This window comes from Paenibacillus physcomitrellae (genome assembly GCF_002240225.1).
Lineage (GTDB): Bacteria > Bacillota > Bacilli > Paenibacillales > Paenibacillaceae > Fontibacillus > Fontibacillus physcomitrellae.
The window spans coordinates 288357-346027 of sequence record NZ_CP022584.1 but is presented as its reverse complement, the minus strand read 5'-3'; the positions used below and the strand labels follow the sequence as shown (position 1 = coordinate 346027).

Genomic DNA, 57671 nt, shown 5'->3' with positions numbered 1-57671 from the left:
CGCGCATATCCAAACGCTGCACGAAATAGAGGAATCCGGTGCACCGGTACACCGCAGCCGTCGACACTGAAAGCAATCTCCGATACCGGGAAGCTGCAGACATCGGAGAGAACCTCCAGAATGCGCTGCTGAACCGGATGCTGCGCTTCACGGTAAGTATCAATATCCTCCTTCATATGTACAGCGGTAGAGAGCATTCCCGCATGTTTCCCCGAGCAGTTGCTGTATACAGGAGTCAGCTCCCTGCCCTCCCGGATCAGCTCCACGTAGCTTTCCTTATCTCTCGGCACATGCGTGCCGCACTGCAGCGCCTCTTCCTTCAGCTTAGCCCTCCGCAAAATATCCAGAACGGCCGAGCGGTGAACGGGTTCCCCGCTGTGCGAAGAACAGCTCAAGGCCAAATCGGACAAGGAGAAATCGAAAGCCGCGGCGGTGCCTGTTTCAAGAATAGGAACGGCTTGAAAAGGCTTCATCGAAGAACGAGGGAACGTCGGACGATACGGGTCACCGTAGGCATATAACAATTTTCCCGTTTGATCCACAACTGCTATATGGACTTCATGCGTGCTCTCCAAATAATCCCCGCGATAAACACCTATGGCATTCGTCATTTCTTCATTCTCCTTATTCGGTCTGGTTTATGATGTCAGGAATGAGCCCTTCAAAGCTGCTGGTCTGGTCGCTAAATATTTGTTCTTAGGATTGTCCAAAATGGCGTTTATCATAGCCTAATTAATGCCTAATTAATTGCTGCGTGTCAAAATTTGCAAAAGTCCAAGACCGCTTCCTCCCAGTACGAGGGGAACGATAAAAATAAGCACCAAACCGCCGAACATCAACCGGATAAACCTTGGGCGGTCCGTTCCCACGCGAAGCTCCCAAATCGCGAGAGTAACGAAATACAGGCCAAGCATCATAGGAACCAAAAATATTAAAATAAGAATCGACATTTGCTATTCCTCTTTTTCCGCAGGCAGCCGCCTACCCTTCTACTCCAGCCTGCTCTTCAAGCAGAGCCAATCTTCTTTCAGCATGCCATAAACGACGTGATCCACAAAATGATCATATAGCCACTCGGTCTGACGCACGGTGCCCTCTTGCACAAAACCTAATCTTTCCGGAACAGCACTGCTCCTTGAATTGCATCCTCTCATTTCTCTCTACGGATACATTATATGTATGCCTTTATAACTCTTCTTCCGTTTATACTTGTCGTCCGGATGGCCTGTTAAAGTTACGGTAGAAGAATCAAGCCAATTGGCGCCGAACTTGTTGTCCGATATAAACAGGTTCCCCGGTTCATTTCCCAGCTTCGCCCCGTTCCGCAGAATAGAAACCTGGTAATTGGCACCCTCATCCGGGCCGCAATCCCGTTTAAAATAAACCAGCTCATAAGAACCATTCGGCTGATCCTCCGTGTCCAAAATGGTATTCGAGCACATAGACGTATTGATCACGTGGCTGTCCGTATGAACGATTCCGTATAAGCTTAAGGTTACAGCTGCTAAGGTAACCAAAGTCGCCGCCATCGTCCTTCTTCTTGTCATACGGCACCTACAATTCCAGCCTTAATCTCAGCAGGTCCCGGCACTGGATCCCGTTCTCATAGATGGCTTCTTCATAATGTTTAATAAAAAAATCCCGCTCTACCCCTTCGATTCTGAATCCGCATTTCTGGTAGAGCGCTAGCTGATTCAGACTTGAATTGCCTGTGCCGATCTCAAGGCTTGAACAGCCCTGTTCGCGTGCCTTCTCACAGGCGAATGCCATCATTTCCTTGGCAATGCCTTGTCCCTGAAAGGATTCTTTAACCGCCAAATTCATGATCTCGCAGGTGTCCGGCCCTGTTCGAAGCAAGACAAATTCTCCGGCCAGCTCCTCGCCCAGCCAGGCCAGATAACAATCGCCTTTGCTGAGATAGCGGTCAACCAAGAGTTGAGAGGAATCCGCGGACAGCAGCAGAGAATAAGGAGGCGGCTCATCCTGTCGTTTCAGTCTGATTGTAAGCTCCATTCATGATCCTCCCCTTTGATCCTCCAGTCCAGTGTAAGAGCGGCCCCTTAATCCAGCAGCTCCTTCAGGTACATGTTCCGGTTCTCCAGGAAGCGCCTGGTGACCTGGTAATGTTCGGTTTCTTCATATCGTATCGGCTTGATCCCGGAGCCAAAGGCATAAATGTCGGCCTCCGGGTATCCGAGCAGGATCGGCGAATGAGTCGCGATGATCAGCTGGGCATTTTTCTGAAGCTCATGAATCAGACTTAAGAAAGCCAACTGCCGGTTTGGAGACAAGGCCGCCTCCGGCTCGTCCAGCAAATAAATACCCCGGCGTCCAAAACGGTTCTTGAACAAGGCAAAAAAAGACTCGCCATGGGACTGTTCATGCAGCGATTTCCCGCCGTAGGCTTGATAAACATCTGGACACTCACGCGCGATTTCATCGATATGATTGGCAAATTGATAATAAGATTCTGCCCTCAGGAAAAATCCCGCGGTCACCTTCGGCATCCAAGACAGGCGGATATAATCGCCAAGCCTCGCTTCCGAGGCGGCCAGATCATAGGTGTTGTTCCTGCTGCCGCCTGCCGTATTAAACCCGCATTGATAGGCTATCGCTTCCAGAAGCGTAGATTTGCCGGAGCCATTCTCTCCAACAAAAAAAGTCACCTTATTCCGGAAAACCAATTTGTCCAGGCTGCGGATCGAAGGAATGTTAAACGGGTATTGATCCGGTGCTTCTATTTTGTCCTTCAGCTTGGTCAGCTCTTTCAGATACATGGCGATTTACCTTTCTCCTGCTTGGTTAACCAGGTTTCTTCTCACTGTTCATCCTTCATCTCCGGAAATAACATATCCCCTGTTTGCACCCGTAGATGAATTTATTTCCGGTCTCTTCGTCCCATAAGGTCTCTTCATAATCCGCTGGAGAGGTTAACGCCAGAACCTGATTCAGCTGCCTGGCAGCCGCAAGAATGCCTTCATTACTCTGGTTGCCTCCAAGCGCCGGGCCCGCCGGACCTTCATAAGCGGTAAGAATCCAAACATTCCTTTCCTCATCCCTGGCTTCTATGACATATTCAAAAGCGGCTCCCAAATTCACGGATTGAAAAGCAGGCTTGCCAAACAAGCGAATCAGCTTCCCCCGAAACCCGGCGATGTCCTCCCTCGTGGCAAAAGGGTAATCCAAAAGCTTCGTGGTCCAACTGGCAAGCTCACGATCCTGCAGTGACCTAAACTGGTACATGTTACAACCCCTTTTCCGCGAATGACGTAATTAGCCGAACTGGCTCAAGCCTGCTTAACCATCTCATCAGGATTTAATCTTCTTTGGAGTCGAGGTTGAAATATATTGTTCATCTTTCAACATTTTGGCGATGTACAGGATTTGACCCAAATGCTCGGCCAAGTGGGTTGCCGTTTGAATGAAGGTTTCCAGATGACTGCGCTGCTGGCCCCGGACTTCTTGAGTTAGCTTAAAACGTTCTTCATCCATCGTATTTAGCGTACCGTCCAGTTCGGTAAAAATCTCATTGATTATAGCAACCAGCTCCGATTTTGTCCGGGACAATTCTTCGAACTCAGCATCACGGTCTCTAGTAAACGGAATGTGGTTCATGCCGTCACCGATACGTTCTTTGATATTCCCGCTAATATGAATAATCAGATTGGCAATGCTATTGCTGGATGCATTGGGACGCCAGTTAACCTGCTCATCATCAAGCTGATCAAGCGCAAGCAGCATTCTCTTGTGAATATCCTGAAACCGCGTTAACAGCAAACTTTGAAGATCGAACATAGACTTCACCCTCCAACAAAATTTTAATTTAGGATCTGCATCAGGTAGCTTTCGCTAAGCTCTTTTCTTCCTCTTTTCGTACTCTTTTCGTACTCTTTTCGTACTCTTTTCTATTCTCCCTCTTTTTGCCAGCCCCTGCTTTTTCTGAAAATTTTATCATAGATTCAGCGGGCTTTCATCCTAACTGGCGGACAGGCTGCCCTGCGAGAAATGCAGCTATATCTTCAACGGCGTCACGATAATAAATCTCGTAATTACGGTAAGTCACATAACCCAGGTGCGGGGCAAGCAGTACATTGGGCAGCTTCCGAAGCTCGTCATCAAACGGCAGCGGCTCCGTCTCGTATACATCCAGCCCGGCACCGGCGATAACTCCTTGTTCCAACGCATTTAGCAGAGCTTTCTGATCAACAATTGGGGCTCTTGAGGTATTGATTAAATAGGCGGAACGCCGCATCTGCTTCAGCTCGGAAGCACCGATCAACCCCCGCGTTCTGTCGCTGAGCACCAGATGAATCGAGACAAAATCGCTTTCCTGGAGCAGTTCTTCCAAAGAGCCCGCCAGCCTGGCTCCTGATGCTTCGGCCTGCTCGGCCGTTAGATTTTGACTCCAGGCCACGACCTTCATGCCAAAGGCTTGGGCAATAAGCGCCATCCTGCTGCCGATTTTTCCAAGTCCAATCAGTCCCAGTGTACTGCCAAACAAATCTCTGCCTATCGTCTGCTGCCATGGGCCGTTGGTTTGCACAGCTTGATGTTCCCGTACAAGGTGACGCGCCAACCCTAAAATGAGCGCCCAGGCCAGCTCTGTAGGCGGCTCCGAATAACCGCCCGTTCCGCATACTACGATGCCTTGTGCAGCTGCTGCAGCCATATCAACCGACGCATTACGCATTCCGGTCGTGACCAACAATTTCAGTTTAGGTAGACACGCAAGCAAAGACGCCCGAAAGGAAGTCCGTTCACGCATGATGATAATAATCTCAAAATCCTGCAGCAGCCGGGCAGCTTCGGCTTCGCCCTCTATATACTGCTGAAAGAATGTAACCTCCACCTGGTCCGTCAGCAAAGACCAGTCGGCCATTTGTTCAGCTACCTTCTGGTAGTCATCCAGAACTGCACATTTTATTCGGTTGCTCATCGGCAAGCGGCTCCTTTACTAGTAGGATTTATAAGTAGAATGTGTTGGTTATCTTGTTGTATTCTCCGTAACCGGGGCAGTCCCTTCTCTTCACTCAAATTGAAATTGAACCCAAATCCACAGCGGTCAGGACTTGGAATTTGGCACATATAAAAAAACGGCCTCCTGCAAGGAGACCGGTCTCATAGTCTTTTGTAGGCCTGAAATCAGTTGCCGGAAGCCTGGATTTGCTGGACGATCTGCTTCAAACCTTGCTGGGTAGGCGTCACCGGATGGCCAAGCACTTTCTCGAAATCGCTGCTTTCGATATCCAGTTCTCCATCGCGAATGCCTTTTTGAATCGCAAGCAGGAAAGGAATGACGGGTTCAGGAACGCCGGCCCCCTTCATGATCTCTGCATAAGTCTCGTCATTTACGCTTTGAACAGAGACCTCTTTACCGATTACACGGCTCAGCAAAGCAGCCAGCTCTTCCTGGGTCAGCGGTTTCCCGGAAAGCTCATAGATGGTATTTTCATGGCCTTCGCCAGCCAATACCGCCGCCGCCGCTTCAGCGTAGTCCTGCTGCAGCGCCCAGCCAACCCGGCCATTACCGGCCGAAGTGACCCATGGGGCCCCAGCCAATACACCTTGAATGCTGGAGGTTTCATTCTCCAAATACCAATTGTTCCGCAAGAAGGAATAAGGAATGCCGGTTTTCAGAATAACTTCTTCCGTAACGCGGTGTACCGGAGCCAGGAACAACTGGCTTTCGCTGGCTTTCCCCAGACTGGTGTAAGCGATAAAACCTACTTTGGCCCGGGCAGCGGCTTCTACCGCGTTTGTATGCTGGCGGATCCGCGTATCATTGTCTCCATCAGCTGAAATGATCAACAGCCGGTCAATTCCGGCGAAAGCTTGATCCAAAGTTGCCGGCTGATCGAAATCACCGTGACGAACCTCCACCCCGCGTGCGCGGAGGTTGTCCGCCTTCTCCGGATTGCGGACGCTAACCGCCAGCTGTTCTGCAGGGATAATTTGCAGCAAAGCTTCGACTACTTTCTTACCCAGCTTTCCTGTTGCACCTGTCACTAATAATTTCATTTACAATTCCTCCCTTATAATTGATGTAAGTATTCTTGTTATAACAATATCGATTACAACATATCTATGAAAAAACGTCTTTCGACGTTGTTCCAGAACTTCAGTCGGCTGGAGCAGCACACTCTGGCTTGGCTTGTGCATGTTACACAAATTTGCCCCTTAAATCCTCCAGTGTAGTCTGTGCCAGCCTTTGTTCCATGGCCCTTTGGGCCTCCCGAAATTCACTTTGAAGAACGATTTCAATATTCCGGCCAACGGAGCACTGGATATTGGAATTCTCGTGAACCCGAAACAGCTGGTCTTCTTCCGCTGCATGAACTGCCCGGTAAACCTCCAGCAGCGAAATTTCCTCCGGCTTCTTCAAGAGAGAAGCGCCGCCAACGCCCGCACGGACGTCAATCAGCCCGGCTTTCTTCAGCATGCCCATGATTCTCCGGATCACGACCGGATTTGTGTTCACGCTTGAGGCAATATAATCGCCTGTACATTCATTTGGATTTAAGGCAATCAAAGAAAGCGTGTGAACCGCTATGGAAAACCTTGTGCTTATCTGCTTCATGTGTTAACACCACCGTTGTAACCATTTTAGTTACATGGAGGTGTGATGTCAAGATTTGTGTTTCCTCTGTCCCCTTATTTTCGAGAATAAGGAAGGCAAAAAAAAGAGCTGCTCCAAAATAACCACAAATTCCGGAGCAGCCAATCTATATGTTATAGGGGGTATGTATTTATATCTTAGACGGGCTCGCTTAACCTCCGCTGAAACCGGGCTTAATTTTAGATAAGAAAATTCTGAAAATTTGCTGAGAGGAAGATTAACACTTGCAGACCATCAGCAGATTCCCGTCCGGGTCCTTGAAGTTGAACCAGTGGTTATGCTCGATACCTGTGACCAAATCAACCTTCTTGTCCCGCATGAAATGGTACGCCGCTTCAATATCCGGGGTATTCAAATGAAAAGCTGGAATTTTGTAAATACGGGATATGTATATTTGAGGCTTTTTGCAAATGGTCTAATGCTTTGTACAAAATTTAACGAGAACAAAACCGATCAAAGCCCCGAACATATTCAGAATCAGATCATCCACATCAAAGCTTCCTACCCTTGTAAACAACTGGACGAGTTCAACCGCTAGCAGGATCGATACGACCAGAAGAATAAACGGTTTGAATCTGAAAAATTTTTCTCGAAGCAGCGGAGGAAACACGCCTAACGGAATAAATAAAACAATATTCCCAAACAAGTTCTTGAACCAGGTATCAAAATTGAACCGATCTTTATGAATAATATACCGTTTGATCGTCCTAAACGGGACCAGGTTGTAATCATAAACCCTCCATTGGTAGGATGCTCCCCTCAGGAAAAGCAATTTGATCATAATCAGAGCATAGATCACAAATACGGCCAGAAGAACAAAACGCAAGTACGGATTTTTGAAATAAGACGATCTAGGCATGCACAAACTCACTCCTGATACGCAGCTCCAGCTAACTTTTTAAATTAATGTTGATGTAATGACCCACATCCGGCTCCGTGTAGAAATAAGGCTGCAGCAGCGATTTCCAGTCTTCATATTCCGGTGAAGCTCGAAAGCCAATCAGGTTGTGCTTAATCGACTCCCATTTGATTAGTAAAATATATTGGTTGTCCTGCTCTACACATTTCTGCAGCTCGTGGCTGACATAACCTTTGACTTTAGAGATAATATGTGAAGCTTTCCGGACACTGCTCTCAAAATCATTAATCGTCCCCGGTTTAACGTGTATAACAGCGACTTCAAGCACCTGCATCTTATCATCACCTCTGCTTAAATTTCCGAACATCACTTTTCCCATTATATGCCCGGGTCATTAAGCAGATGCGCTTGTTCTCTCTTTATTCGGTTATACCGCTCGTATTTTGCAGGACAATTCTCCAGCCGTCAGGATCACAAATCGTTACGCCATTTTGCTTCCAATACGGGTTCTCTGGCTCTACCTCCGGATACCCCATCTCCTGTAATCTCTCTACGATAGCATTTCTGGCGTTCAAATTCGGGATATAAAAGACAAGCAAATTATCTTCGGACGGCGGCGGCACTGGCGATGCTTCCTCATACTGGGTAAACTCCAAATGATAATCCACACCAGGGAGTCCAATCATCACGCCATCGTACCCCTCATGACCGGAGAAGGAACCCACGATTTCAAAACCCAAACCTTTCGTATAAAATTCCTTGATTTTGTCTATTTGATGCGTCGGTCTTGCAACCCTAAACTGAACAACCGGCACTTCTTCTGACCACGGCTTATTCATAGAAACCTCCATTTATGTGTTTATTGGCCTGTTACTCATCAGGATCCGGTGTTTTGGACCACCCAGGTCACCACGTCACTCTCCAGCCTAATCGCCCGGCCGTCCCTCTTAATTTGCACCGCATAAGGTTTCACCGTCTGCTTTAAAACCTCCCAGCCGGCATAAAGTCCTTCGAGCTTCTGAAGCAGCGATTCTGTGCTGAACATCAGCTCATACATGGGGTCAAGTTCATCGCCTGTATCCTCCACCGTTTCTCTGACTGACGTACTCATGATGATGGCATTTATGCCATCCGGTTTGGTGCCCTGCTTCATTCTCTTAATAACCTCGGACCAGCTAATCTCGGTATCCAAATGCTCCAGAGCCGACACCGAAAAAATAAGGTCAAAATAACGCTCAGCAATGGGATAAGCTGAAATATCCGACAACACCGGACGAATCCGGTCCTCCACTCCATACTGCCTGCTATAGCTTTCCAGCTTGGCAACAGCCGATTCCAGCAAATCGACGGCTATAACTTCTCCCGTTTTATGCTCCATACTTTGAGCAATCGGAATGCTGTTCCTGCCAACCCCGCAGCCTAAGTCGAGCACGCAGAGTTCATCCTTTTCCGTAAAATGAGCTAACAACTCCATAATTGTTCTGACAGGCTTGTGCAGCCATGAGCCAGGTTGAAAGAGTTCAAACTGTTCATAAGCTTCGTCATGATACTCTTTTTCCTTTTGTCTAATCAGCTGAAGACGGTCCATGGTTCACCTCGAAAATCCATTCTTTGATTTCTTGCGCGGTCATACGATATAGCTTTTAACGCCTTTATTCTGCAATTGAATTACGAATTTCTGTGGCTTCATTTAAGGCGATCATTGCTAAATCATGGTCCTTAATTACATAAGGCATCTCAGCCGGTTCAACCCAAATGCGAGTTACCGATTCATGTTCCCGGCCAAAAGGCAGACGTTCCATGACGTCCATCCGATAAAAAAGCTGGTAACCCACCAAGGGATATCTTCCATTGGGGTCGAATAAAGGATTTTCTTCATGGCTGACCTCGATCATGCCAAGATAACAGATTTCACCTCTGACATACCCTTCTTCATATGCCTCGCGATGAAATGCTTCTTCAGGCGTCTCCCCCCGCTCCACATGTCCTCCCGGAAAATCAAAACCTCGTTCTTTTAGCTGTACCAGCAGAACTTTGCCATCCTCCAAACAAAATCCGTGGACGCTTGTCACCTTGCTTAAATCTTCCGGGTAAACCTTTGAGAACCAGGTCAACTTAACATGATGCCCTCCCCAATTGACGAAAGCGGATGGTTGGGTTTGAGTTTCCATGGATAGCACCTCCTTTGGTTTCATGTGTATTTGTTCATACTTTAAGTACCTTATATTCATTCCTATCAACCAATCGGGATTACAACCTATTCTTTTCTCAAAATCATGCCTTGGAAGTCCAATTCCATTCCCTCTAAAGGAACTGTCTTAAACGACTCAAGCTTAAAGACCTGAGAAACGATCTCTTTCATTGAGGCCTCATCATAAAAAGCAAAAAAGCGTTTAGGCGAATAAGTGTCCTCGTCCCAGATGCCTTCGCTGTTATATCCGCCGTATACGCCCATTTCCCTTCAATTTCCAAGCCGGAAGCTCCGATTGATCCCTCAGAACGGCTTTGTCATCATAACTGTTCTTCAAATTCTGTTTGATCTGCAGACTCATTCGTAACTCCTTCAATACAAAATGGGTAGATTATTTGATGATCCATTCCCCTAACTGGACAAGCCGCCCCGTTAGCGCAGGATAGATCGCGATCCAAACTCCAATCGAAACAAATAATAGACCGAAAATACGAGGGTATCTCCCCTTTAAATGACGCACCGATTGAATAACGCCCAGAATCAACAGGGGGAGAGTTACAAGTGCTGTAATATGCAAGTTCATCTTCCCATCTCCTACCCAGCTGCCAATTCCAATGAAACTAAGGAAGCTGTCCAATAAGGAATAACCATAAACGTGGTTGCTGCCCAGTACCAAAACGGCAAAAATGAAGAAAAGCCATACGCGGCCAACCCTTTCCTTGCTACTCGATGTTAACATGGGACACCTCAAATCGGAATAATTTGGTATTTCTATCATAACACAGGACCTGCTTGAAGGAATATTTTACATTATGCAGCTTTAGCGATGTTCTTTATAATGGACAGGTCTAATGTCAAAGGAAGGTGTTTTTTTGAAAAAGAATACGATTGCCGTTCTCGCAGCCCTGTTACTTCTATCCATCATTTTGAATGTGTCCCTGCTCTATAAAGCTTCCGAGTCGGAACCCAGTAAAGGCGAAGTTAAGGGCGCCTATGAGTTGTTTCTAGCCGATACCCGGGCCACTCAGGCAAAGTCTTGACGCTTACTTAAGTGAACCGGATCCCAAGAAGAAACGCTTAGCTCTCTATGACCTAACAGCTTTTACTTACAAAATGGATTCTGAAGTAAAAATGCTGGATTTGAAGTCCAACCAGTTGTATAAACAGAGCTTGGCCCCGCTCCCAAGTTATACGGCAGATTTTGTGCTCATTTCTTCACGATTGTTGTCCAGTTATCTGGAGAATGGGTCTGAGTCGGCCGATGAGGCTGAGACATACAAATCTTACATGGATGATTTAGTTCAAGCTCTTAATGGTACTTCTATGCAAAGTAAGAAAACCAGCCGGCTTGTTTTTGAAAAGATCGAGGCATACTCCAAAGGTCATCGTCCTATTTATTAGCCAAATGCCTGGCCCTCTTCAATCCCGTGACTCTTCCTAAACCGTTCGGCTTTGTATGACTTTGAATTCCGGTTTGGTGACATACTCCATATAAGCAATGCTGCCAGAAAAGTCCAAATAGGCTTGATATCACGTCCGTACAGCCGGAGCTGTTATCCAGTCAAACACTTCCATTTTGTTGGCCCAACGGCTGTCCGTTGTCTCCTCTGAAGCAGACAATCCACCGCCAACGGGTTGACAAACAAAGTCGAAATTCACTTTAGGAAATTCATTTTAGTAGGTACCGTTTCAACACCGTTGTAACCCTCATAGGCTGCCCGCCATCCATTACATTTTCGCCGACTTCAATCTGTCCTCCTGGAAAAACCCATCCGCCGCGATGAGTCTTAACTAACAGAACTTCGTCCTGATTGTTCACAACCATTCCACCGGCAGTTACAAGATTTACGGGCAGTTGCATATTGGTCTCTCCTTTTCCCTCTGGAGCTCTAATCTTTTTTATTCAGATCCGCTGTATTCGCTAATTCTTCCTCGATTTTTTGATTGACCTCTTCTATCGCCGCAGCACCCAAATGATCGACCTCATTGATCTGCCGCTTTATGTCATACTCCTCTTCCTCTTCCGGTTTCATAACGCCCAAATGTTTTCTTATTTCTTGCAGCTCCTGATGCATTCTGTGAGTCTTCAGGTATTGAAGAATAACTACCGCGAAGGTGACCGAAGCCATAATGATCCCCCCATACGGTACAAACACCACCAACATCAGGAAGCCCAGCACAACCAGAATTATGAACGGCAAAAACATGGTTTCCCCCCCTTTCCTTCAAACTCGCTTCTCACTTTCGTTATGGTTATCCCACCTAATGCTGTTCTGTAGCTTTCTCTCCACTATCTTCCATTTCCTGCTTGGTCCTCAATTCCGATCCATCTTGATATGAAAAAAGGCTGCCGCCTCCGTCAGAGAACAGCAGTCTTTCATTCCTTGTGCGTCTATCATCATTTCGGCATATCGGCCATCAATTTCCGAATCACAGGCCCGTCCGGCGGGTGGATAGCGCCCGGCAGCCGCTTAAGCTCAAAAAATCCAACCTCAAGCACCTCGTCGTCTTCATCCTGTAGCTCGCCGTCGTAATCGGTGCAGAGGTAAGCAGCAAATATTAAAAACACTTCATCTCCGTTAGGATAACGGAAGTGCAAATCTTTTCCCGAATACAGATCCAGCATCTTTAACCGGCCGGCCCGAAGACCGGTCTCCTCCAGCAGCTCGCGGCGGGCGGTATCCTCAAAGCTTTCCCCGATCTCCATCGCGCCTCCCGGCAGCCCCCAAAGACCATTATCCTTACGGCGCTGGAGCAGCAGCCTGTCATTCGGATCAAGCAGGACAACGCATGAACCATTCATAATCAAAGGCCTTGAACCGACGAGAGTCCTGAGTTCCTGAATATACCCCATCCTAGTCAGTGCCCCTTCCTGCTGCAGCGAATATACTCTTACGTTTCTAATATATTCACAAGCAGGGAAACAGGAGCGGGCTTACATGAGAACACGTCTCATAGCGACAAGTCTTTCATAACGATAAGCTTGAACAAGTCTATATGTGATCCGGCTCTGACGGTGCAGATCGAAGCGTTTGGATGTCCGGTACGGGGAGTCCCTGTCTTCGTAATTCCTGGTAAATCCAGTTTCGATGATAACCGTACACAATCTCTGACTGTTCATTCAACTGATTCTGATTCAGCTGAAACTGATTCAATTGATACTGATCGAGCTGATGCTGATCCATCCTCGAATCCTTCCGAGAATCGTCAGGCAGAGTCGCAGCTCCCGGCGGCTCGGCCTGCCGGGTTCCGGTTACTAAACCGGCTTTGCCCGCTGCGATCCCCAACTCGTCCCTCAGACGCTGCATGATCACGAGATGCTCATAAACATGGCGGTACGAAGCCAATACTTCCGCTTTTTGATCCATCGCCTGGGCGTTGACCTTTCGAGGGTGAATCTCGTTCTTCCATTGTTCAAAAGTTTGTTCAAGGCTAATCAGCTCGCCCCTCAGTACGGGAAGATCCGCCGGTTCTCCTTTTTCGGCCATCTTCTTGAATGCGTTGGACAGCTGCTCCGCAAATGCTACGCGATGCTGCTCCAGTCTCTCCTCCAGCCGCGGCGGAAAGATCAGATAATTCACCGCTACCGCCACAGAAATGCCGATCAAAGTGTCGATAATCCGGTGCAGTCCGTATGCCCAGGGGTTCGCCCCATCGCTGCCCAAATTCAGCATAACCGCCAGAAAAACGATGCAGCCGATCGACACTGACTTGTTCCAATGCAGCAAATTGCAGACATAAATAACGATTACCACACCGATTGCGCATAACAGCACATTCCCCGGGTCCACAAAGGCAAGACAAGCGCCGATAAGAGCCCCGACCAACGTACCCATAGTGCGGTGCCTGCCGGCCGCAAAGGAGTTGGTAATGGTATTCTCCATGGAGATAATAGTGGCGATTGCCGCATAAAACGGTGAATCTATTCTAAAAATGACCCCGATCAGCAAACAAATGCAAATCGCGATGCCGGTTTTGATGTTGCGCAGTCCTATTCCCCAGCTCATCTTGTATTCGGCCTTCCTTCCTTTAAACGATGCAGATATATAAAACAAGTCAGAATCCATTATACAAGATGATCATCGAAACCCTAAATTTGCTGCCTGCCAAAATAACAAAACACCTCCAAAGCGGGGCTCGGCCGAGTTCCAGTCCAAAGAATGATACGGACAATCCGTTATGGCAGACCAAGCAAGATTATGAGATGATAGACCTATACATAGAGATCTGAAGAGGAGGAATGCAGGATCATGAATTCCTTATTCATCCGTACCAAATACGTGATTCGGAAGAAAGTTTTCTCTCTATTAGGCACCAAATATCATATTTACGACGAGAACAACCAGCTTGTTTTGTACTCGGAGATGAAGGCCTTCAAATTCAAGGAAGACATCGGGCTCTACAAGGATGAAACGATGTCCGAAGAGCTGCTTCGCATCCGGGCACGCAGCATGGTCGATTTCTCGGCAACTTACGATGTGACGGACTCTGTCACTGGGGAGAAAATCGGCGCCTTGCGCAGACGCGGCTTTAAGTCCATCCTGAAGGACGAATGGATCATTTTGGCTCCGGACGACAGCGAATCGGGCCGGATTAAAGAAGACAATTCCTTTCTTGCCCTGCTTAGACGGTTCATACATATTATCCCGCAAAGTTATCATGTCGAAATCGACGGGCATAAAGCTCCAGCCTACACTCAAAATATCAACCCGCTCGTGACCAAGGTTCACTGCGATTTCTCGCAGGTCAATCAGCAGCGGTTTGATCCCCGCCTGGGGCTTGCAGCCGGTATTCTGCTCTGCTCTATTGAAGGTAAGCAGGATTAAGCATGGGCGGGGTTATACCGCCTCCTTCAGACATAAACAAGAAACACGGTTTCCTCAGAAGCGGAAACCGTGTTTCTTGTTTTATTTATTTCACCCGTTTTTATTTATTCCACCAGTTCAAGAAGTGGGGCCTTTAGAACCGGCGTCATATTAATGCAGGCTGTCACGGATAAACGACATTTCCAGTAGAAGTCCTGCCAGCTGGTCTTGAAGCAAATATAGAAGCTCGAGCAGACGGGCTTTTTCCGTTTCACCCTGTTCACGGTCTCCAAATGATGGTTCAGACTTGGCAAACCAGCCGCTGAAGTCCACCGCATAAGGCAGTTCATGCACCTTCATCGAAGCTTCGGCAATGATCTGACGTTTCGCTGCCGCATAACCGGATGTTTTGAAATGAGGTTTTAAGCTTCCCCAATGAATACGAAGAAATTCCGGATACAGGATCAGAGAGTTATAGTCATCCGGCATTCCAGCAGGACCATGATATTCCGCAATTTCATTCATTAGAAGCTTGGAAGATAAAGCGTTTTCATGATTGTTGGCTTTTGAAGTGCCTTTTACCCCTCCAGGATATAACTTTGCCGTATCACGCCCCAGTGACTCCGGAACGGATTCCGCTGCCCCTCCATCTCTCCTTCCACGGACAGGGCGTCCGCTTAATCCCTCGACCCATACGCTGACCATCAGCAGCTGCTTGGGATTCGCCTTATAACTCGTATTCACAATACTTCTTAAATGCTCGAAAGAACCCGGACTATACAAATTGCGCCAATCGATCAAGAGCGGTGGAACCCCCAGCCGGTGAGCACGGAGCAGCTCCGCTGCTTCTTCTGCTTCCTCCGACATCAGGTTCATCCGGACGGCTGCCCAAGCTTCCTCCGTTAAACCGAAGGTTTCCAGTGCCCGGAAAATCAAAGGTACACGCGGCACGCCAAGCACAGAAACGATATCGCCGCACAACTCCTCAGACAGAGAACCAAAGCCATGGTCCGTTTGTTCGGAAACCGCCCTATTGTCCAGCATAATTCTCCTCCTTAACGATGTTCTCAAGCATGATTTGCCGCTAATTTATGTATATATGGATTAGGAACAAAAAGACCGCTTCTTTCCCTTTTCCCCGCTTAAAAAAAGAAAGACAAGAAATGATTTCTTGTCTTTGGAATGATGCTCTTTGGAATAAAGCATTAGGCCGCACTCTTACCCCCGCTTAAATAAACAGGAACGGGATCAGAAACAAAAGTGCGATTGCGGCCCAATCCAGGGCATACGCGCCTCCGTAGCCATAACCATACGCACCACCGTAAGGGGCACCGTATGGACCTGGACCGAAAGCGGAAATTTTCCCTTTCGACTGGGTTTTCACTTTGCTTTTCTGCTGAGCTTGTTGAAGCTGCTTCTTAGCTCGTTGAGGATTCTTGGACAGCACTTCAGCATTTCTGGCTGCGCCGTTAAATTCGATGCCTTTGTCTGTCACGTTGCTGATAACGCCATGGATCTGAGTTCCATCGTGAAGGACTGCGCACACATGCTGGCCGATATACGGCTTGCAGCCTTCTTTATTAACCGGCTGGATCAGTTGCACGGATTTTCCTCCTTTTCTAGTCAGATTCATAACAGTATATTCCGTTCTCCCGAATACGTTAAACGACGACATCCCAGTTGTCTTCCCATCCTGGTCGTTTGCCATAGCTGAACACAGAAAGGGGCTCTCTTGAATGAATTATGCGGATATTATCGCTTTAACCGGGGAAGGGGCCGCTCATCCGGGAGGATTTGAAGGAACCGTGAAGCTGCTTGAGAGCCTTCAAATACCGGCAGGGGCCAGGCTGCTGGAGGTTGGCTGCGGTACAGGCCGGACTGCCTGCTTCCTCGCCAGTCTTGGATTCCAGGTAACCGCTTTGGATCAAAATCCGCGAATGCTGGCCAAAGCCCGTGCACGCGCCAGGGTCGAAGGGGTCGATGTCCAATTTATCAGCGGGGATGTCTTGCAGCTTCCTTTTCAGGAGAAAAGCTTTGATTATGTATTTGCCGAGTCGGTCACAATCTTCGTAGAACCGGATGCCGCTTTCCAAGAATATGCCAGGGTGCTTGTTCCTGGAGGGAAGTTATTTGACCGGGAGCTGTTTGCTACCAGGCCAAACCAACAGCTGGAAGAGCTCATGCGCGGGTTATACGGGATCCATTCCCTCCCTACGGTGGGAGAATGGGTTGAAAGAATGCGTAAGGCTGGTTTCCGTCAGCCGATGGTTTGGGCAGGCGAAGGCAAATCGCAGCAGCTGTTCGGCGCTCAGTCGGCTGACTGGTATGATCCGCACCAGATCATGGACATCAGCCAATTAACCCAACCCGAAGTTCTGCAGTTCTTTGAGAAGAATCAGGCTTTTATCCACGACTTCGGCCAGGAACTGGGTTATGCTGTCTTGGCTGGCACCCGGTAAAACCCGGTAAAACAGCCGGTAATTCAGCCGATAAAACCAAATAAGAGCAGGCCGCCCGCGTGGCGCCTGCTCTTATCGTGTATTGCCGCTGCCGCGGCGTGTAACTTTAACCCTAACCCTTGTCTAACCAACCCTAAGCTAAAACCCTTGTCCGAATCCTTTGTCTCTAACCTTTTCCTTGTTATCTCTCTATACGGTTATTTGTTTGTTTTCTCTATATTGTTCTCTCTATATCTCTATATATTTATTTATAAAACAAAGCTTACGAACTTATAACGTTATCCAACCCTATTTTGTTGCGAACCAGTTCATTTAAATAGGGAAGGAGCAGCGGCTTCAGCTCCTCGCGGCGGAGTCCGATTTCAAGCACGGCCTGTATATAGCCGAATTTGTCACCGATGTCGTAGCGGTCTCCTTCCAGTTCAAGCGCCAGCATCGTTTGCTGCTTGTTCAGCTCATGCAGGGCATCCGTGAGCTGATATTCCCCGCCTGCGCCCCGCTCTATGCGGGACAAGATGCCGAATATATCCGGATTTAGTACATAACGGCCCACAATGGCCAGATTGGAGGGGGCTTGTTCCGGCTGCGGCTTCTCCACCAGTCCGCGAATATCGTATACACCAGCCAGGCAGTCGCCCGGCTTGATGATGCCGTACTTATTTACCGTTTCCCTCGCCACCTGCTTCACGCCAATCACGGAACTTCCGCTTTGCTCATACACATCGAGCAGCTGCCGCAGCGCAGGCTGGGGCGCTTCGATAATATCATCCCCAAGCAGCACCGCAAACGGCTCGTCACCTATAAACTGCTGCGCGCACAGAATCGCATGGCCAAGGCCAAGCGGTTCCTTCTGACGGATAAAATGGATACCGGGAACTCCGCTGATCGTGGTAATTTCCTCCAGTATGCGCAGCTTGCCTTTCTCCCGCAGGAGCTGCTCAAGCTCCATATTTTTGTCAAAATGATCTTCAATCGACTTCTTATTCCGTCCCGTTACGATGATAAGACTCTCAATGCCTGAATGAAGAGCCTCTTCTACGATATATTGAATTGCCGGCTTATCGACGATAGGCAGCATTTCCTTGGGCTGCGCTTTGGTTGCCGGCAGAAAGCGGGTGCCAAGTCCCGCCGCCGGGATGACCGCTTTTTTGACTTTCATCGTCGATCCCTCCTTTTCTCTTTGCTCATTTAAAGACAGCGATCACAGGGATACCGATACGTGGTTTAATGGTTTAGTGGTTTATCGATTTACCGTGTCCTTCCTTTCCTTGCTCCTCGCCTTCTCAAGTCCAAAGGTTTCCCGCACGATGTATAGCGGTCTTCCCTTGATCTCCTCATAGATGCGTCCGACATATTCACCGAGCACCCCCAGCATGATCAGAATGAAGCCGTCAAAGATCAGCATAAGGCTGATGATCGAGGCCCATCCTTTGGTCGTTGAAGCTGTAAATAATGCGCAGTAAATAACGTATAACAAATAAACAAACCCTACAGCGGATAAAAGAATTCCCGCATAGCCGGCGATCTTCAGCGGTTTAGTCGAGAACGAGGTGATGCCGTCGAGCGAAAGCTTGAGCATCCGCTTAAGCGGATATTTGGTTTCTCCCGCCAGCCGTTCATCACGTTCAAATTCCACCGCAATCTGACGAAAGCCTACCCAGCTAACCAGTCCGCGAACAAACCGGTTATTCTCAGGCAGCTTTTTCAGCTCATTGACCACCTTCCGGTCCATCAGCCGGAAGTCTCCTGTGTCTACCGGAATCGGCGTATCCGAGGCGGCGCGAAGCAGCCGGTAAAAGGCGCCAGCCGACCATTTTTTGAACCACGTCTCCCCTTTTCGTTTAATCCGCTGGGCATATACGACCTCATAACCTTCTTTCCAGCGGGCAATCATCGTATGGATCAATTCCGGAGGATCCTGCAGATCCGCATCGATAATGACGACCGCATCTCCGCAAGCGTAATCCATACCGGCTGTGATGGCGATCTGATGCCCGAAATTTCGCGAGAAATCAAGCAGCTTTACCGTGTTATCCCACAGGCTGTAGTCTTTGATGATTGCTGCGCTTCGATCTTTACTGCCGTCGTTGACGAAAATGAGCTCATAATGCTCTCCAGTTTCGCTCATCACCTTCTTAATTCTCCGGTAGGTCTCCCCGATGACTTCTTCTTCGTTGTACATCGGGATGATGACCGAATAACGGATTTCGGTTTCAAACTCTGATCCCATCGAATTCACTCTCCCTGCTCAGGCGTAAATTCATATAAAGTGCCTTCGCGGCCGAAACCAAAACCGCCGGTCTGGGCAACGCTGTTTTGGGCATCCCCTTGGGCAGCGGCAAGAGAACTATCCGTGATATTCTCAGAAGACTGGGCGGTTTCGCCCTGCCATTCGCTGGACGGTACCTCGGTACCATGGTCCTGAATCCACTGGCTGAGCGTGCTGCTGCCGCCCCGGCCGCCGGACAGGTATATAAATTTCAATTGACCGGAATCGATCAGCTTCTGCAGTCTGTCCACGCTAAGTACGGGATCCGAACCGCTAAACCCACCTAAACTGATGACGGTTTCTCCCTTTTCAATGATATAAGGGGCAAGTGTCGTATAATCGCTAGCCGCAAACAGATATTTCTGACCTGTGTTGTTATCTTTCAAATATTGATACAAACTTTCATTCAGGCCCGAACCCTCCTCCGGAGACCCTGCGGTTGGGGTCAAGCGGCGGCTTGCGCCTGTACGTGCCTCTGTTCCACCATCGGCAGCAAAACCATTCTGACCGTTCCGGCTATCGGCTCTGCCCAAAGCGGCCGGCCCGCCATTTTCACCGTTATCTCCGCTATCACCGCCACCATTTTCACCGTTACCACTATTACCACCATTACGACCTCCGCCAAAGCCCGCGAAGCCGCTGAAACCGCTGAATGTGCCAAACCCGCCGGCTAAACTTGGTCCTGCCGATGGAGTCATACTGCTTTGGCCATAAATAATCGGTGTGAGCGCCCAGTACATTGGGCCGATCAACAAAACCAGAAAACCAAGGACAGCCGCCATTTTGGACAAAGACGGGTTCATGAGGCCGATGATCAGCCACAATGCCGCAAGCACGCCGGTGATCAGAATAGCGATGGACCAGCCCTTGCCGATAACGGAATCATAAGGGTGCACAATATACCAGGAGAATGCCGCCGTCAGCAGCACCGCTGCAGGCAGCAGCCAGGCTTTCCAGCTGTCCCGCTCTGTCCACTGCCGGGCCATCTCCGACCAGCCGGAGCCCGTCAAAGCTGCAATTGGAGGAGCCATCATGATCAGATAATATTGGTGGAAGAAGCCGGCCATACTGAAGAATCCCATCACCGGAATCAGCCAGGCCAGCCAAAACAAAGCCTCTTTCTGTTTCCAGCTCATACGGCGAATTCTGAAGCTTGCAAACAAAGCGATACATCCAAACAGGACAAAAGGCAGCATCCAGCTTGCTTGTCCGGATAACTCGGACTGGAACAGACGCAGTGGTCCTTTGGTTCCGGTATTAAACGCACCGCCTCCGCCAAAGTTCATCGTAGGTCTCTCCCCGGCAAAGCCTGGATTCTCGAAGTTTCCGCCATTTACGCCACCGAAGGAGCGGCGGTCGTCCGAACCCGAACCCCCACCCTCTACACCGGCGTTAGAACTGTCACGGCTTGCACTATTCACATTGCCTCCCCTGGTTCCGGCAAAGCCGCTGAAGGCTGCTCCATCTTCAGTACCTGCTCCTGTCCCCAGGCCTAACCCAAGCCCCCGGTCTGATCGGTTACCGCTGCCGCCGGGGCTGCGATCGCCTGTCAAACGGGATACCCCGTTGTAGCCAAAAGCGAGATTTAATACCGAATTGGTCTCACTGCTGCCGATATAAGGCCGCTGGTCCTCGGGAACGGAATCCACAATAACCGCCCAGGAAAGAGAGATTACAGCACAAACGACCGTAGATAGGATCAGTGTGACCGTTTTTTTCTTCCATCCGCCCGCTCCCGCCAGTATATAGAAGAAATAAAAAGCCGGAAGAACCATGTAAGCTTCAAGCATCTTGATATTGAATCCAATGCCAATCAGGCCAAAGCCAACGATCACGGCCCACATTTTATGCTGCTTAACGCCTTTAAACAGAAACCAAACCGCGAGGAGCAGCGCAAATACCAGCATACTGTCGATGTTATTCGTTCTGCTGACCGATACCGCTACCGGCGTGCAGGCCATAACCAAAGCCCCGATTCTTGCTGCCCCCATTCCAAAGCTTGGTTTGACCAGCAGGTAGACCAACAGAACCGATCCCACCCCTGCCAAAGCCTGGGGCAAGATGACGCTCCAGCCGTGCAGGCCGAATATAAAGGCAAATAGCGTTTGAATCATAAACGTCAAAGGCGGTTTATCTACCGTGACGAATCCGCCGCTGTCGAGCGTGCCGTAGAAGAAGTTGTGCATATTCTTCATCATGCTGGCTACCGCTGTCGTATAATACGTATTAGCATATTTATCCGTCCAAATCAGATACATATTCAAAAAGGCTGCAACCAGCATACTGCCAGCAAGGAAATAGTCTACCCTTCTTGTCAGTTTCCTTCCGTTGTCCATTGTCTCCATCGCTTGACCTCTTTCTTTTGCAGATAATGATCGTGTTTGTTGATTTGAACCTTTTTGGGCAGGTCGTTTGGCTTTTCCCATTGTGCCTGCTGTACCTGAGACGCATATGAAAAAAAGCTGAAAGTTAGCTGAAGGAAAATAAACTTGAAAACTTTCACGCAGTGTAACATTTATTTTAAATAACCCTTATTCAGCATTTTTTCAGTTTCGGTTAAGGCAGAACTCAGCAGCAGGCTTCATAATGGAGATATAAGAGGTATGATTAGAAAGAATCCAATTAAAGGTGAATGATATGGAAAAAGAAATTAAAGTTCTGCTCGTGGATGACGAGCCTCACATTTTGCAGTTTCTGGAGATGGGGCTTGTGAATGAAGGCTTCGAGGTTGCCACGGCCCCTGACGGAATAACGGCTGTAGCAGCCGCTGAAGAGTTCTCCCCCCACATCGTCATTCTCGATGTCATGATGCCGGGGATGGACGGATTTGAAGTATGCCGGATTCTGAAGAAAAACGGCAGCCAAGCTGCCGTGATCATGCTGACCGCCAAAGACGAGGTCGATGATAAAGTGAAAGGCCTCAAGCTCGGTGCTGACGATTACGTCGTCAAACCGTTCAGCTTTGAAGAGCTTCTGGCCCGCATTCAGGCCCGGCTCCGCAACCAGTTCCCGACGCTGTTCGGGGAAGTGGCGATCGGTCCGTTCCGGATCGATGACAAACGTAAGGAAATCGGGTTCCAGGGCAAGGTGCTGGAGCTCTCACCGACCGAACATGAGCTGCTCAGGTATATGGTGCTGAATCACGGCATTGTGCTGAGCAAAACCCTGATTCTCGACAAAGTATGGGGTTACGACTTCGGAGGGGAAGAAAATATCGTCGAGGTCTATATCCGCTCGCTTAGGGACAAGCTCGGCGACAAGGAGCACCGTCTGATCCGGACGCTGCGCGGAGCGGGATACCGGGTTGATTTGTCATGAAGCTTCCGGATTGGATATGGCTAAGACGAATCCTCTTCCCCAGATCGCTCAGAACGCAGCTGCTGGCTAGATCTTTATTTATTTTGGCAACGCTGCTGCTGCTGATCGGCGGGGTGCAGTATTTCGTGATGAAGAACTTTCTGTACAACAGCCGCGCGGAGACGATGGAGAACCAGCTCCGCTCCATGCCCGTTGATCTGCTGGTCAAACGTGAACAGCTGAAGCAGCCGCCAAATCAAAGCAGAAATTACAGACCAATTCTGTTTACACCAACGGATACTTCGCTTGGGTACATTCAAGAGGATGGTTCTTACGTCAGTCTTACACAATCGACCGAAACGGGGTACCCGGTGTTATCCGCTTCGGAATACGAAAGTATTCTTCAACAGTGGAAATCCCGGGAGAAAATTAAATACCGGATCGTCAAGGATTCGGAGGGGAACGATCAATTGGTGGTCTTCCGCCCTGCGGACAGTCCTAATCTTCCAGGCAGAGAAGGTTTCGGCTCCCCTTCCCCGGCAGGATCCGGAAGCGAATACGGTGAACGGATTACCGGACTGGTTCAAATGGGTACGGAAACAGGTCCGCTGGTGGACGTGGCCATGCGTCAGCTGGTTATCTTTCTCGTCCTTTCTCTGCTCGCTATGGCAGGAGGACTGCTCCTCTATATGCCGCTGATCCGCCGGACGTTAGTTCCTTTGAATCAGATTATCCAGGCTGTAGCTGCTACTGATGCAGGCAATCTGAAGCAGCGGGTTCCCGAACAGCTGGGCCAGGAGGAAATCGACAGGCTCTCTTCTTCTTTTAACGGCATGCTGGAGCGGCTGGAGCTTTCCTTTGAGGCAGAGCGGGAAGCCAAAGAACAGATGCGCCGCTTCACAGCGGACGCCTCACATGAACTGCGGACACCGCTGACTTCTATTCACGGCTTTCTGGAGGTGCTTTTGCGCTCTTCCTCCATCCGGCCCGAGCAGCTCAATTCAGCGCTGAACAGCATGCACGGCGAGTCGATCCGGATGAAGAAGCTGATCGAAGATCTGCTTATGCTTGCCAAGCTGGACCGGGCGCCGGAATTAACGCTGACCCGGACAAGTCTGGACGGGCTGGTGCTGGAAATGGAGCCACACCTTCGCATCCTGTCCGGGCAAAGAATGGTTTCTTTCACGCTGGCAGCCGGTATTTCGGGGCAAGTGGACAAAGACAAGCTGAAGCAGGTTGTGCTTAACCTGTTTCAAAACGCCGTTCAGCATACGGATCCCGAATCCGGTTCCATTCATGTAGGCCTGCATTCAACCGGACAAGAAGCCGTCCTGTCCGTCAGCGACAACGGTCCCGGAATTGATAGAGAGCATCTGCCCCACGTTTTTGAACGTTTCTACCGCAGTGACGTTTCGAGAGCGCGTAAGCATGGAGGCGCAGGCCTGGGCCTTGCGATCAGCTTGTCCATGATAGAAGCTCACGGCGGCACAATTAAGGTTCAGACCCGGATCGGTGAAGGGACAACCTTTTATGTGCAGCTGCCGCTTAAAGCGAGCGGGAATCCATCCTAAGGCGGTTAAAGGTCTATATAACCCAAATAAAAAACAAAACGGCAGTTCCTCATCCGAGGAACTGCCGTTTCTTATAGTTAGCTGTAGCTTATTTCTTTTCTACAGCGTGGCCGCCAAATTCGTTACGCAGAGCCGCAACAACTTTACCTTGGAAAGTATCAGCTTCCAGGGAACGGTAACGCATCAGCAAGGACATGGCGATAACCGGAGTAGCTGCTTGAAGATCAAGCGCTTCTTCAATCGTCCATTTGCCTTCGCCGGAAGAGTGCATAACACCTTTAAGCTCGTCCAGGTTGCTGTCTTTGGAGAACGCTTTTTCAGTCAATTCCATCAGCCAGGAGCGGATAACGGAACCGTTGTTCCAAACGCGGGCTACTTTTTCGTAGTCGAATTCGTAGTTGCTCTTCTCAAGAACTTCGAAACCTTCGCCGATGGATGCCATCATACCGTATTCAACGCCGTTGTGAACCATTTTCAGGAAGTGGCCGCTGCCGGATGGACCTGCATACAGGTAGCCATTTTCTACAGCTGTGTCGCGGAAGATAGGTTCAACAACTTCCCAAGCTTCTGGGTCGCCGCCAATCATGTAGCAAGCGCCGTTACGAGCGCCTTCCATACCGCCGGAAGTACCTGCGTCCATAAAGTGGATGCCGGAAGCTTTCAGTTTCTCATAACGAGCTTTGGATTCTTTGTAATGGCTGTTGCCGCCTTCGATGATAATATCACCTGCGCTAAGAAGCGGAGCCGCTTCGTCCAATACGTTATCAACAACTTGGTGCGGAACCATAACCCACAATACACGTGGTGCAGGCATAGCCGCTACCAGCTCAGCGATTGTGGAAGCGCCTGTAGCGCCGTATTCTGTCATTTCAGCAATTGCCGCTTGGTTAAGGTCAAAAGCAACAACCTCATGTTTGTGATCCATCAAGTTTTTACCAAGGTTCAAGCCCATTTTACCTAGTCCGACTAATCCTACTTTCATTTGAAGAAACCTCCTAATATGTTAAATAAATTGGCTAGCTGCTCTTCACTAAAGAAATAAATCTATATTAGCAATTACCCGTATGGGTTAGCTTACCACCATTTGTAACCGTCTTGCGCAAGCAGTTCATGAGCCGCATCCGGGCCGTCGCTGCCGGCTGGGTAGAAATGAAGCGGAACTTCGTTAGCTGCAAAAGCGTCAAGTACAGGTTGTACCCAAGCCCAAGACAATTCCACTTCATCCCAGTGTGCGAAGAAGGTTGAATCGCCAAGAAGCGCATCATGGATCAAATTCTCGTAAGCTTCAGGTGTTTCTTTGGAGCTTCCGCCGAATTCCATCACTACAGGCTCAAGCTGTTTGGTATTGTTTTTATCTTTCATGTTCAATTGCAGAGTAATTTTCTCCTCCGGATTGACCTCAATGGTCAACAAGTTTGGAGGAATAACTTCATCAGGGAATGTTGAAGCCTTAAGCGGCTCTTTAAATTCAATGACGATCCGGGTGGATTTCTCCCCGGTACGTTTACCAGTACGGATGTAGAAAGGAACGCCTTCCCAGAAAGGAGTTTCAAGCTTCAGGCGTGCGGCAACATAAGTGTCGTTATGGGAATCCGGTCCAATACCGTTTTCGTCTCTGTAGCCTGGAACTTCCACGCCTTTAACAGAGCCCGGTCCATATTGGCCGCGGATGATTTGCGAATTGATTTTATCTTTGCTGATCGGACGAAGCGATTTGATGATGTTTTTCTTCTTGGCACGTACTTCGTCAGGCGTACTGCGATGAGGAAGATGCATGGTGACCATCATGAGCAGCTGCATCATGTGGTTTTGGAACATATCGCGAATGGCACCGGAGTGATCGTAGTAGCCAGCTCTGTCTTCTACACCTACAAGCTCATTGGCCGTAATCTGCACGTTGGCAATATAACGGTTGTTCCAAAGCGCTTGAAGCACAGGATTGGCAAAACCGAGAACTTCGAGGTTCTGGACCATGGGTTTACCCAAGTAGTGGTCAATGCGGAACACTTCTTCTTCTTCGAAAGAACGGTTCAGGTTCGCTTGCAGCGAACGAGCGGATTCGAGATCGTGTCCGAAAGGTTTTTCGATAATCAGGCGTTTCCAGCCTTTAGTATTGCCAAGACCGCTTGCATTAATGTTGTCTGCAATGGTTTCAAAGAATTCTGGAGCAACCGAAAGATAGAAAAGACGGTTTTCAGGAATTCCCAATTCTGTTTCATACTTTTGCGCAACACCGAGCAGTTTCTTGAAGTCATCTACATTGTTGACATTCAGGGAACTGTAATGGAAAACGCTAAGGAAGGAGTCAATATTGCTTGGATCAATCGGTTTTCTGGAGAAGCTCTGGAGCGAGTCTTTCACACTAGCTTGAAAATCTGGGTCTGCTATTTCCTTACGGCCCAGACCAATAACTGTGAATGACGAAGCCAGTTTGCCATCCAGGAAAAGATTGTACAGCGCAGGATAAATTTTGCGTTTAGCCAAATCACCAGTCGCGCCGAACAAAACAAAAGTCATTGCGTCCATTCTATTTTTTACCTCCACTCTCTCTATAGCTCTATAGTAACTATAATTAATATATCAGGTTACGTATCGTTATTGCGTATCTGACTTAGTTATCTTACACCTTCAGTCAAAATTCGTCAATCGAAATGTCTAATTTTTGACACATTTAATTCTTCATATATTAAGAAATGATATTGCTTTTAAACGGCATTCCGTAAGCTTTTTTTATCCTATAACATTTTATTCGTAAAGGTTACGTATAAATGAATAGAACACTAGCAAAGAAAGCCAAGGACGGGAGATTATACTTATGGATAATAAAACACCTGTTATTGTATTGAGTGGATTTCTGGGCAGCGGAAAAACGACTCTGCTGATCAAATTGCTTCTGGAAGCAAGACGCGGGGCTTTAAAGCCAGGAATTCTGATGAACGAATTAGGACGGCAGGATGTAGACGGCCTTATTCTGAATGAAGAGACCGGCTTCTCGATAGAAAAATTGCTGGACGGCTGTGTGTGCTGCAGCAAAAAGGAAGATCTGGCCCGCAGCTTGCTGACTCTGCTTTATACCCGCCCCGATCTCCTGCTAATCGAGCTGACAGGAGTAGCTAATCCCGTTGAAATTGCCTCCCTGCTGTCCCAGCCGCCTTTTGCAGAACGCTTAACGGTCAAACATAGCATTACCGTCATGGATGCTGAGCATGCACTGGATTACAGCAGTCTTTTTGCATCAGATAAACAGCTTGTCCGCACGCTGCGCCAGCAGGTGGAAGCCGCTGACCTGGTGCTGGTCAACAAAACCGATCTGGCCTCCCAAACTCAAGTTTCCAAAGTGCTAAATCTGGTTCACAGGTACAACCCCAAGACTGCCGTGCAAACCACGCAGAAGGCCGAAATTGACGTTCGCAAGCTGCTTGAAGGCATTCCCTCCACTCAGCAGCTGCAGCTTGAGAATAAACCGCCCTATTCCGCGCAGCGTGAGCTCAGGCATTCTTCACACGGAACCCAACACTTGCATGTGATTCAACAACATCCTCAACAGGAACTTCAGCAAAAGCCTCAACATGTCCATGACTATCAGCACGAGCATCAAGCCGCGGGTTCCGAAGCCGCTCATGCTTCTTTCTCCGCTGTTCAGACCTTTACCCTTCCTTGTTCAGCGGAACGCTCGTTCTCGCGGGAAGAGCTTGAGCATTTCCTTGCCGGTCTGTCCGGGCAAATAGTGCGCGCTAAGGGTTATGTAAAGCTGGAGGGCGAAGGAACGACCCTGATTCAGTATGCAGGAGGCCGGTTCTCTTATGAAGCTTCTCGTTATCCCGGTTCAGGTTATATCGTAATTATCGGTCTTCACGTACATCCTGATGAATCCGCTGAGCAGTGGGAGCGGCTGATCCGCCAGGACCGTATACGTTCCTGAGTATCCCACCTCTTGTTCTGCCTTTCCAGAGCAAATAGCCTTATCCCGATTCCTATATGGACTTGGGTAAGGCTTTTATTTCCACAAAAATATTCGTTCGAAAATACAAATTTACCTATTACCTCTGCTGTAGCTTACCTCTGCTGTAGCTAAAACAGGCTTGCCCGACCTTAAGAAGGTCTGGCAAACCGTCTGCGCCGCTTGGAGCGGAGAATGATCTTTTGCATAGCGAGCCCGACCAGGAAGAACAACAGCAGAATCAAGGAAATCGTGCCGCCCGGAGGGGTATTTATATAGTAGGAAGCCGAAAGACCGCTGAAAATGCCTGCGAGACCCGCCACGACCGCTATAATAACCGCTGATAGGAACCCCCGCGAAATTTTAAGTGCAAGCGCGGCCGGCAGCACCATCAAAGAAGACACGAGCAGTACACCTACGATCGGCATAGCAGAAGCCACCGTCATTCCGGTCAATACCGAGAAGCAGAAAGACAACAGCCGCACATGCACACCGCCAATACGGGCGGTTTCCTCATCAAAGGTGAGATTGTACAGTGGGCGGCGAAACAGAATAAAGAAAATAAGGCCAATCAAAGCCACAAAACCAATCATCCATAACTGCTGTTCATTCACGGCTACAATAGAGCCGAACAAATAAGCGCTGAAGCTTTTATTCAGATTACTCTTTAAGCTCATAAGTAATACGGCCAGCGCAAGGCCTGAAGTCATGATAATGGCCACCGGAACTTCGCTGTAGGTCAAATAAGTACGGCGAAGCCGCTCGATCACCAATCCGCCTGCGATAGCCACAACAAAACCGCTCACCACTGGATTCAAATGAAGTACAGAGCCCAGAGCCACGCCGGCCAATGAAACGTGCGACAAGGTATCCGCAATAAGCGCCTGTCTTCGCAGCATCAGATAAACGCCCAGAATAGGGGCAATAATTCCTATGAAACCTCCGGCCCAAAACGCACGCTGCATGAACTCGTAGTCAAACATTTCCACTCTTCACTTTCCTTTCGCTCCAGCGAGATTACCCGGTCCAGATAGGCACTCATCTCGTCAAGGCCATGGGTAACCATAATGACCGTAAGACGGTGGACCTTCACATAATGCTTCATTAATTCGTAGAAACCGATCCGGCTCTGGTGGTCCATCCCGGTAGTGGGCTCATCCAAAATAAGCACGTTCGGCTGCTGAGCCAGCGCCCTTGCAATGCAGATCCGCTGTTTCTGTCCGCCTGACAGCTCGCCGATCCGGGCGTGCCGGTGTTCCCACATGCCTACCTGCTTCAGGCTTTTCTCTACGATCGCTTCCTGTTCGCTGCTGAATTTGCGGAACAAGCCCAGCCGGGAATAGCAGCCGGAACGAACCAGCTCGATGACTTTGCTCGGAAACCCACTATTAAAGGAAGCGACCTGCTGCGGCACGTAGCCGATTACCAGCTTTCCTTCCTCCAAAACCTCCGGATGGAGATGAACACTCCCGCTCCAAGGCTTCAGCAATCCGAGGAGCAGCTTAAGAATCGTGGTTTTGGCTGCTCCGTTCGGACCGGTAATGCCAAGGAACTCTCCGGCATAGATGTCCAGCGATATATTCTCAACGACAGGTTCATTGCCGTAACCAAAAACAACATTTCGCATCGATGACAAGATCAAGTCGGTTCAGCTCTTTTCTGAATTGATTTAGCGGGTTTCCCGGTGAATCGTGTATTTTTTTAGCCGAGGGCTGTATTTACGCATTTCCAAACGTTCCGGATGATTCCTTTTATTTTTGGTAGTCGTATAGTTACGATCTCCACATTCCGTGCATGCCAGAGTAACAATTACTCGCATTATAGTCGCCTCCTCACAAATTTAAACTCCCGTATAATAATCGTAATAATTACGAATTCAACTTATATATATTAGCTGAACCCTCATCCCCTGTCAACTATTTAAGCCAGGCTCCGCAAATGCGCTGCTTGTCCATGGAAGAGGATTAACGAAAACTGACCAGTCCTCTGCCATCTCTAATTCAGTCAGCAGGCATTCATCCAGTCTCGGCTCGATTTCAGAACGGTCATAACCTATACCGATCAGCACAAGCTCTGTCAGCCGGTCCCCCCACTGCTCATCCCAATGCTGCAAAATTTCCGGCTCTGTCTCCAGCATCTCCCGCTGCTCGGCCTCCGGCAATCCGGCCACCCAATACCCGGCAGGACCAAACTGGATAGAGGGGCCCGCCTGACTTAACATCGCTGCCATATCTTCTTTAGCTGCAAGCCATACCGTCCCCTTCGCCCGGACGATTTGCTGAGGCCAATCGTTCATAAAGGCCGCCAAACGCTCCGGGTGGAACGGCTTTCTGCGCCGGTAAACAAACGAACCAATGCCATATTCATCCGATTCAGGCACATGAGCCTCTTTCCCGAGCTCTTCCAGCCAGGCCTCGCTCCCGCTGGCGGCTTCCCAATCAAACAAACCCGTGTTAAGGATTTCGGCCGGATTTACTTCTCCACGCACGGTCCGGATCAGCTTGGCGGTCCGCTGAAGGCTGCGGATCACCCGCTCCAGCTTGACTAGGTCCTCCTCGGCAACAAGATCACATTTGTTCAAAAGAAGGACATCACAGGTTTCAATCTGGTCAATCAGCAAATCGACTACATCCCTTGTATCTTCTTCACCGGTCGCTTCACCTCTGTCCAGCAAACTTTCTCCTGAGCCGAAGTCATGCCAGAACCGCGCTGCATCCACGACGGTAACCAAACAATCCAGTCTGGCCAGCGAAGTCAGATCAATACCCAGCTCCTCATCGGCATATGTAAAAGTCTGTGCCACCGGTACGGGTTCACCAATCCCTGTCGATTCGATCAGAATGTAATCAAACCGTCCGGCTTCAGCCAGCTCCTTGACCTCCTTCAGCAAATCCTCCCGAAGTGTGCAGCATATGCAGCCGTTAGACAGCTCAACCAGCTTCTCGTTGGTTCTCGATAAATTGGCTTCCCCGCGAACCAGCGCAGCATCCACATTGACTTCACTCATATCGTTTACGATGACAGCTACTTTTAAGCCGTCACGATTTTGCAAGACATGATTCAGCACTGTTGTTTTTCCTGAACCCAAATAACCGCTAAGCACGGTAATCGGCACCCTTGTCTTTTCTCCCATGGTCAATCCTGATGTTGAACTCATATAGGCTATGAGCCCCCTTTCTCTTCCTAAGTAAAATGAACGTATTTCACCTTTTGAATTTAATCGTAATTATTACGATTTATAAAAAGGACTATACGCCATCCTTAACGGACTTGTCAACATGGACAGCAAAAAGGCCACTTCTCCTGCATGTGGCCTTGTTCTTTTTTTACTCTGTAATCTATAAATTAGTTCACGACAGCGTCCAGTCCGTCTTTAAGGGGATCCGTCTCGCTTCCGGGTTGCTCTGAACCGGCTGAAACAATTTCGACCAGCACCCGATTAGGAACACAAATGATTCGTTCTCCGGGTTTGGAGATGAATCCCATCTTCAGAGCAATCGGAAGCGGAGCATCTGACACTGTCATGCGAATTCCGTTATCGTATACCTTTAAAACGTTATGTCCGTATTTAGTCCGCATATCAATAACTTGCTCTTCCTGCGTTAACGGAACCTGCTTGTACAGCTCTCCGTTCACCGTGATCCGTGCCTCCAGCTTACCGGCCGCATAAGCATCCGCCCGTTCAAACAACGCTTTGCCGCCGAAATAACCGGCCACCGCCAGCAGGACAATCGCAATCAATAACCAGTCTGCCTTTCTAATCTTCAGCATGATGTCCGCCCCTTTAATGGATTCAGAAGTTCTTCCTTTTAAATATAAATGTTTAAAATTGCGTCTATCCGTGCGTTACGTCACACTACTGAACGGTTTTTCTCTTTGGGAATGCTTTTCCAATTTATATCGTGTACAATAGAGATCAATACCGCCTAAGGAGTTGGATTTTTAGAATATGCTGCCTCTATATAAAAAATATTGGCGTACCATCTTTGATATTGCTTTAATTGTACTTACCGTATACCTGGTCATGTTTCTGTTCAGCAAACTGTACCAGTTGGCAGCACCGGTATTTCTGTCTTTTTTTGTCTTCATGCTGATTGAACCTTTTGCCCGGTTCCTGAACCGGAGAGGGATGAAGAAACCTTTTGCTTCCGCTATTTCCGTCATTCTGTTTCTTGTCGTTTTGCTTGGGCTGCTGTTTGGCGCCGGCTTTCTCATTGCGATCCGGATCAACCACATTTACGACAATCTGCCAAGCTACGCGGCGCTGCTCCAGAATCATTTCAGGGACGCCACCATCTACTTGCAGGACAGGCTGGACGCGCTTCCTCCATCTGTAACCGATAAGCTCAACGGGTATTTTGCCGATGCGACCAACCTTTTGACCAAATGGCTGAAAGTGATGCTGTCTTATTTGGTCAACACGCTGGGATCTTTCTCCTCGTTTATGGCCAACTTTGGCATCGCCATCATTCTGGCTTTCTTTCTGAGCATGGAAATTAAAGACTGGCGCCGTATCGCTTATGAGAAGACACCGAAGACCGTCAAGATTGCTTTTGACTTCTTGCGCACTCATGTCTTCCGGGCGATTGGCTCTTATTTAAAGGCCCAATTTATCCTTATGACCATCACCTTTGTCCTCGTCCTGATCGGGTTGTTCATACTCGGAGCCGGCAACGCTGTTACTATGGCTTTGATCTGTGCAGTTTTTGACATTCTCCCACTGCTGGGGGTATCCACAATACTGGTGCCTTGGATCATTTACTTGTTTATTATCGGTAATACACCGCTTGCTATTGGATTGATCGTCGTGCTTGCCGTTGTTCTGCTGGTGCGCCAGCTTCTTGAACCTAAAGTAACCGGCAATTCCATCGGGGTTTCATCCGCTTATCTGATGTTGTCCTTTGCCATTGTCTCCATGTCCTTATTTGGAGTAGCCGGCCTTATTCTTTCGCCGATCTTGCTGATCCTGATCAAAGAACTGATGCAGCAAGGTTATCTGCAGAAGTGGATCAGGCTGCCTCAAGAAGAATTTGTGGTGTCCCCGTTTAGTCCGGGAAGTTCCGAACAAGGGGAACAGCGGGCCGCCGGAGAGAACAAACCGCAGGTTCAAGGCACCTACTCCGAGCGGATTCGTCTCAGACGCTCAGAATCGAAGCGTTCCAATTCAAAGCAGTCCAGTCAGATCCCTGCAGACCCAGATCGTTCAAACGATGAATCTTAAAAAACATGGTTATGCCGCTGGCATTGAATAAATTAAACTATGCTGCCAGCGGCATTACGAGAAGCCGGACGATAAAGGCAGCAGCCTGCGCAGCGGGAAAATGTTTTCTCTCCCATCTGAACTGCAACAAAAAGCCTTCAAACCCACTAGAACGTGGCTTTGAAGGCTTTTCCGCTTTAAATCCGGACTTGCGCTCCCACTGCTGCTATCGCAAAACAGGAATGGGAGACGCTAGGGGACAACAAAAATTCAGTCATCCCCATTGATAAGCGAGGTTTGGATCAGCAGCCGCCGGATCATAACCGCCAGTTCTCCCCTTGTTATCGGATCAAAGGGCTGGAGCTCGGAGCCGTTCCCCGCTATAATTCCTGCCTTCACCAATGCTGCTGCTGCAGGCTGCGCCCACGCCGAAACCAGCTTGCCATCCGCAAAACCGTTCAGCTCCTGCGCCTCAGCCTTAATCTCCACCCCAGCCAATTTCATGGAGCGCGCGATGATCGCCATCGCCTCCTGGCGTGTAAGAACATTTTCGGGACGATAAGTTCCATCCGCATACCCCTGCAAAATCCCGTATTGTTGAGCCAGGTCGGTCGCTGCAGCATACCAGGCTCCGGGTTCCACATCCGCAAAGGACGGACTCTGCGGGGCTTCCCCTGCAAGACCGAGCGCACGAACGATAACTTGCGCAAATTCGGCTCTTGTAACGGGTTGGCCAGGCTCAAACTGATCAGCCCCCTCCGACAATCCGGCAATCGGTTCATTCACTTGATAGCCTTGCATGATTAGGCGCGACGCCAAGTCATAAACCGCTTTTTCCGCAAAATGGCCGGCCGGAACATCGGAGAACTCCACTCGTTTTTGCACCAGCATGAAGCTTCCCGTACTCAAGCTGCTGATTTGGGCCGTATCCCCGCTGATGAACACAGGCACCGGAAAAAGAGAACCATCCGGCTGCAAAATTACGGCAGCGGTAGGATCGGCGGGGCTGTTCGTTTTGTTCCAGCCGGTTGCTCCATCTGCAGCATCTCCGGCCAAAAGCGGAATTTCCAGCGCGACATAAGTGCCAAAGCCGGAAAGCTCCGCAGCCCCGCTCCTGTCCGAGATCTGGACGGCAATATCCAGCGGCTCACCCATAAGCGCAAGGCCTGCTTGCCCGGCCGCCCCCCGCATACGTTCCAGCGTATCCTGACCGCTCCGTGAAAGAAGCACCGTAACTCCGCCTTCCGCTGAACCCTCCGCCTCTTCTTGCAGGTTGTCCGGGCCAAGCGCGCCCAGCTCCGAAAACGGAATTTGCAAGCCGCCAAACGGCGTCTTCAGCTCCATAGTTCCTCCGGGGCTGCTTCTTAATGTCGCCAGCAAGGCTTCAGGAAGCTCGAAGCGGAATTGGTCTGCGGCTTGCAGGGAGGCAATGGCCACGTCCGGGTTCTCCGCCGTCCCCAGCGTACTCAATACCCCTTGCAGCTTGATGGCATCCAGCTTGACGTTTGCAACCGTTCGCCCGTCCACTTCCGCAGTGCTGCTTGAGGCTACCCCGCCAAGCTCAGGTGTTTGACTTCCGTTCAGTAAAACCTGAACGTCTTGTGGTTCTGCGATCGGCGGCGGCTGCGGAGCACTTCTTTCAGGAACCGGGTCGCCTCCGGACGGAGGAAGGACAACCGGCGGCTGATCCGGTGATGACTCCGCGGCCCGGGTAAGGAAAATGGTATATTTCGATACCGATGTGTCAGGCGCGGCAACGGTCAGCTCGATCCGATTGGCGCCCACCGCAAGTGGGAAAGCCGGGCTTGGCACACCAGGAACCATTCCGACCGGTCCGGCTGCCGGCTCCTCACTCCCGCTGCCGTTGTACACGCTGGCCGTCACGGAAACCCGGTTATCGTAAACCTCTCCGGCTATCGTTACGGCCGCGGCTGCAAACGCCGCTTCGGCCGAATAATCATAACGATTTCGGTCAAAGGCCGGGGCAAGCCTTACAGGTCCCGAAACCGTTCGCAAGCTAAGCGAGCTTAACGCCGTGTCAAACGGCCCTGTCCCCGGACCGCCGGGATCCATATCACCGGTGGCTGTCGTAAAGGACCAGCCGTCCACGCCTTGCATGCCGTCATAATCCTTGCCTTCAGCATTCGTAAATGCGCCGGGTTCAATTTCAATGTAATAAGCGGTCTCAAAAGCCAGGCTGTGTGGTATATGGAAGGTAACTATAGCATCGGAGATTTGAACCTGGGCCGAATCTCCGGCATCCAGCTCGGCAGCCGTTTGTCCGTCAGCGACCTGCTTGACCACTACCTTTTTGCCGGATACCCCGCTAACCGGCTGGTTAAAAGTCAACGTAATATCAGTGTCCACCGGCACGCCGTCAGCTTTGTTAAGCGGAGAAAAAGATTCTGCAGTGAGCGTTTCCGCACCGGAAACAGGGACCCACTGCGCATACAAAATCATGTTGTCCGTCCCGATGGTTAGCTGATCACCGGGCGCGTAATGAATGCCGCTGCCGTCCGGCTCCGTGTTCCAGCCCCCAAACACACTGCCTGTTTTGGCTAAACCGCCACTGTTGCCGGGCACGATAAGCTGTGCCCCTTGGGCGTAAAGCGCGCCGTCCACCGGAGCCTCCCCTTCCGTATTCCCGTTTCCGGCATAGGTTACGGTGTAAATGGCCGGCATAGAGATCGATGCCTCTAGCACGTTGTAGACGCTTTTAAGTCCGGCCCCATCCCTGACGATGACATAAAAATAGTAGGGCATTCCCGGCGTTAGCCCTGAAACCCGCCGGAATAGCTGATTTTCCGCATAATCGCCGACCGGCGTCCCGTTATTTTCAACCAGGCTAACCGTATCCAGGTCGGACCACTCGGACCAGTACAGCTGATACTGCAGTTCCTCCTGATTCAGGAGATTATCGGTAGCCGCCGGCCAGCTGATGGTCATAGCATCTTCGCTTAAATCACTAGCTGCCGGCAATCCGCCGCCCGTATCCGGCGGCGTTGTATCCAGCACAGCCCTGGTCTGTACGGGCGCCAACTGACTTTCAGCGTTGCCTGTTCCGAGCTGGCCAGAAGTATTAAGGCCCCAGCCCCAGACCACACCATCCTTGCGCATCGCCAAACTATGAAAGCCGCCGGCGGCTATCAGCTTAACACCGGTAATGCCGGCCACCTGCAAAGGGCGGGTAGTCAACGTTTTGTTGCCTTGGCCAAGCTGTCCCTGACTGTTGTCTCCCCAGCCCCAGACATTTCCGTTGTCGTCCAAAGCCAAGCTGTGGTAACCCCCACCGGCTATAGCCGTTATATGCTCAAGATTGGATGCCTGCACGGGAGTTGTCCGGTTCGTCCTTGTGCCATCGCCAAGCTGGGCATATTTATTTTCGCCCCAGGTCCACACAGTGCCGTCTTCCTTTAAAGCAAGCGCAAAGGAACCGCCAGCCGCTATGGATTGGACTCCGCTTAACCCGCTTACCTGGACTGGCGTATATTGATCCTGACCCGATCCGTCGCCCAGCTCGCCGTTTTCATTAACCCCCCAAGCCCATACAGTGCCGTCGTTCTTTAAGGCCAGGCTGAAATACCCTCCTGCGGCAATGGCCTTGACATCCGTCAAGCCGGCAACCTGCACCGGAGTATCCCGCTGAATCTGTGTCCCGTCGCCCAGCTCGCCGCTGTCGTTTTTCCCCCAGGTCCACACAGTACCGTCGCTGGTCAGCGCCATACTGTGGTACCCGACGCCTCCGGAAATGGCGGAAATAGAACGTAAGCCAGGTACCTGAACAGGCACAGATGAATTTGCCGTCGAACCGATTCCAAGTTGGCCGTTCATGTTGCCTCCCCACATCCAAACGGTCCCGTCCTGCTTTAATGCCATGGAGCTACGCACACCGGAGTCCACATCGACGATTCCTGTCAACTTCTTAACCATCACCGGCGAAGCTATTCCCGAGACCGTAGAATTGTTGCCCAGTTGGCCGTAACTGTCTTGTCCCCAGGTATAAACCGTTCCGCTGCTGATCAGCGATACGCTGTGATAGTAGCCTGCTTTGAGCTGGGGAGCCGTTGGAGCTTCCGCAGCAGCAGCCGCAGAAACAGGACCTGGCGTCAACAAACCCCCATCTTGAATAGTCAGCATAATAGCCAATGCCGCGCGTACAGCCGTTTGCATCCATCGTCTCATTTGTCCGTTTTCTCCTTTCAATGCCTGTTCTAGCAATTGCCCCTACGATGAAGCGCACAACGCACATGCTAACAGAAGAAAAGGCAGCAAACGATTGACAAACGTTAACTTTTCGTCAATTTTTTCATATAATTATAGAAATGAATAAGCAAACGGACAATGAGGGGAGAAATTATGTCGCTTTCTGCCGATTCTCTTTTTCTTAAAACAAAAATCGCTTTACCGGTTCTAAAAAATAATCTGGTTAAACGCAAGCGGCTGTTGCAAGTCCTCCAGGAAAACACAAACGGTCGGCTTACACTCATTCATGCCCCTGCAGGTTACGGAAAAACGACGCTGATGGCTGAGTGGGTTCGCTCTAGTGGACAAGCCAGCGCCTGGATCTCGCTGGATGAAAGAGACAACGATCCCGCCCGCTTTTGGCGTTATGTCGTTTATGCTCTGGCTATGGCCTACTCCGATCCGCCTGACCGGAAGCTGATGCAATTGGCAGGGAGTGTGCCAGATCTGTCGCCGGAAGTATTCCTTGATTCGCTGATCAATGCGCTGACGGAACAAAATAAACCCGTTGTGCTGGTTATGGATGACTTTCATTTGATTACGGACAAGACGGTTCATGAAGGTTTAGCTTATTTTCTGCAATATTTGCCCGAACAGATTCATTTGCTCATTTCGACACGTACCAAGCTGCCGTTTCCGACCATTAAATGGACGGCCAAAGCACAGCTGACCGAAATTTCGATGACTGAACTGCAGTTTAACGAAGTGGAAGCGGCGCTTTATTACCAGGAGGTTATGAAGCTTCCCAGCGAGCTTACCTTTCAGGCCAAGCAGCAACTGGAGCGGCTGGGCAGACAGACAGAGGGATGGATTACGGGCATGCAGCTGGCTTCGCTTGCGCTGCGCTACGAAACAAGACTGCAGCAGCCCGATTATGATTTCCCGGAGAACCTTCGGCAGGTATCCGATTATTTATTTCATGAAGTCTTTTCCAAGCTGCCGGACTCGATTTGTTCATTTCTGCTGAGCACGTCAATCCTGCCTCGTATGGACGCGGCCATTTGCATGCGAATCACCGGGCAGCCAGGAAGCCGGCAGTTGCTCCAAACCGTACAGCAGATGAATCTGTTCCTCGTTCCTCTTGACGAACAAGGCCGCTGGTTTCGTTACCACCACCTGTTCGCCCGGTTTCTGCAGGACCGGCTTGTCCATGAGAACCCGGAAGGTGCTGTCCAGCTGCGGTTAAAAGCCGCCCAGGCTTTTGCAGACCTTGGATTGATGGACGAAGCGATCGACCAAGCCCTCGCCGGGGGAGCATACGTGCTGGCCGAGACGTATCTGGAGCAGCATTTTCCGGCCGCACTAGAACTGGGTGAGCTTGTCACCTTGCTAGGCTGGATGGAAAGAATTCCCGAAGAGCGAAAAACTTCTTTGGAGCTAGCTTTGTATCACGCTTTTGTGCTTGTGCTGACAGGGGAGCTCAGGCAGGCCGGAGACCTGTTGGAGCAGCTTGAAAGGACATGCAGGAAACTGGAGGATCCATCACGGCGGGAAGAACTGCTGAGCGGGGTGTTATTCGTGCGCTCCAATCTTATGTTTATGGACGGAGACCTTCAGAAGTGGCTTTCCTTCAGCGAAAGCATTATGGAGCTTCTTGTGCCCCAAAATCCGCTGTATTTCGGGTTTGATTACAACCGCCGGGAACCCTTGGTAAGAAAAACCTCCATGGGCATGAAAGGCATGCTCTCCAAAACGACGGAAACGGTCGGTATCCGTTTTACGGGAGTACTTGAAGCCCGTGGCTGGCACGATTCATTGATCAATCTATATGTCAAGCAAGCGTTATGCGAAGGGTATTACGAATGGAATCGGCTGGCGGAATGCCGCAGTCTCCTGCGCGCCATCGGGAGCACTCGCCCCGGCTCGCGAACGCTTGGCCTGCTTGTGCCTCTGCGGATGATCGAGGCCCGGCTGTATGCCGCCGAAGGTATGCCAGAACCGGCTCAGCATATGCTGGAAGAAGCGGTAGCCGAAGCCGTTTCCTTGTCTGGAACGGCCTGGCTTCCCTTTCTGCAGGCACAGCGCGCAAGGCTGTATCTGCAGCAGAACAAGCTGGCGGAAGCCAAGCAAGCAGTCAGCCTATTGGGGATTTCCGCCAAAGACAAGCCTGTCTACAGCCTGGAATTTCAATATTTGACGCTGGTTCGTCTGCTTGGCAAACAGCGCAAGGAGCGGGAAGCGCTTCGGCTGCTTGAACTGCTGAAGCCGCAGGCCGAGAGAGAGCAGCAGCTCGCAAGCCTGGTGGAAATATCCGCGCTGCAGGCTTTGCTTGAATTTAAAAGCGGATATGCAAATAAAGCGGTAGACCATTTGCAGCAGAGCCTGCTTTTAGGAGGACCTTACGGCTACATGCGCACCTTTTTGGATGAAGGCGAAGATATGCTGCGTCTGCTGCAATTTTACCTTCAGAGATCGGCGGGAGAAGAACCAAAGCCGCAGGCCGGTTCCGGACAATCGGCAGCGATACAGCACGCGGAGCTTCTGATCGGCCTGTTCCTGGTCTCAGAGGCGGAGAACGAGGCAAAGAAACCTGCCTTGCTCGAACCGCTGAACCGCAGCGAAATGGACCTGCTGATTATGCTTTGCCAAGGAGCCAGCAATAAGCAAATCGCCAAAGCGCTGGCCCTTTCGGAAGGGACGGTCCGCGTCTACCTCTCGCGGGTTTACGGCAAGCTGAACGTTTCCTCGCGCACGCAGGCCCTTATTGCCGCGCAGGAACTGCGGTTGCTGGATGGGTACGCTCCTTAGTTTTTTACCGAAGCCGTCTCGTCTCATAACGTCATAATGTCCCTTTAAAGGAATAATTCCTGGCTTTTCAACCTCCTGGCCCTCAACGATGCCTGGCCAAACCAAACGTCCGCCCTTTTCCGATGCCGGAAGGGGCGGACGTTTGGTGTTTGGGTTTGGGTTTAACCTCGTTAAGCCCTAAACCAAGACAGCCTTAAATAAGTGCCGAAAATTTTCACCTATCTGTAACGGTTGAACTTAACGGCGAAAGCCCCCAAACAAAAAAACAAACGGCACAGGATTGTTTTCCCATGCCGTTTTCCGTTTTTATTCCAGGTTTTATCTTAGAGCTAAACTTAATGCCATTCTTCTTAAGGGTGAGCTTTAAACTCGGCGGCAGCAGCCGCTAATCAGGCTGTTACTCCAGAAAATCTTTAAGCCGTTTACTGCGGCTCGGATGTCTCAGCTTCCGCAGCGCCTTCGCTTCAATCTGGCGAATACGTTCGCGGGTAACGCCGAACTCCTTACCGACTTCTTCCAGCGTCCGTGTACGACCGTCATCAAGCCCAAACCGTAAACGGAGCACGTTCTCCTCCCGTTCGGTAAGCGTGTCCAGCACATCTTCCAGCTGTTCTTTGAGCAGCTCGTAAGCTGCAGCATCAGCTGGTGCTGGTGCGTCGGAGTCCTCGATGAAATCGCCCAGGTTGGAGTCGTTCTCTTCGCCGATCGGCGTTTCGAGCGATACCGGCTCCTGAGCTACCTTCATAATTTCCCGGACTTTATCCGGGGTTAAGTCCATCTCTTTGGCAATTTCCTCCGGTGTCGGTTCACGGCCTAAATCCTGGAGCAGCTGGCGGGATACCCGAATCAGCTTGTTGATCGTCTCCACCATGTGGACCGGGATCCGGATCGTCCGGGCTTGGTCAGCAATGGCGCGCGTAATAGCCTGACGAATCCACCAGGTTGCATACGTACTGAACTTAAAGCCTTTGGAATAATCGAATTTCTCAACGGCTTTAATGAGGCCCATATTGCCCTCCTGAATCAGATCCAGGAACTGCATGCTGCGCCCGACATACCGTCTGGCAATGCTGACTACAAGACGCAGGTTGGCTTCAGCCAGCCGGCGTTTAGCTTCCTCATCGCCTTGATCGATCCGTTTGGCCAGCTCGATTTCTTCCTGAGCCGACAAGAGGGGCACACGTCCGATTTCTTTCAAATACATCCGTACCGGATCATTAATCTTCATGCCTGGCGGCAGGGTTAAGTCGTCAATTTGGAAGTCCTCGTTCTCGGTATCCTCCGATCGGGTTTCTTCTTCCAGTTCGCCGCCGACATCGATCCCCATCTCGGACAGCTGATCCATAAAGTCATCAATTTGTTCTTGTTCCTGATCAAACGGAGCCAATTTGTCTACAATCTCTTTGGATGTTAACGAAGAGGACGATTTGCCTTGTTCAATCAGTTGTTCTTTCACCTGTTCAAGGGTCAATTCGGATTCTATATGTTGATCGTTAGCCATTGGCAGGCTCCCCTCCTCCTGAATGAGAACAATAAAAAGCGGGTTTCTAAAGTCACCGTTTGACAAAACCGCATAAAATATGGTATGATGATGGAAAATAAAGCAGTGTTTCAGACGGTATTTTTATCGCTATCCATCATTATATCATATTTTTTATATCAGTACAATATGTGTATATTCTGGGTGATTCCTACAAGGAATCGCCTTTTTAATTTGCAATGAAACCGGCGGCTCCAATCAAGGACGGTACCGCCGGTTTCATTAGTATATGCTATTCATTCATTACCCTATTCTTGGCTAAATTCTACGCCGTATTCTTTTATTCCTCAGAAAGGTCCAGCGTTTCCTCAGCCGCTGCCGCCGCTTCAGCGACAGAAATTCCCAGCCAGCTGCGGATCATCGTTAACAGCCCCGTGCTGTTGACCGGTTTTGTGATATAGTCCGAAGCTCCAGCTTCCAGGCAGGCCTCTCGATCCCCTTTCATCGCTTTGGCCGTCAGCGCAATAATCGGCAAGTCCCGAAACCGTTCATCCTGCCGAATACGCCGTGTTGTTTCATAACCATCCATGACCGGCATCATAATATCCATAAGCACAATTTCAATATCCGGCGTCTCCTCGAGGATCCGGATAGCTTCCTCGCCGTTTTCGGCGGCGATTACCTTCATATTATGTCTTTCCAGGATCGTCATTAATGCGAAAATATTCCGGATATCATCATCAACGACGAGCACCTTCTTGAACTTGATCATGTCGTCAGACTGGTGGAGCTTGATTAGAAGCTCCTGAGTGGTGCTGCAGAGATCATCCCATTTCCGGTGCAGGAACAAGCCAATTTCATCGACAATTTGATTTAAGGTCTTGGTTTCCTTAATCACCGAAAATTTCATCAGTTCCTCTAGATTCTCTTCCTGATCCAGTGTCCATTTCACATTGCGTTTAATGATGATAGGCAGATATTTATATCTGGGCTGTTTGACCACATCCTGGATCAAGGCAACAGCATCCCGGGAAGGAGTGGATAAATCGTTATCGATCACCATGCAGTCAAAGGCCTGACGCTCTAACTGGTCCAGCGCTTCTCCCGCGGTTTCGCATTCGACGATTTCTATAGATTCGCCTTGGGTAAAGGCGATCACTTCTTGTCTCTGCTCCTCGGATGAAGATACGATAAGAACTCTTCTACTCGGCTCATTCGCATAAGCGATAAGATGATCCAGCTTGATTTCGAGCTCTTCATTCCCAACCGGCTTGCAGATAAACTCATAAATTCCCTTTTGCTTGGCCAGCGCTTCATCTTCCTCTACCGTAATCACGCAAATGGGAATATGCCGTGTTTTTAAATCGTTCTTCAACTGGTCGACCACCAGCAAACCATCGATATCCTCCAGCCTTAAATCCAGGGTAATAGCAGCTGGTTTATATTGTACAGCCACCGACAGCGCTTCATTCCCCCGCGAGGTCACGATCACTTTCAGGTTCTTCTTACGAAGAATACCCATAAGGATCTGGCTGAATTTCCAGTCGTCTTCAATGATGAGCACCACAGTATCGCCAGGTTGAATGTTATCCCGGTCATCAATCAGCTCGGAGAAAGGAGATTTCGGCATCATCGACCGGTTTTGCTCTCTTGGGGTAATATCAATAACTTCCGGAACATACTTTTTGCCAGGCTCCGTCTCCGGAAGCGCCTTGTCGAGCGGCAAATATAAGTTGAAGCTGCTGCCTTTACCAGCCACACTGTACAACGTTATTTCCCCGCCAAGCAGGGTCGCAATTTCTTTGGAAATGGCCAGTCCAAGCCCGGTGCCGCCGTATTCGCGGTTGGTGCTTCCGTCCGCCTGCTGGAACGCCTCGAAGATGATCTGCTGCTTCTCCTCCGGAATGCCGATGCCGGTATCCGTTACCGAGAAGCAGATCACGGCCTGCGCCTGGTTCAACAGCTCATGGTGAGCCGACCAGCCCTCATCCGCTAACCGGACCTTCAAATTCACCTCACCCCGTTCGGTAAATTTAAAGGCGTTCGACAGCAGATTCTTTAGAATCTGCTGCAGCCGTTTCAGATCTGTCCGGATCTGATCGGGAACGCCGTGTTCGATCCTTAACCGGAACTGCAATTTATCACCGTCCACCATATGACGGAAAGTCCGGTCAAGCCCTTCAAGCAGCTCAAGCAGGGAAACATCGCTGTAATCGGCGGAAATGGTTCCCGACTCGATTTTGGACAGATCCAGAATATCATTAATCAAATTGAGCAGCTCAGTCCCCGCATCCTTGATCGTCTCGGCATATTTCACCTGATTGGAGGTCAAATTAAGATCCGGATTGTCTGCGAGCTGCTCAGCGAGCAGCAGCAGAGAGTTCAGCGGCGTTCTCAGCTCATGAGACATATTGGCCAGAAATTCGGATTTATAACGTGATGTTAAGGCTAGCTGCTCCGCTTTCTCCTCGAGAATCTGTTTGGCTACTTCTACTTCATTGTTCTTCATTTCGACTTCAGCTTTCTGAATGACCAGCAGCTGCGCTTTGTCTTCCAGCTCTTCATTCTTCTGCTGGAGCTCCTGCTGCTGCTTCTGCAGTTCTTCTGTCAACGATTGAGACTGGGTGAGCAGTTCTTCGGTTCGTTGGTTCGCTAGCATCGAATTGATCACGCTCCCAATCGTATCCATCAGCTGATCCAGAAATGCAATGTCAATATCGCTAAAGGCCTGGAACGAGGCCAGTTCCATAACCCCCAGAACCTGTTCTTCAAATATAATCGGCAGCAGAACAATATTTAATGGGGCCGCCTCGCCAAGCCCGGAGGAAACGACCACATAATCAGACGGGACATTCGTGAGCAGAATGCGTTGTTTCTCGATCAGACACTGGCCCACCAATCCTTCCCCCGCCCGGAATTCATTCGACAGATGCTTGCGCTCCTGATAAGCATAGCTGGCAAACAGCTTTAACACCGGCTCCCCGCTGCGGAAGCGGTTCATGTACAAAACGCCGTGCTGCATCGATACAAGCGGAGCCAGCTCGGACAAAATCATCCAGCCAACCGCCAGCAGATCGCGCTGCCCCTGAAGCATCCGGGAGAACTTGGCCAGATTGGTCTTGAGCCAATCCTGCTCCTTGTTAATCCGGGTCGTTTCCTTCAAATTACGGATCATTTCATTGACGTTATCTTTCAAGGTCGCAACCTCGCCCGCAGCCGCTACATCGATCGTCCGGGACAAGTCGCCTGCCGTTACAGCGGTTACAACATTCGTGATCGCCCGTACCTGTGTAGTCAGCGTACTCGCCATGTAGTTAACGTTATCAGTCAGATTACGCCAAGTTCCCGCCGCTCCCGGCACATCGGCTTGTCCGCCAAGCTTGCCTTCCGCGCCTACCTCGCGGGCAACCGTTGTAACCTGGGCCGCAAACGTAGCCAGCGTATCGATCATGTTGTTGATCGTATCCCGCAGCTCGGCAATTTCCCCGCGGGCGTCAACGTTCAGCTTCTGCATCAGGTTCCCGTTGGCTACCGCCGTCACGACTTTAGCGATCCCGCGCACCTGATCCGTCAAATTCGTAGCCATGATATTTACGTTGTCGGTCAGGTCCTGCCAGATTCCGCCGACTCCCCTCACTTTGGCCTGTCCGCCAAGCTTACCGTCCGTTCCTACTTCACTTGCCACCCGGGTTACCTCGGAGGCAAACGAACTGAGCTGATCCACCATCGTATTAACGGTGTTCTTCAGCTCAAGCAGTTCTCCCTTAACATCTACCGTAATCTTCTTAGAGAGATCCCCGTTGGCGACGGCCGTTGTCACGACCGCAATGTTCCGCACTTGGTTAGTCAAATTGGACGCCATATCATTAACGCTTTCCGTCAGGTCACGCCACGTGCCGGCCGCACCCTTTACCTGAGCTTGTCCGCCTAGAATGCCCAATGTACCTACCTCGCGGGCTACGCGCGTTACTTCTGAAGCAAACGTTAACAGCTGTTCAACCATCGTGTTGATCGTATTCTTCAGTTCGAGGATTTCACCTTTAGCGTTGACCGTGATTTGTTTGGACAAATCCCCCTTGGCGACCGCCGTGGTCACTTCTGCGATGTTGCGGACCTGGTCGGTCAGCGTACTCGCCATAAAGTTTACGCTGTCCGTTAAATCTTTCCACGTACCGGATACATCCTTAACGTCCGCCTGGCCTCCCAGCTTGCCTTCGTTGGATACTTCCTTCGCGACCCGTGTAACCTCCGCCGCAAAATTACTAAGCTGATCCACCATCGTATTGATGGTATCCTTCAGCAGCAAAATTTCACCTTTGGCATCTACCGTAATCTTCTTCGTCAAATTCCCTTTGGCAACGGCCGTAGTTACTACCGCAATATTGCGGACCTGATCGGTCAAGTTGGACGCCATATCGTTAACACTCTCTGTCAAATCGCGCCAGGTACCGGACACGCCTTGAACGTCGGCCTGTCCGCCAAGCCGGCCTTCCGTCCCTACTTCCCGGGCTACGCGCGTAACCTCGGACGCGAACATCGACAGCTGATCCACCATCGTGTTGATCGTATTCTTCAGCTCCAGAATTTCGCCTTTGGCATCCACCGTAATTTGCTTCGTTAAATCGCCATTGGCAACAGCCGTCGTGACTGCTGCAATATTCCGTACCTGGTTGGTCAAATTGTTCGCCATGTTATTGACGCTGTCCGTCAAATCCTTCCAAGTCCCCGAAACGCCCTTAACATCCGCCTGTCCGCCTAGTATCCCTTCGGTGCCCACCTCCAGCGAAACCCGGGTCACTTCGGAAGCGAAATTTGAAAGCTGATTCACCATCCGATTGATGTTGGCGGCTGTGCGCTGGAATTCGCCCGTCAAGGGCCGGCCCTCAATTTGCAGCTCTACCTTTTGCGACAGATCCCCTTGGGCGACGGCGTTGATGACGCGGACCATTTCGCTGGTAGGCTGAATCAAATCCTCAATCAGCCCATTCAGTGTATCGATGGTGGTTTTCCAGGAACCACCGGTATTTTTATGCATAAAACGCCGCGTATGTTTGCCTTCTTTCCCGACAATGTGAGCGACACTGCCTATTTCCTGAACAAAGCTTTCCTGCATTTCCATGATTTCATTAAATGTATCGGCCACTTTCCCCGAAATACCAGTCAGGTTATAAGGCATCCGGAAAGAAAAATCCCCGCGCTTTAAAGCCATCAAGCCATTCATCAGCTCCGCTGTATCCACTTGCTCCAAGTCGTTAAGCCGCGTTTCGGAATTACGTTCTCGCTCCGTCATGTTCACAACCCTTTCCGACAATTCTTATTTTCTTTAGCTTTTCAGCTGGAATTATTACATTTATTTTACTATGCAGGACGGTCCCCTGTCATAAGCCCCCATACCTGTCTAAAGTACTATTTTCATAGGCGAAAAGAGCTTTAACCTCTCGGCCGTGAGCAGCAGGCCTTTTCTGTCACAACAAAAACAGCCCGCAAAGTCCTAGTGGACCTATGCGAGCTGTCTTCTTTATTTTTAAAAATCAATCTGTTTCGGAGACCTACAATTCGGATTCCACGGTTGGACCAGCATCTTCATCATTCGCCGGGGCCGACTGGATTTCAATCCGCAGGTAGCGGGTTTTCTCCCGCTCCAGCACAGTGAACAAATAGCCTTCGTACCAGAACCCCTCGCCTGCATCCAGGGTATCCTGGTGAGCATAAAGCCAGCCACCGATCGTATCCCACTCCTCGTCGTCCAGTTCAATCGGCAGATAACGAGAAAGCTGGTTGATGGAGAGCTTACCGTCCACGATGATATGGTCTTCGTCCAGAATCCGGACGCTCTCTTCTTCCTCAGCGTCAAATTCGTCGCGGATTTCACCAACAATTTCCTCCAGAATATCCTCGATCGTGACCATCCCCGAGGTGCCGCCATATTCGTCGATCAGAATCGCAATATGGGTCCGCTCTTTCTGCATCTTCTTCAGCAGGTCATTCACCGGCATTGTTTCAGCTACAGACAATACAGGCTGGAGCAGGGTCGAAAGATCCAAATCCGGTTCATCGTCATATTCGAGGAAAAACTGCTTGGTGTTGATGATCCCGATCACATGGTCCTTATTATTCTTAACGACCGGGAAACGGGTATACTGCTGTTCCTTAATGATCGTTAAATTCTCTTCACGGCTTAAATTCGTATATAAACAAATCATATCGGTACGGGGCACCATGATTTCTTTAGCCAGCATATTGTCAAAAGCAAAGATCCGGCTCACGTACCCGTATTCGGCTTGATTGATTTTTCCGCTTTCAAAGCTTTCACTCAAAATAATTTGCAGCTCTTCTTCCGAATGAGCTTCTTCATGCTCGGAAGCCGGTTTGATGCCAAACAGCTTGACCAGCAGGTTGGCTGATCCGTTCAGCAGCCAGATAAACGGGAACATTATACGGTTAAACCAGATAATCGTCCCCGCCGTAAGCAGCATAATCATTTCGGTCTTTCGAATAGCCACCGTCTTTGGGGCAAGCTCGCCGACAACGACATGGAAATAAGTAATAATGGCAAAAGCCAAAATCAGCGAAATAACTCCGTTTACCGATTCCGGCAGGTGCAGCGCATGAAACACCGGATGCAGCAGCTTCTCTACTGTAGACTCACCAAGAAAACCAAGTCCGAGAGAGGTAATGGTGATGCCAAGCTGGCAGGCCGATAAATAGCCGTCCAGATGATTTAATACTTTCTTAACCGCTAAAGCATTTCTTTTACCTTCCGCTATTAACTGGTCCACCCGGCTTTGACGCATCCGAACCGCAGCAAATTCCACAGCCACAAAAAACGCCGACAGCCCGATCAGCAGAACAACCATGACCAATTTTAACCCAAGCCTGTCACTATCCATGAACAACAACATCTCCTTAAAATTTAAAAATACAAGTTAATACGCATCAGCACGGTATAAGGTTTCAACAATCTCAATTTCTAATCTTAAATTTTGCATCTTTAATTTTTATTTACCCTACTTTCAGGCTCTTCCTTCAGCCTGCGGACTATGCAGAATGTTACCACATTCGTCTCACCATTCCACCGCCCCTTCATAAACTGTACTACATTCATAAAGAAGGTGATAGAATTTGGCAGATTTCAGGGCAGCAAACCGCCTGAAGGAACGTTTATCCAAACAGCTTTTGAAGCAGCCGGGCATCCATGGCGTCGGGGTAGGTTACCGTCATCCGGGCAAACCGGGCCGCGGCGCCGCTGTTATTGTTTATACGGGAGCTTTCTCCAATACTTCAAAGAACAAACAGAACCGAAAGTCCCGCAAGCCAAGTCACACAATCCGCTACAACGGTAAAAAAGTAACCGTCCCTATTCGTTACGTCCATGCCAAACGCTTCCGGATGCACAGCTCCGGGGCACCTTTTCAGCGGCGTATTCGGCCGGTAATCGCCGGATTCAGTGTTGGCACGGAACTGGATTCCGGGACTGCCGGACTCATCGTAACCGACAAGAAAGGCAGCCTCTATATTCTCAGCAATAATCATGTGCTGAACCGGGACAATACGGCCGGTTTCTCCGAGACGCTTCAACCCGGGGGAGCCGATGGAGGGACGATCAAGAGGGACAAAATCGGCCGCCTCTACCGCTTTGTCAAGCTGAGCAGCAAACGCCCCAATTACCTGGATGCCGCCTTATCGGTTCCGATTCGCCGTTCCCTGCTGTCTCCCCGCTACGCCAAATTCGGCGTGCTGCCGGGCAGTGTCACGTCCTACAAAGTAGGGGACCGGTTCAAGAAAATCGGCCGAACAACCGGCCTTGTCTACGGGACCGTTGAATCCATCAACACCGATGTTAATGTATCCTATGATGGCTTCGGAGGACTCGATGTGGTTCCGTTTAAGAACCAAAGCATTATTCGCGGTTCCAAACCGGTATCTCTGGCCGGTGATTCCGGTTCGGTCTGGCTGACTAGAAAAAACAACTATGCCGCTGCGGTTAATTTCGCCGGTGCCGAAGACGGCCTGCTGTCGATCTCCTTCCCCGTAGACCGGGCGCTGCGAAAATTCGGCGTGCAGGTGGCACGCCCAGGCCGTAAGTGTCCCGGCAGACGCAAACGCTGCAGCCTGAAACCCCACTACCTCAAACCGTTGACCGCCAAACAGCAAACCCGAATCCGGGTGCTTAAAGCTCACAAACTTTAGCTTGGAAACCGCATTAGAGAGTTTGAAGCACTGCCAACAGCATTGAGATGGAATGTGCTAATGATGGATTTATGCTAAGAAAGCATGGAGACCGTTCTCCATGCTTATTTATTGTGCCGTCTTATGTTCTTCGCTTCTCTATAAGAGCCCCTGCTCCATATTCTGCAGGCATTTGCCCAGCAGCTCGAAAGAGCGCCTTCTGGCTTCATAATTCCAGGAAGGGGTCATGACCAGGAATTCTTCATTGTTATAGGCGCGCTGCCATTGCTTTAGCATCGCGACCGCTTCTTCGGCCGTTCCCTGAACCTGATGCTTCCGAGGCGCCTGAACCGGCGTCTCCGGGCGCGCGTTGTCTCTGCTGCTGTCCCTGGCAAGCTTCGCCGCTTCTGCCGAAGTGTCCGCGCAAAAAATACCGACTGCCATCATCGTTTTGGGTTCAGCCAGCCTCTTGGAAGGAACAAATGCCTCACGGTATGAAGCCAGGACCTTAGCCGGATCTTCATCGCTCATAAAAGCGCCAAATACAAATCCGCATCCGTTCTGTGCGGCATATACTGCGCTTTTGCTGGCTGTTCCAAGCATCCACAGCTCCGGTTCCACGGCTGGAACCGGCTTCGCCTGAACGGGCTGACCTTCGTAAGCATAGGTTCCATCAAGCAGTTCGATCAAGGCCTGAACCGACTGCTCCATGCCATAAACGCGCTGCAGGAAATTCCCGCTCAGCGCCATCGAGGCATGGGCCGGTCCGCCCGGAGCGCGGCCGATCCCCAGATCCATACGTCCGGGATTAAGCGCCGCCAGCAGCCGAAAGGTCTCCGCAACCTTCAAAGGGCTGTAATGCGGCAGCAGCAGCGCACCGGTCCCGAGCCTGATATGGCGGGTAACCGCCCCAATATGGGCCAGCAGCACTTCCGGGGCGGCGCAGGCCAGACCCGGAAGATCATGATGCTCCGCCGCCCAATACCGCTCATAGCCGGACCGCTCTGCCAATCGAGCTAATAATACGGCTTCTGAAACGGCTTGCTCTGCCGTCGCTCCTTCAGCTTGCGGCACCAGATCCAATACACCTAAACGCAGCGGCAGCCGGCCGCTGCCGGTTTGATTGCTTGTCATTTGCATTCTTCTATCTATTCCTTCCCCTGTTCCTGCACGGTCCTACTTGATCCTGCATGGCAACCCGTCAGGCAGCTCTACCCTTCCAGGGTATCTTTACCGAATCCCCAGGACGACCATGCCGATGCCCTCTATTTCCAGCCTCTCGCCCGAAAGGAAGGAGATCAGCGATTCGCCAAAACGGGCTTCCCAATGGCCCAATGCAGGCAGTTCTACAGTAATTCGCTCTTTGTTTGCGTTATATATGACAAATAAATGCCGGTCGGGATCGCCACCCGCATATTCCCTCAAAGTATAGGCGACAGAATGGTAAGGCGCCAGCTCAAAATGCAGATGCCGGCGGATCAAATCGGCGGTGTGAAGCCGGAAAGCCGGATGTTGTTGGCGCAAAGCAATCAGCTCCCGCACATAAGCGACATCCTCCTGGTGCACATTGCAGCGATCCCAGTCCAGCCGGTTGACCAAGTCACCGGCGTTATAGCTGTTCTCCACGCCGTCTTTCGTACGAAGGAACTCTTGGCCCGCATGAACAAACGGAAGCCCCTGGCTGGTTAACACGATCGCGGTGCCCAGACGGTGCATCGCGGCCCGAAGCAAGGCAGAATCGCTGCCCGTCGCCAGCACAATTTTATCCCACATCGTGTAGTTGTCATGGCATTCCGCATAGTTCACGGATTGAACGGGCTCGAGGGCAAAGCCTTGAAGCTCCTCATTGTAAGGGATACTTCCGACCACAGCTTTGCGGATTTGATTCTCAAGTCCCCCGGCCCCTGTAATGAACCCTCCGTCATGGGGATCAAACACGTTTCCTTTCACCGCGTTACGGATCAGGTCACTGAAATGACCGATCCCCGGTAACCGGCCGGCATTGGCCATGGAAGCCTGCCGCTTGGGCTGTAGCTCCGTCGGGATATTCCAGCCTTCCCCGTAAAGCAGGATCGACGGGTCGAGCTCATCAAGCCGTCTGCGGAGTTCATTCATCGTATCGATGTCGAGCAGTCCCATCAAATCGAATCGGAAACCGTCTATGTGATATTCTTTGGCCCAGAAGAGTACGGAATCGATAATAAACTTGGATACCATCGGCCGTTCCGAAGCTATATCATTGCCGCAGCCCGAACCGTTGGAGAACTGGCGATCAGCCGTGTACCGCAGATAATAGCCGGGCACCAGCCGGTTGAAATGAATCAAATGGCCATCGTACACATGATTATAGACGACATCCATCACAACCCGGAGGCCCCGGTCATGGAACGTCTGAACAAGCTGTTTCAGTTCACGAATCCGGACTGCCGGATCGTAGGGATCTGTCGAATAGGAACCTTCAGGGACGTTATAATTTTTAGGATCGTACCCCCAGTTGTACTGAGGATCGTCCAGACGGGTCTCATCAACGCTTTCCGTTGCGTAATCGTAGACCGGCAGCAGTTGGACATGGGTCACGCCCAAATTTACGATGTGATCAAGTCCCGTCGGTATGTCCCCCGGCCCTTTGGTCCCTCTTTCGCACAAGCCCAGGTATTCCCCTTTATGCTGGACGCCGCTTGCCGGATGAATGGTGGCATCCCGGACATGGATTTCGTAAATAACCGCATCCAGATGCGAATCAAGAGGCGGTTTGTCTTCCGTCCACCGCTCGGGATTTGTGCTTTCCGGCGCAAGAATACAGCCGCGGTCTCCGTTGACACCGACCGCCTTGGCGTATGGATCAACGGCCTCATGCAGCTCATCGCCTATTTTTACAGTGTAAGTATAATAAACGCCTGCCAGGTCACCTTCGGCTTCAAGCACCCAGGTTCCTTTGGCATCCCTGCGCATCCGCCTCTTATCCGGAGTCTCCGAATCCCAGCTGTCATATAAATATACCCAGGCCTCGCCAGCCGTCGGAGCCCATAAAAGGAAACGGGTTTGTTCCGCCGAGTAAACAGCGCCCAGATCATTTCCTTCATAAAAGTAAGCTTCATCAAATGCGGAGTCAAACACACTTAAGCCCCCGGTAATGACAGGATCACCGTAGTTGCTGGTCATTTGCCTTTCCTTCTGTACGGACAATGTTGAGTTTCCTCCTCTTCATCGGATGCAGCTTGCCGCGCCAGGCAGCCATCGCTTAACCCGCTGATTGATTTGATGGGCCGCTGATAGCTTCCGCCCGAGTGACAAATGCTCAAGCTGCTCAGCAAACCTTCTTGTTCACAATATGTTCATTATAATCCACTGTGAAAACGAAAAACAAAGGAACCTATCGAGAAATTAAGAAGTCAAGCCTTTTTAAACAGGGATCTCTTGAAATGAAACTCCCTCCCCATTACAACAAGAAGGCCAAGCAAGATTAACGGACCCCGCTTGACCTTCATGACAGCAAAGTTCTGCTTTACTCAAATCATCCAGTGATCCTGAATGAAATCGGGGGCAGAGCTCTCTTTTGCTGCTGCATTTAAGATAAATGGATGACATTGACAAACGGAGAATTCCACGCCTATCATAAGTGGGACGATTCCCCGGTCAGTATTCTCGTACATATCAGGGGTAAACAAGAAGCAGAAACCCGCGGTTTGAGAACGGCGCCCCCCCTTCTCACACACGCCTTTAAGGAGAGCAGAAATATGTCCAAGAAAACGACCAATCGAAAAATGGTAACCCTCGCTATGCTTGTTGCCATCCTGCTGGTTGCTATCGACGTCACGGTCGTCAGTACGGCCACACCTGAAATCGTAAGCGAGCTTAGCGGATTATCCTTGATCAGCTGGGTATTTGCCATCTATACGTTAACGACTTCAGTCACCACTCCGATTTACGGCAAGCTGGCCGATTTATTTGGCCGAAAAAACATCTTTATCATCGGCGTTGTACTATTCGTGGCCGGTTCAATGTTATCCGGCGCTGCGCAGACGATGAGTCAATTGATCTGGTTCCGTGCCCTGCAGGGCGTTGGAGCCGGGGCGGTCATGCCGTTAACTTTTACGATCATTGGAGACCTCTTCCCCGGCGAGCAGCGCGCCAAGATGCAGGGAGTATTCAGCTCGGTCTGGGGAATCGCCGGTTTGCTCGGCCCGCTGGTCGGCGGTTTCTTCGTCGATCAGGTCAGCTGGCGCTGGATCTTCTATATCAACCTGCCTATCGGTTTAATTTCGCTTATCCTAATTGTGGTCTATTTCCACGAATCGCTGGAGAAGAAAGAAGCCCACAATATCGACTACTGGGGAGCTTTAACGTTTACCATCGGTATTTCTTCCCTATTGTATGCGCTGCTGAATGCGGGAGAGGGGCAAAAATACGCCTGGAACTCGGCCCCGATTTATGGGCTGTTTGCAGTCGCGGTCATCTTCATGGTTCTGTTCGGATATATCGAATCCAAGGTGAAAGAACCGATGCTCCCGCCTTCCCTGTTCCGGATTCCGGTGATTTCGATCTCTAACCTTGTAAGCTTCCTTTCAAGCGCAGTTATTATCGGGGTGAACGTATACCTGCCCATGTGGATCCAATCCATCCTAGGGCACAGCGCGACCAACTCCGGCCTGACCTTGATGCCGATGTCGATCGCCTGGCCGCTTGCAGCTACGTTTGCCGGCCGTTATATGTACAAGATCGGATCGAAGCTCACCGCCGTTGCCGGCTCCATACTGATTGCCCTTGGAGGAACCTGGCTGCTAGCCTTGGAACTCGGCTCCCCGTATTGGTATTTTGTCGGCATCATGATTGTCATTGGTTTTGGCATGGGCTACGCCACCACGCCAACAACCGTGCTGATCCAATCGGCGGTCGGCTGGCAGATGCGCGGGGCGGCTACCGCTTCCAACACGCTGATGCGTTCGATTGGCCAAACGGTCGGCATCGCCGTGTTTGGTACGATTTTTAACAGCGCCGTCCTTCGGGATGGACAAGCCTCAGCGGATAGTGCTTCCAACGTGAATGACACTGTCAGCCATACGGCGCTTGCTCATGGGATGCATCTTGTTTTTATCCTGATCTTCTTCATCGGTCTTGCGGTTGTCGTATCATCGTTGTTCCTGCCTTCGCATAAGAAAGTTCTGGAGCAGCAGCGGCAGGTCAGGCAATAGAGAGTCTGGCAATAAATATAGAAGCCAAAAAACCGCAGGGCCCAGGACCCTGCGGTTCTTCGTTTGTGATTAATCTGATGTTATGCGTCTGATGCATTCATTCGATGTTCTTCAAACGATGTATTTGCCCAACGGTTATTCATCCACTGGCATTCATACCAAGGCATTCATTCGCTGTTATTCACACGACCGTAATTCACCCGGTCAGCCGTGCTCGGGCTCCTCATCCAGCAGGGAAGCTTCCACCATATTGACGAACTGGCGGAGTTTGTTGGCTACGGAGCGGGATATACTGCCTTTCTCATACATGGTCTGTACCTCATCCCGCTCCGCCTGCACCGCTTTCATTCTCAGCTCTTTCTTATAGGCCTTGACTTGCGGCGATTCAGCCGCCTCCCTGGAAGAACTGAGGCGGTAGATCATTTCCTTATAGCGCGTGATGACTCCCGTGGAGATCATCCGGTTCTCCGCGCACAGATTATTGGAGATCGCCTGGATGGCCGCCTGGCAGGTTTTGAGCTTGGCCTCTTTGTATTCCTCCAGCTTGTCTTTCTCCCGCGTGACCGCGGAAGGCCGGAACAGCTTGTTGAACAGCCGGCGGAAGATGAGCCGCAAGAAGGAAAACCTCATGCTGAACTTCCTGCGGGTAGTCAGCATGTATTCCATTTCATCGATCATATCAAAAAATTTGGAAGCGACCTGCTCGGCAATTTCTCCCCGTGAAAGGAGCAATTCAATCTCAGCTCTTTCCGCTTTGATCCCAAGCAGCCGAATCTCGCATTCCGTTTCCTGGTATAGATCAATATCACTGGCGACAAGCGACTGCATCTCACGGATTTCCTGATTGTAATAGGAGATAAGCTCCATAGCCGCCCTTTGGTTGCTGGGAGTCATCTCTTCTTTCGTCACCGAGATGGCTTTCTGCAGCAGAGCCACCCGGGCCGTAAGCTCCTGCTGTTTCTCTGCCTGTTCGTCCTCCGCATTTGGGTCTCGGGACAAGAGCGGCAGCACAATGCTGGCTGTCAGCAGGGAGAACAAAATAACTCCGGCAGCGATAAAGATGATCAGGTTCCGTTCTGGAAATGAAGCACCGTTTCCAAGCATAAAAGGAATAGAAAATGCACCGGCCAGCGTAACCGTTCCCCTCACACCAGACAGTGAGATTAGCAGCGACGTTTTGAAGCGGTGACTGTCCAGTTCGCTCTGTTCCTGCTGATCCCCGTTCCCCACGCGCCAGAACAGATATACCCACACAAAGCGCAGAGCAAGGAGAAGCAAGGAAATCTGGACAATATAACCCAGCACCCGGCCGTTGCTGAAGTTAGGATCATTAAATATGACCCGGCCCACATCGGGCAGCTGCAAACCAAGAATGACAAAAACAAGCCCGTTCAGCAGAAATAAAATGACCGACCAGGTGCTGTCCGAGGTAATCCGAAGCCGGTAATGGGGCGAGCTGATCCGGTCCGTGTCAATCGAATGAACAAGGCCAGCCGCCACGACAGCAAGAATACCGGAAACCCCAATCTCTTCGGCGATCAGGTAAATTAGAAACGGGGTCAGAATCTGCACCAGCATCAGCAAGGTCACATCTTCCATACCCAAGCTGCGGATCCAGCCCTGCAGGCGGTAGATCAGCAGCGCCAAAACTGCACCGATAAGCAAACCGCCGATCGCAATCAGGAAAAAGCTGAGCGTCGCATCGACGAGCGAAAATACGCCGGTTACAGCCGCCGCTACCGCGAATTTGAAAGCGACAAGGCCTGAGGCATCATTCATCAGCGACTCGCCCTCCAGTAGACGCAGGATTCTTCTAGGCAGCTTGATTCTGCTGGCGATCGAGCTGACTGCCACCGCATCGGTCGGCGACAGGATTGCGGCCAGCGCAAACGCCGCTGCAAGCGGAATGGACGGAATGCGGAAATGGATAAAATATCCGGCTACCACCACCGTTGCGAAGACGAGGCCCAAAGCCATGAGCAGAATCGGGGCGCGCAGGCTCCACAGCTCGTCGCGCGGCGTTTTTTTCCCATCGTTATAAAGCAGCGGTGCGATAAACAGGACAAAAAACAGTTCCGGATTCAGCGGAAGATGAATATGGGGCGGAATAATGCTGATCACAGCGCCTAACGCAATCTGAAACAAAGGCACCGGCACAAATGGCGCAAACCGGTTTAACAGATTCGACAAGCCGATCAGCCCCAATAAAATCAGGACGCTAAAAAATATTTCCATGGGACGGATTGGCTCCTCCTTGTTCTCATTTGGAAAGATTTCTCCTTCCATTATATCCACTTCATGCAAAATGAATAGGAATGACTGCTAAATTTACTCCTTCGTGGAACCCGCCAACAAAGCCGGGTTAACCTCTTCTGCTAGATGCCCAAACTGGGCAGCATGCAGACGGCTGTACAAACCTCCCGCCTGCAGCAGCTCTTCATGGGTCCCCTGCTCTGATATGCCGTCCGGCGTCACCACAACGATGCGGTCGGCATGTTTGATCGTCGCCAGCCGGTGAGCGATCACAAGCGTTGTCCGGCCTTCCGAAAGCTCCATCAGCGACTGCTGAATGGCGGCTTCCGTCTCCGTATCGAGCGCCGAGGTCGCCTCATCCAGAATTAGAATCGGCGGAT

The 57671-nt window shown here is 50.4% G+C and carries 51 protein-coding genes and 2 pseudogenes (2 of these 53 cut by a window edge); 11 read left to right on the top strand and 42 right to left on the bottom strand.

Annotation, left to right across the window (positions count from 1 at the left end):
• The 19 genes and pseudogenes from CBE73_RS01590 to CBE73_RS22055 all read right to left on the bottom strand — a co-directional run.
• Window positions 1-611, bottom strand: partial view of an asparaginase gene (locus tag CBE73_RS01590; RefSeq protein WP_094092702.1) — the 5' portion only. It extends 400 nt beyond the left edge of the window; 611 of the gene's 1011 nt are visible here — the first part of the coding sequence; it begins with the start codon at window positions 609-611; the stop codon falls past the left edge of the window.
• 132 nt (window positions 612-743) lie between these two features.
• Entirely contained in the window at window positions 744-950 is a 207-nt protein-coding gene (locus CBE73_RS01585; protein WP_094092701.1) for a hypothetical protein, read from the bottom strand.
• 39 nt (window positions 951-989) lie between these two features.
• Window positions 990-1142, bottom strand: a pseudogene (locus CBE73_RS21815) (GNAT family N-acetyltransferase); the annotation flags it as partial.
• A gap of 18 nt (window positions 1143-1160) precedes the next feature.
• On the bottom strand, window positions 1161-1547 hold the full coding sequence (locus CBE73_RS01580; protein ID WP_157739347.1) for a hypothetical protein: 387 nt from the start codon (window positions 1545-1547) through the stop codon (window positions 1161-1163).
• A 7-nt stretch (window positions 1548-1554) separates the two neighbouring features.
• Window positions 1555-2013, bottom strand: a complete 459-nt coding sequence (locus tag CBE73_RS01575) for a GNAT family N-acetyltransferase (RefSeq protein ID WP_094092699.1) — start codon at window positions 2011-2013, stop codon at window positions 1555-1557.
• A 47-nt stretch (window positions 2014-2060) separates the two neighbouring features.
• Window positions 2061-2777, bottom strand: a complete 717-nt coding sequence (locus tag CBE73_RS01570; protein ID WP_094092698.1) for an AAA family ATPase — start codon at window positions 2775-2777, stop codon at window positions 2061-2063.
• Window positions 2778-2832: 55 nt separating this feature from the next.
• Entirely contained in the window at window positions 2833-3243 is a 411-nt protein-coding gene (locus CBE73_RS01565; protein ID WP_094092697.1) for a hypothetical protein, read from the bottom strand.
• A 66-nt stretch (window positions 3244-3309) separates the two neighbouring features.
• On the bottom strand, window positions 3310-3795 hold the full coding sequence (locus tag CBE73_RS01560) for a DUF1572 family protein (RefSeq protein ID WP_094092696.1): 486 nt from the start codon (window positions 3793-3795) through the stop codon (window positions 3310-3312).
• 175 nt (window positions 3796-3970) lie between these two features.
• On the bottom strand, window positions 3971-4936 hold the full coding sequence (locus CBE73_RS01555; RefSeq protein ID WP_094092695.1) for a D-2-hydroxyacid dehydrogenase family protein: 966 nt from the start codon (window positions 4934-4936) through the stop codon (window positions 3971-3973).
• Between the two features lie 206 nt (window positions 4937-5142).
• Window positions 5143-6018, bottom strand: coding sequence for an SDR family oxidoreductase (locus CBE73_RS01550; protein WP_094092694.1), 876 nt, complete (start codon window positions 6016-6018; stop codon window positions 5143-5145).
• 142 nt (window positions 6019-6160) lie between these two features.
• Window positions 6161-6577, bottom strand: coding sequence for an Rrf2 family transcriptional regulator (locus CBE73_RS01545; protein WP_094092693.1), 417 nt, complete (start codon window positions 6575-6577; stop codon window positions 6161-6163).
• Between the two features lie 256 nt (window positions 6578-6833).
• Window positions 6834-6995: pseudogene (locus tag CBE73_RS01540) on the bottom strand (VOC family protein); the annotation flags it as partial.
• Window positions 6996-7031: 36 nt separating this feature from the next.
• The gene (locus CBE73_RS01535; RefSeq protein WP_094092692.1) at window positions 7032-7475 is read right to left on the bottom strand and encodes a VanZ family protein; all 444 of its coding nucleotides are present in this window, start codon (window positions 7473-7475) and stop codon (window positions 7032-7034) included.
• 31 nt (window positions 7476-7506) lie between these two features.
• Window positions 7507-7809: an antibiotic biosynthesis monooxygenase family protein gene (locus CBE73_RS01530; RefSeq protein ID WP_094092691.1), complete on the bottom strand. Its 303-nt coding sequence runs from the start codon at window positions 7807-7809 to the stop codon at window positions 7507-7509.
• A gap of 85 nt (window positions 7810-7894) precedes the next feature.
• Window positions 7895-8314, bottom strand: coding sequence for a VOC family protein (locus CBE73_RS01525; protein ID WP_094092690.1), 420 nt, complete (start codon window positions 8312-8314; stop codon window positions 7895-7897).
• 38 nt (window positions 8315-8352) lie between these two features.
• Window positions 8353-8949, bottom strand: coding sequence for a class I SAM-dependent methyltransferase (locus CBE73_RS01520; protein ID WP_244905511.1), 597 nt, complete (start codon window positions 8947-8949; stop codon window positions 8353-8355).
• Between the two features lie 178 nt (window positions 8950-9127).
• On the bottom strand, window positions 9128-9646 hold the full coding sequence (locus CBE73_RS01515) for an NUDIX hydrolase (protein WP_094092688.1): 519 nt from the start codon (window positions 9644-9646) through the stop codon (window positions 9128-9130).
• A gap of 86 nt (window positions 9647-9732) precedes the next feature.
• On the bottom strand, window positions 9733-9930 hold the full coding sequence (locus tag CBE73_RS01510; RefSeq protein WP_094092687.1) for a hypothetical protein: 198 nt from the start codon (window positions 9928-9930) through the stop codon (window positions 9733-9735).
• 127 nt (window positions 9931-10057) lie between these two features.
• Window positions 10058-10444 carry a hypothetical protein gene (locus CBE73_RS22055; RefSeq protein WP_094092686.1) on the bottom strand — a complete coding sequence of 129 codons (387 nt, stop codon included), beginning with the start codon at window positions 10442-10444 and terminating at the stop codon, window positions 10058-10060.
• A 353-nt stretch (window positions 10445-10797) separates the two neighbouring features.
• Between CBE73_RS22055 and CBE73_RS22050 the strand changes: the two genes are divergently transcribed.
• Entirely contained in the window at window positions 10798-11067 is a 270-nt protein-coding gene (locus tag CBE73_RS22050) for a hypothetical protein (protein WP_094092685.1), read from the top strand.
• 488 nt (window positions 11068-11555) lie between these two features.
• Here CBE73_RS22050 and CBE73_RS01490 read toward each other — a convergent pair whose 3' ends face one another.
• The 3 genes from CBE73_RS01490 to CBE73_RS01480 all read right to left on the bottom strand — a co-directional run bounded on the left by CBE73_RS01490 (window position 11556) and on the right by CBE73_RS01480 (window position 13673).
• Entirely contained in the window at window positions 11556-11873 is a 318-nt protein-coding gene (locus CBE73_RS01490) for a hypothetical protein (protein WP_094092684.1), read from the bottom strand.
• Window positions 11874-12064: 191 nt separating this feature from the next.
• Window positions 12065-12469, bottom strand: coding sequence for an NUDIX hydrolase (locus CBE73_RS01485; RefSeq protein WP_342351908.1), 405 nt, complete (start codon window positions 12467-12469; stop codon window positions 12065-12067).
• Window positions 12470-12659: 190 nt separating this feature from the next.
• Window positions 12660-13673, bottom strand: coding sequence for an FUSC family protein (locus CBE73_RS01480; RefSeq protein ID WP_094092682.1), 1014 nt, complete (start codon window positions 13671-13673; stop codon window positions 12660-12662).
• A 243-nt stretch (window positions 13674-13916) separates the two neighbouring features.
• Between CBE73_RS01480 and CBE73_RS01475 the strand changes: the two genes are divergently transcribed.
• Window positions 13917-14492 carry an LURP-one-related family protein gene (locus CBE73_RS01475; RefSeq protein ID WP_094092681.1) on the top strand — a complete coding sequence of 192 codons (576 nt, stop codon included), beginning with the start codon at window positions 13917-13919 and terminating at the stop codon, window positions 14490-14492.
• Window positions 14493-14642: 150 nt separating this feature from the next.
• On the opposite strand, the gene CBE73_RS01470 is transcribed toward CBE73_RS01475, so the two are convergent.
• Both CBE73_RS01470 and CBE73_RS01465 read right to left on the bottom strand, forming a co-directional pair.
• Window positions 14643-15515: a halocarboxylic acid dehydrogenase DehI family protein gene (locus CBE73_RS01470; protein WP_094092680.1), complete on the bottom strand. Its 873-nt coding sequence runs from the start codon at window positions 15513-15515 to the stop codon at window positions 14643-14645.
• Window positions 15516-15699: 184 nt separating this feature from the next.
• Entirely contained in the window at window positions 15700-16074 is a 375-nt protein-coding gene (locus CBE73_RS01465; RefSeq protein WP_094092679.1) for a hypothetical protein, read from the bottom strand.
• A 133-nt stretch (window positions 16075-16207) separates the two neighbouring features.
• Between CBE73_RS01465 and CBE73_RS01460 the strand changes: the two genes are divergently transcribed.
• Window positions 16208-16930 (top strand): class I SAM-dependent methyltransferase, encoded by a 723-nt coding sequence (locus CBE73_RS01460; RefSeq protein WP_094092678.1) that lies wholly within the window; start codon window positions 16208-16210, stop codon window positions 16928-16930.
• A 262-nt stretch (window positions 16931-17192) separates the two neighbouring features.
• On the opposite strand, the gene galU is transcribed toward CBE73_RS01460, so the two are convergent.
• The 3 genes from galU to CBE73_RS01445 all read right to left on the bottom strand — a co-directional run bounded on the left by galU (window position 17193) and on the right by CBE73_RS01445 (window position 21544).
• Window positions 17193-18089 carry a UTP--glucose-1-phosphate uridylyltransferase GalU gene (galU, locus tag CBE73_RS01455; protein ID WP_094092677.1) on the bottom strand — a complete coding sequence of 299 codons (897 nt, stop codon included), beginning with the start codon at window positions 18087-18089 and terminating at the stop codon, window positions 17193-17195.
• An 81-nt stretch (window positions 18090-18170) separates the two neighbouring features.
• Window positions 18171-19160: a glycosyltransferase family 2 protein gene (locus CBE73_RS01450; protein ID WP_094092676.1), complete on the bottom strand. Its 990-nt coding sequence runs from the start codon at window positions 19158-19160 to the stop codon at window positions 18171-18173.
• Between the two features lie 5 nt (window positions 19161-19165).
• Window positions 19166-21544 (bottom strand): ArnT family glycosyltransferase, encoded by a 2379-nt coding sequence (locus CBE73_RS01445; RefSeq protein ID WP_229752763.1) that lies wholly within the window; start codon window positions 21542-21544, stop codon window positions 19166-19168.
• Between the two features lie 292 nt (window positions 21545-21836).
• On the opposite strand from CBE73_RS01445, the gene CBE73_RS01440 reads away from it, so the two are divergent.
• Both CBE73_RS01440 and CBE73_RS01435 read left to right on the top strand, forming a co-directional pair.
• On the top strand, window positions 21837-22517 hold the full coding sequence (locus tag CBE73_RS01440) for a response regulator transcription factor (RefSeq protein ID WP_094092675.1): 681 nt from the start codon (window positions 21837-21839) through the stop codon (window positions 22515-22517).
• Window positions 22514-24067 (top strand): sensor histidine kinase, encoded by a 1554-nt coding sequence (locus tag CBE73_RS01435; protein ID WP_094092674.1) that lies wholly within the window; start codon window positions 22514-22516, stop codon window positions 24065-24067. Before CBE73_RS01440 ends, CBE73_RS01435 begins: the two co-directional genes overlap by 4 nt.
• An 88-nt stretch (window positions 24068-24155) precedes the next feature.
• Here CBE73_RS01435 and gnd read toward each other — a convergent pair whose 3' ends face one another.
• Complete coding sequence (gene gnd / locus CBE73_RS01430) at window positions 24156-25049, bottom strand: phosphogluconate dehydrogenase (NAD(+)-dependent, decarboxylating) (RefSeq protein WP_094092673.1); 894 nt, start codon at window positions 25047-25049, stop codon at window positions 24156-24158.
• A gap of 92 nt (window positions 25050-25141) precedes the next feature.
• The gene (gene zwf, locus CBE73_RS01425) at window positions 25142-26593 is read right to left on the bottom strand and encodes a glucose-6-phosphate dehydrogenase (RefSeq protein WP_094092672.1); all 1452 of its coding nucleotides are present in this window, start codon (window positions 26591-26593) and stop codon (window positions 25142-25144) included.
• A gap of 289 nt (window positions 26594-26882) precedes the next feature.
• Between zwf and CBE73_RS01420 the strand changes: the two genes are divergently transcribed.
• Entirely contained in the window at window positions 26883-27989 is a 1107-nt protein-coding gene (locus CBE73_RS01420; protein WP_094092671.1) for a CobW family GTP-binding protein, read from the top strand.
• Window positions 27990-28159: 170 nt separating this feature from the next.
• Here the strand turns inward: CBE73_RS01420 and CBE73_RS01415 are convergent, their stop codons facing one another.
• The 5 genes from CBE73_RS01415 to CBE73_RS01395 form a co-directional block, all read right to left on the bottom strand.
• A complete protein-coding gene (locus tag CBE73_RS01415) occupies window positions 28160-28996 on the bottom strand; it encodes a metal ABC transporter permease (protein WP_094092670.1) in 837 nt (278 codons plus the stop codon).
• Window positions 28939-29649 (bottom strand): metal ABC transporter ATP-binding protein, encoded by a 711-nt coding sequence (locus tag CBE73_RS01410; RefSeq protein ID WP_094092669.1) that lies wholly within the window; start codon window positions 29647-29649, stop codon window positions 28939-28941. The genes CBE73_RS01415 and CBE73_RS01410 overlap by 58 nt, the downstream gene beginning before the upstream one ends.
• A gap of 27 nt (window positions 29650-29676) precedes the next feature.
• Window positions 29677-29826 (bottom strand): 50S ribosomal protein L33, encoded by a 150-nt coding sequence (gene rpmG / locus CBE73_RS01405; RefSeq protein ID WP_094092668.1) that lies wholly within the window; start codon window positions 29824-29826, stop codon window positions 29677-29679.
• Between the two features lie 93 nt (window positions 29827-29919).
• Window positions 29920-31164 (bottom strand): GTP-binding protein, encoded by a 1245-nt coding sequence (locus CBE73_RS01400; RefSeq protein WP_373286390.1) that lies wholly within the window; start codon window positions 31162-31164, stop codon window positions 29920-29922.
• Window positions 31165-31352: 188 nt separating this feature from the next.
• Window positions 31353-31778 (bottom strand): NusG domain II-containing protein, encoded by a 426-nt coding sequence (locus tag CBE73_RS01395; protein ID WP_094092667.1) that lies wholly within the window; start codon window positions 31776-31778, stop codon window positions 31353-31355.
• A 178-nt stretch (window positions 31779-31956) separates the two neighbouring features.
• On the opposite strand from CBE73_RS01395, the gene CBE73_RS01390 reads away from it, so the two are divergent.
• Both CBE73_RS01390 and CBE73_RS22040 read left to right on the top strand, forming a co-directional pair.
• Complete coding sequence (locus CBE73_RS01390) at window positions 31957-33228, top strand: AI-2E family transporter (RefSeq protein ID WP_094092666.1); 1272 nt, start codon at window positions 31957-31959, stop codon at window positions 33226-33228.
• Between the two features lie 5 nt (window positions 33229-33233).
• Entirely contained in the window at window positions 33234-33494 is a 261-nt protein-coding gene (locus CBE73_RS22040; protein WP_174704641.1) for a hypothetical protein, read from the top strand.
• On the opposite strand, the gene CBE73_RS01385 is transcribed toward CBE73_RS22040, so the two are convergent.
• Entirely contained in the window at window positions 33478-37389 is a 3912-nt protein-coding gene (locus CBE73_RS01385; protein WP_094092665.1) for an RCC1 domain-containing protein, read from the bottom strand. The two genes, CBE73_RS22040 and CBE73_RS01385, sit on opposite strands and share 17 nt — an antisense overlap.
• Window positions 37390-37548: 159 nt before the next feature.
• Between CBE73_RS01385 and CBE73_RS01380 the strand changes: the two genes are divergently transcribed.
• A complete protein-coding gene (locus CBE73_RS01380) occupies window positions 37549-40197 on the top strand; it encodes a winged helix-turn-helix domain-containing protein (protein ID WP_094092664.1) in 2649 nt (882 codons plus the stop codon).
• Between the two features lie 397 nt (window positions 40198-40594).
• On the opposite strand, the gene rpoD is transcribed toward CBE73_RS01380, so the two are convergent.
• The 3 genes from rpoD to CBE73_RS01365 form a co-directional block, all read right to left on the bottom strand.
• A complete protein-coding gene (gene rpoD, locus CBE73_RS01375; protein ID WP_094092663.1) occupies window positions 40595-41698 on the bottom strand; it encodes an RNA polymerase sigma factor RpoD in 1104 nt (367 codons plus the stop codon).
• Between the two features lie 319 nt (window positions 41699-42017).
• Complete coding sequence (locus CBE73_RS01370) at window positions 42018-46967, bottom strand: HAMP domain-containing protein (RefSeq protein WP_094092662.1); 4950 nt, start codon at window positions 46965-46967, stop codon at window positions 42018-42020.
• A 259-nt stretch (window positions 46968-47226) separates the two neighbouring features.
• A complete protein-coding gene (locus CBE73_RS01365; RefSeq protein WP_094092661.1) occupies window positions 47227-48567 on the bottom strand; it encodes a hemolysin family protein in 1341 nt (446 codons plus the stop codon).
• A gap of 232 nt (window positions 48568-48799) precedes the next feature.
• On the opposite strand from CBE73_RS01365, the gene CBE73_RS01360 reads away from it, so the two are divergent.
• Window positions 48800-49867, top strand: coding sequence for a chymotrypsin family serine protease (locus CBE73_RS01360; protein ID WP_174704639.1), 1068 nt, complete (start codon window positions 48800-48802; stop codon window positions 49865-49867).
• Between the two features lie 138 nt (window positions 49868-50005).
• On the opposite strand, the gene CBE73_RS01355 is transcribed toward CBE73_RS01360, so the two are convergent.
• Both CBE73_RS01355 and pulA read right to left on the bottom strand, forming a co-directional pair.
• Complete coding sequence (locus tag CBE73_RS01355; protein WP_373286391.1) at window positions 50006-50986, bottom strand: MsnO8 family LLM class oxidoreductase; 981 nt, start codon at window positions 50984-50986, stop codon at window positions 50006-50008.
• Window positions 50987-51076: 90 nt separating this feature from the next.
• Entirely contained in the window at window positions 51077-53032 is a 1956-nt protein-coding gene (gene pulA, locus CBE73_RS01350) for a type I pullulanase (protein WP_174704638.1), read from the bottom strand.
• 551 nt (window positions 53033-53583) lie between these two features.
• On the opposite strand from pulA, the gene CBE73_RS01345 reads away from it, so the two are divergent.
• Entirely contained in the window at window positions 53584-55038 is a 1455-nt protein-coding gene (locus CBE73_RS01345; RefSeq protein ID WP_229752765.1) for an MDR family MFS transporter, read from the top strand.
• Window positions 55039-55242: 204 nt separating this feature from the next.
• Here CBE73_RS01345 and CBE73_RS01340 read toward each other — a convergent pair whose 3' ends face one another.
• Together CBE73_RS01340 and CBE73_RS01335 are read right to left on the bottom strand one after the other, a co-directional pair.
• Entirely contained in the window at window positions 55243-57273 is a 2031-nt protein-coding gene (locus tag CBE73_RS01340; protein WP_094096065.1) for a Na+/H+ antiporter, read from the bottom strand.
• A gap of 93 nt (window positions 57274-57366) precedes the next feature.
• On the bottom strand, window positions 57367-57671 hold the end of the coding sequence (locus CBE73_RS01335; RefSeq protein WP_094092660.1) for an ABC transporter ATP-binding protein. The gene runs 1465 nt beyond the window's last position; the window shows 305 of its 1770 coding nt (coding positions 1466-1770); the start codon falls outside the window, past its right edge; it ends in the stop codon at window positions 57367-57369.

Excerpts from the sequence above, each read along its gene's own strand:
- CBE73_RS22055 (WP_094092686.1), bottom strand. The coding sequence starts at position 10,444 with ATGATAGAAATACCAAATTATTCCGATTTGAGGTGTCCCATGTTAACA.
- CBE73_RS01550 (WP_094092694.1), bottom strand. The coding sequence starts at position 6,018 with ATGAAATTATTAGTGACAGGTGCAACAGGAAAGCTGGGTAAGAAAGTA.
- CBE73_RS01460 (WP_094092678.1), top strand. The coding sequence starts at position 16,208 with ATGAATTATGCGGATATTATCGCTTTAACCGGGGAAGGGGCCGCTCAT.
- galU (WP_094092677.1), bottom strand. The coding sequence starts at position 18,089 with ATGAAAGTCAAAAAAGCGGTCATCCCGGCGGCGGGACTTGGCACCCGC.
- CBE73_RS01380 (WP_094092664.1), top strand. The coding sequence starts at position 37,549 with ATGAGGGGAGAAATTATGTCGCTTTCTGCCGATTCTCTTTTTCTTAAA.
- CBE73_RS01585 (WP_094092701.1), bottom strand. The coding sequence starts at position 950 with ATGTCGATTCTTATTTTAATATTTTTGGTTCCTATGATGCTTGGCCTG.
- CBE73_RS01365 (WP_094092661.1), bottom strand. The coding sequence starts at position 48,567 with ATGGATAGTGACAGGCTTGGGTTAAAATTGGTCATGGTTGTTCTGCTG.
- CBE73_RS01520 (WP_244905511.1), bottom strand. The coding sequence starts at position 8,949 with ATGGAGTTGTTAGCTCATTTTACGGAAAAGGATGAACTCTGCGTGCTC.
- CBE73_RS01530 (WP_094092691.1), bottom strand. The coding sequence starts at position 7,809 with ATGCAGGTGCTTGAAGTCGCTGTTATACACGTTAAACCGGGGACGATT.
- CBE73_RS01370 (WP_094092662.1), bottom strand. The coding sequence starts at position 46,967 with ATGACGGAGCGAGAACGTAATTCCGAAACGCGGCTTAACGACTTGGAG.
- CBE73_RS01480 (WP_094092682.1), bottom strand. The coding sequence starts at position 13,673 with ATGAGCTGGGGAATAGGACTGCGCAACATCAAAACCGGCATCGCGATT.
- rpmG (WP_094092668.1), bottom strand. The coding sequence starts at position 29,826 with ATGCGAGTAATTGTTACTCTGGCATGCACGGAATGTGGAGATCGTAAC.
- CBE73_RS01435 (WP_094092674.1), top strand. The coding sequence starts at position 22,514 with ATGAAGCTTCCGGATTGGATATGGCTAAGACGAATCCTCTTCCCCAGA.
- CBE73_RS01535 (WP_094092692.1), bottom strand. The coding sequence starts at position 7,475 with ATGCCTAGATCGTCTTATTTCAAAAATCCGTACTTGCGTTTTGTTCTT.
- CBE73_RS01345 (WP_229752765.1), top strand. The coding sequence starts at position 53,584 with ATGTCCAAGAAAACGACCAATCGAAAAATGGTAACCCTCGCTATGCTT.
- CBE73_RS01420 (WP_094092671.1), top strand. The coding sequence starts at position 26,883 with ATGGATAATAAAACACCTGTTATTGTATTGAGTGGATTTCTGGGCAGC.
- CBE73_RS01445 (WP_229752763.1), bottom strand. The coding sequence starts at position 21,544 with ATGGAGACAATGGACAACGGAAGGAAACTGACAAGAAGGGTAGACTAT.
- CBE73_RS01470 (WP_094092680.1), bottom strand. The coding sequence starts at position 15,515 with ATGCTGGACAATAGGGCGGTTTCCGAACAAACGGACCATGGCTTTGGT.
- CBE73_RS01385 (WP_094092665.1), bottom strand. The coding sequence starts at position 37,389 with ATGAGACGATGGATGCAAACGGCTGTACGCGCGGCATTGGCTATTATG.
- CBE73_RS01450 (WP_094092676.1), bottom strand. The coding sequence starts at position 19,160 with ATGGGATCAGAGTTTGAAACCGAAATCCGTTATTCGGTCATCATCCCG.
- rpoD (WP_094092663.1), bottom strand. The coding sequence starts at position 41,698 with ATGGCTAACGATCAACATATAGAATCCGAATTGACCCTTGAACAGGTG.
- CBE73_RS01390 (WP_094092666.1), top strand. The coding sequence starts at position 31,957 with ATGCTGCCTCTATATAAAAAATATTGGCGTACCATCTTTGATATTGCT.
- CBE73_RS01485 (WP_342351908.1), bottom strand. The coding sequence starts at position 12,469 with ATGAATGGTTCATGCGTTGTCCTGCTTGATCCGAATGACAGGCTGCTG.
- CBE73_RS01580 (WP_157739347.1), bottom strand. The coding sequence starts at position 1,547 with ATGACAAGAAGAAGGACGATGGCGGCGACTTTGGTTACCTTAGCAGCT.
- CBE73_RS01440 (WP_094092675.1), top strand. The coding sequence starts at position 21,837 with ATGGAAAAAGAAATTAAAGTTCTGCTCGTGGATGACGAGCCTCACATT.
- CBE73_RS01340 (WP_094096065.1), bottom strand. The coding sequence starts at position 57,273 with ATGGAAATATTTTTTAGCGTCCTGATTTTATTGGGGCTGATCGGCTTG.
- CBE73_RS01525 (WP_094092690.1), bottom strand. The coding sequence starts at position 8,314 with ATGAATAAGCCGTGGTCAGAAGAAGTGCCGGTTGTTCAGTTTAGGGTT.
- CBE73_RS01475 (WP_094092681.1), top strand. The coding sequence starts at position 13,917 with ATGAATTCCTTATTCATCCGTACCAAATACGTGATTCGGAAGAAAGTT.
- CBE73_RS22040 (WP_174704641.1), top strand. The coding sequence starts at position 33,234 with ATGGTTATGCCGCTGGCATTGAATAAATTAAACTATGCTGCCAGCGGC.
- CBE73_RS01490 (WP_094092684.1), bottom strand. The coding sequence starts at position 11,873 with ATGTTTTTGCCGTTCATAATTCTGGTTGTGCTGGGCTTCCTGATGTTG.
- CBE73_RS01575 (WP_094092699.1), bottom strand. The coding sequence starts at position 2,013 with ATGGAGCTTACAATCAGACTGAAACGACAGGATGAGCCGCCTCCTTAT.
- CBE73_RS01510 (WP_094092687.1), bottom strand. The coding sequence starts at position 9,930 with ATGGGCGTATACGGCGGATATAACAGCGAAGGCATCTGGGACGAGGAC.
- CBE73_RS01395 (WP_094092667.1), bottom strand. The coding sequence starts at position 31,778 with ATGCTGAAGATTAGAAAGGCAGACTGGTTATTGATTGCGATTGTCCTG.
- CBE73_RS01400 (WP_373286390.1), bottom strand. The coding sequence starts at position 31,164 with ATGAGTTCAACATCAGGATTGACCATGGGAGAAAAGACAAGGGTGCCG.
- CBE73_RS01515 (WP_094092688.1), bottom strand. The coding sequence starts at position 9,646 with ATGGAAACTCAAACCCAACCATCCGCTTTCGTCAATTGGGGAGGGCAT.
- gnd (WP_094092673.1), bottom strand. The coding sequence starts at position 25,049 with ATGAAAGTAGGATTAGTCGGACTAGGTAAAATGGGCTTGAACCTTGGT.
- CBE73_RS01570 (WP_094092698.1), bottom strand. The coding sequence starts at position 2,777 with ATGTATCTGAAAGAGCTGACCAAGCTGAAGGACAAAATAGAAGCACCG.
- CBE73_RS01565 (WP_094092697.1), bottom strand. The coding sequence starts at position 3,243 with ATGTACCAGTTTAGGTCACTGCAGGATCGTGAGCTTGCCAGTTGGACC.
- CBE73_RS01355 (WP_373286391.1), bottom strand. The coding sequence starts at position 50,986 with ATGCAAATGACAAGCAATCAAACCGGCAGCGGCCGGCTGCCGCTGCGT.
- CBE73_RS01545 (WP_094092693.1), bottom strand. The coding sequence starts at position 6,577 with ATGAAGCAGATAAGCACAAGGTTTTCCATAGCGGTTCACACGCTTTCT.
- CBE73_RS01560 (WP_094092696.1), bottom strand. The coding sequence starts at position 3,795 with ATGTTCGATCTTCAAAGTTTGCTGTTAACGCGGTTTCAGGATATTCAC.
- CBE73_RS01555 (WP_094092695.1), bottom strand. The coding sequence starts at position 4,936 with ATGAGCAACCGAATAAAATGTGCAGTTCTGGATGACTACCAGAAGGTA.
- zwf (WP_094092672.1), bottom strand. The coding sequence starts at position 26,593 with ATGGACGCAATGACTTTTGTTTTGTTCGGCGCGACTGGTGATTTGGCT.
- CBE73_RS22050 (WP_094092685.1), top strand. The coding sequence starts at position 10,798 with ATGCTGGATTTGAAGTCCAACCAGTTGTATAAACAGAGCTTGGCCCCG.